This is a genomic window from Nitrospirota bacterium, assembly GCA_016194305.1.
Classification (GTDB): Bacteria; Nitrospirota; Nitrospiria; order JACQBW01; family JACQBW01; genus JACQBW01.
The window spans coordinates 1-57,671 of sequence record JACQBW010000001.1; the positions used below are offsets into that span (position 1 = coordinate 1).

Below are 57,671 nucleotides of genomic sequence, written 5' to 3' on the forward strand. Positions count from 1 at the left end.
CTTCACTTGTTTCAATTGAAGATTTTCTAAAAATAGACCTGAGAGCAGGAAAAATTATATCGGCGGAAAGAGTCCCAAAATCAGACAAACTATTAAAACTTCAAATCGATTTGGGCAGCGAAATCCGTCAGGTTGTTGCAGGCATCGGCAAACGGTATTCCCCGGAAGAATTAATCGGACTGACCATCATCGTTGTGGCCAATCTGAATCCGGCAAAACTGATGGGAGTAGAATCAAACGGCATGATACTGGCTGCGGGAGGTAAAGAAGTCAGTTCCCTCGCTTCTTTTTTGTCGGAAGTCGACCCGGGAGCAAAGATAAAATAGGCAGGCTTCCCGTATTTCAGAACGAGATTAATGCGTTTCTTCGAGCTTGATCCCTTTGACGATTTCTCCCTTTTTGCCAAAGGGACCCAGAGCTTTTCCATTGAGAGTAAGTTGCACCCCTCCGGCATTCCCGATATTCAGAAGAAATCTCTTGTCGGCCTCAAGCGTAATTTTGTCTTCGGGATGCAGTGAAAACTCCTTCGTGATCCCATCGTCCACCACCACACTGATCCAGGATCGCTCTGTGGCCTGAACCGTGAGCCGGAGGACCGGTCCTTTTGGAACAGGTTTGTCTGTTTTCTCAACAAACGATCCTCCGAAAGAAGACGAGGTGGCTGTCGCCGGGGCGACCGCCTCGGGAACGGCCGGGCTTGTTATTTTTGAAGAAAGGGCTTCTTCCTCTTTCAATTGAGTTTCCACATTATTTCGCTTGGCAAACAGAATAACCCCGCCGAGAACAATCACGGTACCGATGAGAAGATTAAAGAGAAAGCTCCGGCGGAATCCTCTTCTGGTTTCGTACAATGACTTGATTTTATCGAGCTGAATATTCGGCCAGCTATGCGGCGGTTCTTCTCTCCCTGTCACCTGATTTTCGGCCATTGCCGGATTCATGGTCTCATGGCTAAATTTCCATTGTTGAAACCTTTCAAGCATTTCCATCTCGCTCAAACCCAGTACTTTGGCGTAAGACCGGAGAAATCCCTTTATAAATACTTCGTTGGGTAACAATGAAAATTCTTCATTTTCCAGATACTCCAAATAGGCCAAACTTATCTTTGTTTTGGATGAAATATCTTGAAGGGTAAATCCAAGCTGTTCCCTGATTTTTTTCAGGTAATTTCCAATGCTCTCTCTCTTATCGTCGTCTTTCAAGGTATTTTTTTGCCTCCTTTGCCAATTCGCTTTCTGGAACGAGAGAAACTACTTTCTTAAATTCGTCTTCTGCTTTTGGATAGACCTTCTCCTTCCAGAAGAGTTCTCCTATCTTGAAGTGGGTCAGAGGATCTTCAGGAAACAGTTTGGAAGACTCTTCAAACGAACGCAAAGCCGATTTTTCATCGCCATTCTTCAGATAGACTTCTCCAAGAGAACGGTGCGCCAATGCATATCCGGGTTCAATGTTAATCGCTTCCTGAAATTCATTGATGGCTTCCTGAAATTTCTTCTGCTTCATATAAATTCCGCCGATATTAAAATGTACATACTGGGGAGTCTGATAAAGCTTGTTTCTTAATGCTTTTTGATAATACTTGAGCGCGGAATCCAGATCTCCTTTTGCCTCGTAGACCGTTCCCGCGTAATTATAGGCCTCGGAATAGCCGGGATCAATTTTAACAACCCGCTCAAACTCGGCTAGAGCTTCCGTGTTCTTCTTTTGAATATAATAGATATGTCCCAGTGCGTAATGGGCCAGCTTATCGCCAGGATTCAGCTCAATGGCTTTTTGAAATTCAAGAAAGGCGCCTTGAATCGCGTTATCATTTAAATAGGAAATCCCGAGTTTATAATGCGCGGACCCCTCTTTTTCCTTGCTGACCGTCGGACCGGAAGTTGCGCATCCCAGGAAGAACAGAAGCAATATGCCTGCACCCATACCAGTTTTTTTCATTAATTCAGCCTCAGGGTATCTCAAAATGGGTTAGTTCCTTAAATGCCGATGACCGGGCCGCTATTTCATCCTGTGTCAAGTCTCGAATGCGATCGAGACTGAAAGCTTCCACATTAAAAGAAGCCATTACGGAGCCGTATATGATCGCTCTTCGAAGATGGCGGTCATCAAATACACGTGATTTGGACAAATACCCCATCACACCTCCCGCAAACGTATCTCCCGCACCGGTCGGATCAAATATTTTCTCAAGGGGAAAAGCCGGAACTGCAAAAATGGTTTTCCCGTTAAACATGAGTGCTCCGTATTCACCTCTCTTAATGATGAGTGTTTTTGGTCCCATGGCGAGAATCATCCTCGCCGCATTGACGAGATTTGCTTCACCGGCCAGTTGTCTTGCCTCTCCATCGTTAATGAGAAGAAGATCGACTTTCTTAAGGATTCTAAGGAGGGCGCTTTTCTTCCCTTCGATCCAGTAATTCATGGTATCGCAGGCGACCCATTTCGGTTTACGGACCTGTTCCAAAACATCGTACTGGAGTTCAGGGTCGATATTGGCCAAAAATACGATTTCGGCATCTCGATAGCCCGGTGGCAGGTCCGGTTTAAACGACTGAAATACATTGAGGTGCGTTTCAAGTGTTTTGGCCTCATTGAGGGCATAGCCATATTCTCCCTTCCATCGAAATGTCTTCCCTTCCACTTTCTGAAGGCCATCCAGGTTGACCCCTCTTTTTCTGAGAAAAGCGAGGTGTTCTTCTGGAAAATCGTTGCCGACGACGGCTACCAGATTCACGGGAGTAAAGTAGCTGGCTGAAGTGGCAAAAAACGTCGCAGAACCTCCCAAAGCATTTTCAACCGAACCAAAGGGCGTTTTGACGGTATCGAAAGCTACGGAACCAATTACGAGTAGACTCATCCAGGTGTTTTCCTTTTTATAAATATTTCTGAATCAGAGGATTCAGCTTCTTTTTAAGGTGAACCGTTATCTTCTTTTTCGAAGTAATGATGGCGTTCTTTAAAGCGGTGACACAGGTACATTTTCGCTCCCTGTCCAGCCCGGGAATCGCTTTTCTAATCAGGTTTTTGGATAACACGACATTTTGATTCAGAATCTTGATGACGCTCTCCACATTGACATGAGCCTCTTCTTCATGCCAACAATCGTAGTCGGTGGCCAGTGCGATCGTCGAGTAACAAATTTCGGCCTCCCTGGAGAGCTTCGCTTCCGTCACATTCGTCATTCCGATAATATCGACTCCCCATTTTCGGTAAATCAGTGATTCTGCTTTACTGGAAAATTGAGGGCCTTCCATGCACAGATAGGTTCCTCCCCAATGTATCTGGGCACCGATCTGCTGTCCCGCATGAAAAAGCGACTTCGAAAGTTCCGGGCAGATGGGATGGGCGAACGAGACATGCGCCACAACGCCTTCTCCAAAAAAAGTGCTTCTTCGCTGTTTCGTATGATCAAAAAACTGATCGGGAATAACAAGATGGCCCGGCTCAATCACTTCCTTCATGCTTCCCACCGCGCTGACCGAAATGATTCTTTCCACTCCAAGCATTTTCATGCCAAAGATATTTGCCCGATAATTGATCTCTGAAGGAAGCCACTTATGTCCCTCTCCATGTCGGGCCAGAAATGCGACGCGTTGACCCTCCAGATTTCCGGTAACATAGGGACCTGAAGGAGATCCAAACGGCGTTTTAAGCGTGATTTTTTTTATCCCGGTCATCCCCTCCATGTCATAAAGACCGCTGCCGCCAATCACGCCTAATTTAACGTTCGATTTTCCAATAGCCAAAGCTTTGCCCTTTTTCCTTTCCATCCCGTTCACCCGCTCCTTCAATTTCAGGATTGTAAAACACTCTTAATTTCTGAAATAGACGATTTTTCGTCCTGCTCTTTCAGAGCCTGAACCTCTTTTTGCGGTACAATCGAAACGATCGCATGTTTGTAAATCAGTTCCTGATGATCGTTCTTCAAAAATATCGAAAAACTGTCGAACCCCTTTATGGTTCCCTGAATGACGACCCCATTAATCAAATGAACGGTAACAATAATTTTTTCTTTTCGAATCTGGTTAAGAAACATATCTTGTAAATTCATACGTGCTTTATTCCTTCCTGAAATGATTGATTGCCTGCTTCAACGACTCTGACAGTTTTGTGTGAAGAACAATTCCTGACGAAACTGTCTGACCCATTCGCCTGTTTGATCCTGATCTAACCATTGAATATTCCGATCCTTATTAAACCAAGTCATCTGTCGTTTGGCATAATTCCTGGTCTCTTGTTTGATCAGCTGAATCGCCTGTGGCCGCGAATATGACCCTTTGAGAAATGCACTGAGGGTATCATAACCGAGGCTGCGCATTGCAGGAAGCTTTTCATGATATCCGTTTTTTATTAAACTTTCCACTTCTTCAATCCACCCATCTCGAATCATCTGATCCACTCTGGCCTCAATACGTCGATAAAGTGCGTTTCGCTCAATTCTTAAACCAATAATCCGAAAAGGGCGAGTTCCCACACGAAACCGGTGTTCGGAGTGAAAGGAGGAAAGGGGCCTTCCCGTCAAATAATAGACTTCGATTGCCCGAATGATTTTAGATAAATCATTCGGATGAATTCTTGATGATGAAAGAGCATCTGCTTCGCAAAGTTCCCGATACAAGACTCCCTTCGATTCCTCCTCCCGAAGGAGAAGGGTTTCCCTCAATTTCCGGTCGGCCGGAGGACCATCCCATAGTCCGTACAGGACGGCTTTCACGTACAATCCCGTTCCCCCCGTGAGAATAAAAGGAGGAGAGCTAGCTCTATCTGTTTCTCTCCCCAGAATTTCCTCTACATTTTTTCTGTATTCTCCAACGCTGTAGGACCGATCAGGATCGATCAGATCAATCATATGATGTTTAACGCGATTCATTTCCTGAATGGAAGGTTTGGCCGTGCCTATTGTCATTCCCCTGTAAATCAATCTCGAATCGGCGCTGATTATTTCAGACCCTGACTCATCGGCCAGTTCCATTGCCAAACGGCTCTTACCCGAGGCAGTAGGACCGACAATGACCAAGAGAGGAGAATTCATATTCTGCAAAACATTTTCTCCAGTTCAGTTAATCCTAAATGACGGGTAATCGGCCTTCCATGTGGACAGGTTGACGGATTTTCCAGTCGGGAGATTCCGGTAAAAAGAGCGGCGATTTCAGCATTTTCAAGCGATTGTCCCGCTTTAATCGCCGCATGACAAGCAATCGTCGCAAGGATGCTGTCACGCTTCGCTTTATCAGAAGAAAATCCCTGGAACAGGACGATCTCTTCAGTCAATTGCGTCAACAGGGATCTCATATCTGCTTTCAGGAGAAATTGGGGAAGAGACCGGACTACCACGGTATTTTCTCCATAGAAATCAAGCTCAATCCCTGTCTCCGTAAAAAGAGGTTGGTATTCTTTAAGGACCAGAAGATCCTTCAGGGTCATTTCGAAAGTGAGGGGGATCAAGAGGGATTCGGTCTGCTTGTCGTCGTTTTCGGATAGAGATCGATACTTCTCAAATAATATCCGCTCATGGGCCGCATGTTGATCAATAATAAGAAGCTCGTCTCCGGACTGGATCAGGAGAAACATCGAGCGGAATTGTCCTAAAACTTTGAAACAAGGCTCATGAATCAAATCTTTGTTTCTAAACAAATCAGGATCTGTTTCGGATTCAGGTAAGGGCTTGATACCGGAACGGATAATATATTCATTCTTCCCCTCCTTGATTTCAAAGGCCGTCATGCGATCCGGCGATATCATGCCTGCTATTTCCTTGTAAACAGGCTCATTCGATTGAGAGGAGAAAGCCCCTTGAACCAATGACCTCTTAACTCTCTTGTAAACCGATTGGTGAATAAGAGAAGAATCCGGAAATCTCACCTCCTTTTTGGAGGGATGAACATTGACATCCACCCGGGAAGGATCCATTTCAAGTAACAGAAAAAAGGCGGGATGTTGACCCTTCATCAGATGGGAGGAAAAAGCTTCATAGACGGCGTGGTGAATGACCTGATTTCGGATCGGTCGATGATTGATAAATAACTCCTGCATAGACCGATTCGGATAGGTGTGAGGCGGAAGCGTGACGTATCCTTCCATGCCAAACTCTGAATGATCCCCGTCCTGTATGGAAACCAGTTTCTCCAGTATTTCGCCGCCATAGATTTGATAAATGCGATCCTTAAAACTTTCAACGCCGGGAAGCCGAAACAATCTTTTATCGTGATGAATCAGTTCAAAACAGATTCTAAAGTGAGCCAACGCCAGCTGATTCACAACAGAAACAATCTGCGCCAACTCCGTTGAAGCGGAACGGAGAAACTTCTTTCTTGCCGGATAGTTTTCAAAAAGCTCCGATACCGAAATCTCGGTACCCGGAGCTCGTCCCATTTCTCTCTTAAACGTCATTTTTCCGGAAACCAGCTCCAGCTCTATTCCCCTGCTTTCTCTCGATTGTGTTGAAAGGTGAATACGGGATACCGCGGCGATACTGGGCAGGGCTTCACCTCTGAACCCAAGTGATCGAATCGAATCCAGATCTTCTTCGGACGAAAGCTTGCTGGTGGCATGCCTCTCAAACGCCAGGTTGGCATCCTCGGGAGTCATGCCGTCTCCGTTATCCGAAACAGAAATGAATCCCTTGCCGCCCTCCCTCACGCGGATGACGATTTCGGCGCTATTTGCGTCAATGGCATTATCCACCAGTTCCTTGACAATAGAAGCGGGACGCTCCACGACTTCGCCGGCCGCGATTCGATTGATAAGGGAAGTAGAAAGAATTTTAATCCTGGAAGACATGGGTATCGCTGGTTTCCCGTTCGATTATTTGATGGTTGTCAGTTTTTCCTTGGCCAGATTTGCCTCGTTGGACCTGGGATATTGTTCAATGACCTTTTTCAGGTAGGCTTTTCCTCTTGGTTTTTCTCCCATTTCGATATAGGCATAACCCTCTTTCAAAATGGAACTGGCCACTTTATCATGCTTTGGAAATTCCCTGGCCACCTTATCAAAATTTTCAATCGCCTTTGGATATTCTTTCTTGCTGAAGAAACTCTCACCCAGCCAGTAGTATGCATTAGGCGCCAGAAGAGATGCCGGAAACTGTTGTGTAAAATTCTGGAATCCCAGCAGGGCAAGATCATAATTTCCTTTAACATAATCGTTGTAGGCCAGATTATATGCCTCCTGGGGCGTAATCGTGACATTGGAAGGGATCGTGTTTTCCTGACTCTTACCGGGAAGAATCAGTTTACCCTGATCATCGGGCAGAGTATCTGCGGGAGCTGTTTTAGCGGTCTGAACTGATTTTTCCAAAATACCCAATCGACTTTCGAAATTTCCCATCCTGGAGTTCAGATCCGTCAAACGAAGCGACTGTTCCTCGGCCTTTTGGGAAAGATCGGATAAAGAATGGTTGTTCTCTTCAATCCTTCCCTGGACAGTCTGAATATCGACACCGATCTGATCCAGCTTCAAAAAAGCATCTCCCTGTTCCTTGGTGGTGGTCTGAGATTTGTCTTTTAATACCCTGTCATTGGCATCGAGTTTTAAATTGATCTGGGCCATTTTATCTTTCATCTGATCCAACTCCAGATGGAGATCGGTCAAATCGGATTGAAATGCACAACCCGCGCTGATCATTGCGATGCTGACCATAGCCATCGATTTTGAAATGATTTGAATTTTCCTTCTCATGGTACTCCCCTGAATATGAATAAAAGACCCTGCTTCAATGCCTGACCGGCGACCAGGCGGGATTTATAAAATTTCCGCTGCTTTGTGTAATCTTTTCGATTTCTGTTCCTTCCGAGGTCATCATATATAGACTCTGTCTCCCGTCTCGATTCGAACTGAAAGTCAGATGTCTTCCGTCCGGCGACCAGACAGGACATTCGTCATCCACATTGAGAATCGAAGAAAGATTCATTTTCCTCTGGCCATCCGCTGAAATCAGACAAACATGAAGTTTTCCATCCGCCCTGCACGTGTAGGCTATCCAGTCCCCTTTGGGAGACCAGGACGGTGTCGTGTTGTAATCTCCTTCAAAAGTGAGCCGTCTCACATTACTCCCATCCTGGTTCATAATATAAATCTGGGGCGATCCGCCCCGGTCGGAATTAAACACGATTTCTGCTCCCGTTGGAGAAAAGGATGGAGAAAGGTCATTGCCCTGGCTAAAAGTGAGCCTCTGCACATTCTTGCCCTCTTCCGTAGAGGTGAAAAGCTGAGTCTGGCCGTCAAGGCTTCTCGCAAAGACGATCCGTTTACCGTCAGGAAACCAGACTGCCGACAAATTCAACCCTCCGGAAGTGACTTTCCATCTTTTCGAGGTCGTGACATCCATAATCCAAATGTCCGGATTGCGGTCAATATACGAGGTATAAGATATTTTTTTTCCGTCCGGACTCCAGCGCGGAAAAAGATTGATCGTGTGATTCAAAGTCATGAGCCGGGCATTAAAACCATCGTAATCCATCCGGTAAATTTCTTTTGATCCTTTTGAATCCGAGACAAATGCGATTTCGGATTCTGCGATGCCGGGTTCCCCGGTCAATTGGAGGACAATCTTGTCCGACGCCCGGTGAGAAATCGGACGCAAATCTTTTATGGATCCGGCAAAGACCGTTTCCCAGATCCATTTTCCGGTTTTACCGTTAAAAAGGGAAAGGTCCATTTTAATTCTCTCCCCCTCTTTCTTCACTTTCCCGCTCAAAATAATTTCCTGACGCTCCCCCGCAATTTTTTTTACTTCGTCGGGATTGAGAGCCAACGGCAGGGGCATATGGGAGAGATCAGTCAATTGAAATGCAAGTGACCGTTTCAAATCTGCGATCAGGACTTCTCTTAAAGTCTGAAGCTCCTGTTCGAGGCTTGACTCTGCCTGAAATCCGAGAACACCCAATGGCGTTCTCGGAGATTCCATTCTTTCAATTTCGATGTGGACTTCACTTGCCAGAACAGGAATTTTCACAAAAAAAATAAAAAATGAAAACCACAAAAAAAATCGAACGATCATATTAAAATCTCAGTCATTTATGATCCTTTATTTTGTGAAAAAGTACAAGTAATTTCAACGGATAGAGATGGATAGTCCGCAGGGAGCTGGCCGAATCTGCGAGATTCAAATATCGCCCTCAGCGCAGCCATATCGAAGTAGGAATCTTTGGAACTTTTTACAATTTTAGGATTTTTGATGATACCGTTTTTAAGGACTTCAAACGAGACCGTCACTTCTTTCGGAGTTCCGTTGAAAACAGGAGGATTGAAGTTCAGGTCGACTGTTCTCTTCATTCGTTCAACATAGGTCGGATCGATTTCAGACAGAGGCGCGATGTCAACTTTTTGAGGTTCGATCAACGGCTCCGGACTTCCTTTTTTTTCCTCGATCCGGGGAGGCTCCGGAGGTTCAATTTTCTTTTGAACCGGTTGTTCCATATCCGGGATATTTTTCGCCTTGGAAGGTATTCTCTTCGGCGGCGGGAGAACTGATTTGAATGCAGGCTTGTTACGTAACGGGGGCAGCGAAGCCACTTTCTTGGGCGGTAGGGGTATTTGAACCGGTTCTATCTTCTTTTTCGATTCGGGTTGATACCTGGAAAGATTCACCCACTGCACCGAGAGCGGCTTCGGCCTGGCAATAGGATGTTGCCATTTGAGAGTTTGAAAGAGATAAAGACTTGTCATAAGCAGGAAATGGAACACAATTGAAATGTAGACCATCTGCTTCATGTGAAGTGACGTGAAAGTCATCACGGTTTAGGAATCATATTTTCTGATTCTGTCACCATTCCGAGTCGTTCAATACCTGCCTTCTTGATGATATCCATGACCTGTACCACAATGCCATAGGGGACATCCCGATCCGCCCTGAGGAACAGGTTCACATCGGGATTCTTGTCTTTAAGAGAAGTAAGCGACCTTTCCAGTTCGCGCAGCGAAACGATTCTGGAATCCAGGTAAATTTGTCGATCTTTTAATACAGATACCGTCTTTCCTTCCTCAGATTTGATCGAGTTGACTTCGGATTTGGGCAATTTCAGTGCAATGCCACGGTACAAAAGAGGAGCCGTGACCATAAATATAATCAAAAGGACCAGAACAACGTCGACCAGGGGAACGACGTTGATTTCCGCCATATATTTTTTAGGTTCATTGAAATTCATTTCGAGGCGGCATGAGATTGCGTTGAAGTCTTGGAATGTTCTTCAAAGAAAAGGATCAGCTCTTCAGAAAACCCTTCCATCTGAGAATCCATGATTCGCAGGGAATTCAAGAAATAGTTATAGGCGATCACAGCGGGAATCGCGGTCAGCAAGCCAGCCGCAGTCGCGACAAGGGCCTCGGCGACGCCGGGTGCGACGGCGGCTATGTTAGCCGAGCCGATCTGACTGATGTTCTGAAATGCATCGATAATTCCCAGTACAGTTCCGAACAGACCGATAAACGGAGAAATATTTCCGATAATGGCGAAATAGGAAAGATAGCTTTCAAGAGAAACCAGCTCCTCGTTCCTGATTGTTTTAAGGACCCGGCCGAGGTTCCTGAAGACGGGTTCCGGCGTTGTCTCATGCCGGATATCTATTTCAAGCTGATCAGAAAGAATCCCTTTTCGCTGAAGTCTTTTGAGAGAACCCAGGTATAACATCGCAAGAGGGGATTCCTTGTGTCGGAGTGCCCCCTTTTTCAATGCAACAGGGTCTTCGCCTTTTTTAAAATCATGAAGAAATAATCTTGTGGCCTTTTTGACTCGCGAAAATACACGAAATTTATAGAAAATTCCGGCCCATGAAAAGATCGAAAAGAAAAGAAGTATAATAAGGACGGTAAGGGTGATGTAAGAGGCAGTGAGGATTAAATCAACCAATATCTTCTCTGTCGGTAAACCTTATTCTCTAAACGGCTTCATTCATATGGCGGGGCCGACGAGGATCGAACTCGCGACCTCCGCCGTGACAGGGCGGCGCTCTAACCAGCTGAGCTACGGCCCCGAAATTCCATGATAAACAAGCGTCTAAAAACAGCAGTTAAACTGATAGGCGGAACAGGGATTGAACCTGTGACCTTCGGCTTGTAAGGCCGACGCTCTGCCAACTGAGCTATCCGCCCGACAAGCCCCTTAAAGGGATTCAGGAGTTCAGAGTTTTCAAAACCTTTTGCATCTCGAATTTAAATTCGATAGAATACTAACAATTTTATTTTTCAATGTCAATCTTAATCAAATTTTTCAAGGTATTTACTCCCATTTTGAGACCTCTCGCAATCGCTTTTATCTTTATATTTCATTTGTTTTTTACCCTGCCGGTACAGAGTCAGGAGGAACCCCGGCTTTCACCGGTTCCCCTCTTCACCAATTTTGACACCGGAGCAAATGTCCGGGCCCTTGCGATGGATGGCGAAACCCTCTGGATCGGGCTGTCAAACGGAATCATCAAATACGATACGGGTGCCAAAGGGGACAAAGACGCCTACGAAATCTATACAGTCCGATCGACAAACCATGCATTTTTGAGTAATGGAATATTCAAAATCAAAATTGATGACAAAAATAATAAATGGTTCGCGACTTACGGAGGGGGACTGGTTGAGTTCAACGGCACCCTTTGGAGAGTCTTTACTCCTTATGGCATGGGTTCCACAGATTATGGAAAGGGCTGGACTCAGTTTAAAGAGGGCCATGGATTGGGAGATCTTTGGGCTTACGACATCCATTTTTCTAAAGATAAAATGTGGGTCGCCACCTGGAAAGGGGCTTCGGTTTTTAACGGCAGTTCATTTCAAACTTTTTCGACACAGGAAGGCCTCCCTGACAAATGGATCTATGCCATTGGAGAGGAAAAGGATGGCTCACTCTGGTTCGGCACGGAAGGAGGCGTTTCTCACTACAAGGGCTCCCGCTGGATCAACTATAACCACCTCGATGGACTAGGCAGCGAGATCAAGGATCCTGTCCTCTCTTCTCACGATGAAGGGAGCTCCTATCACCATTCCACATCGGGTAAATTGATCATGACTTCCAATCCCAACTACGTCCTGACACTGGTCATTGACTCCGAAAATAATAAATGGTTTGGGACCTGGGGCGGCGGGATCAGTAAATTTGACGGGAAAAGCTGGAAAAACTACACGCAATCGGACGGTTTGGGAGGAAATTTCATCAATGCTCTGGCATTTGACTCAGGAGGAAGACTCTGGGCAGGTACCAACGGGGGCGCAAGCTACTTTGATGGGAAAATATGGAAAACCATCAATGAAAAGGATGGTCTTCTCAACAACAATGTATTCGCCATCGCGTTCGATCCTGCCGGAAATAAATATTTCGGAACGTGGAAGGGACTTTCCAAAATGGAACACTTTCCGTAACGAAGAAGATGCCGCTCAGGTATAAAGGGACTTCCCCCCATCCACGGTAAAAATCTGCCCGGTAATATATTCCCCTTTTGTCGCCAGATAAACGACCAGATCGGATACCTCTTCGGGTCTCCCATATCGTCTGAGGGGAATTTTAGTCAGCGGTGGGGGCGGAAATACTTTTTCAAGAATCGGATCAGGGATTTCAATATAACCTGGAGCAACGGCATTCACCCGGACATGGGGAGCCAATCCCTTGGCAAGGCATTTTGTCAACATAATCACCCCCGCCTTCGACACGCTGTAAGGCGTTTCATTGACCCAGGGCTGGACTCCTCCCAGCGAGGCGATGTTGATGATGATTCCTGAACGTCGATTCATCATATGCGCGCCGACTTCACGGGAACAAAGAAAGGTTCCTTTCAGATTGGTATCGATGGTCTTGTCCCAAATCGATTCCGTCAGTTTTTCAAAAGGTATTTGAGAGAAGATTGCGGCATTGTTGACGAGGAGATCGATGGATCCGAAATGATCCAGCGTTTTCTTAACCAGGCCATGAACCTGATCAGAGTTGGATACATCCGCTCCATAGGTCATCACCCGTCTTCCCATCTCCCTGATTTCGGATGCGGTCTTTTGTGCGGAGCCTTCGGATTGGAAATAATTGACCATGACGTCAAAACCCTCTTTGGCAAGAGCCAAACTGATATTGCGTCCCAGTCTTCTGCCGCCTCCCGTGACTAAAGCTGTTTTTCTCGCTCCTGACATGATTTTACTCACTTTTCGCTAGCTAATAATTTAATAAAATTTGCTCCGGTTTCAATCCCACCCGGATTAATTCCTCCCTGCTTTGATCGATCATCTCTTTCATTCCGACAAGAAGGGCGACGCACTTTTCAGGATCAGGAATGGCATCGGAAAAATGGGACTGAACAAAACCCGTTCTCCCCGCCCACTCTGAATCGGGGGTTGTGACGGTCAGGAAGACCTGAATATCTTTCTTACGCAGGTCCCGAATTTCGTCCCGGTAGCAGAGATGGGCAGGTGTCAGCGCACCATAGTAAAGGTGAACATACCGGAAGTCAGATCTTCGCCTGACAATGGAACGAAAAACCGAACGGAGCGGCGCAATGCCGGTTCCGACCCCGATCAAAAGAAGATGCTTCCCTTTGTATTGATCGATTGGAAAACCCTTTCCCTGGGGTCCCTCAACCCAAAGACTCTCTCCCGGCTTCATACCAACCAGCTTCTCCCCGATTCCTGCTGATTTCTTAATCAGGAATTCCAGGCTTCCTTCGTCTTCAGGCGCCGATGAAATGGCGAAATAGGCACCCTTGTCGACTCCGGTCAGGAAAAGCGTCACAAATTGCCCGGTCATAAACTTAAACGAATCAGATGGATTTTTCCATTCCAGTTTAAGATGACAGATCGTCCCGTCGTAGTACGGATGAATCTCCCTGACGCTCATCTCAATCTTTGCCATAACCGGCTTTCTCGAAGCGTTAATATTTGACGGATAAATTGCCGTTTGAATATAACATGAATAAAAGCAATTTTTCTACCCCTTGACTTTGGGAAATTCGGGATTACTGATAAGTACAAGGTGGAAACATTTCAAATTTAATATGGAGGAATCAAAATGACACTTATAAAATGGTCCCCTTTCAGAGAGTTGACCGCTCTTCAGGGGAGAATGAATAAATTTATGGAAGATCCTTTTCTCAGCCTGCCCATTGCCTTTGAGAAGGGTGAAGGAGTCGACTGGGTACCCTCGGTCGATATTTTTGAAAAAGAGAACGCCCTTGTCTTAAGGGCCGAACTTCCAGATATGGAAATGTCGGATATCGACATTAGCGTCGATGCCAATACGCTCCAGATTAAGGGAAACAGGAAACTGGCGCATGAGGATAAGAAAGAGAATTATCACCGTATTGAACGCGTCTATGGCGCATTTAGCCGTACTTTTACGATTCCGGATTTTGTTTCTCTGGATAAAATCGAAGCAACTTATGATAAGGGTGTCCTAACGATAACCTTGCCTAAGAAAGAGGAAGTTAAACCGAAAAAAATCAAGATCGATATAAAATAAGAACAGTCTATCGAGTTTAAATCCTGACCGATGACAAGGGGTGAATTGCCCCCGACGGACGCCTCCTTTTTTGAGCTCTTCAGAAGCGGATCGCCAGGCTGGTGTCGGACGCGGTCATGAACCCCTTATCGGCGGCTCAGGTTATTCAGAAATCAGCTTAAAGTCTTTGATCTCCTTTGCCATATAGCGCTTCATATTCTTCAGGATCTTTTCCTCAAGCTGGCGCGCCCTTTCTTTGGAAATATGGTTCTTTTTGGCAATTTCAAGGAGTGTTAACGGCTCTTCCGACAGAATCCGGGACTGAAGAATTTCCTGATCTCTTGCATTGAGCGTCTCCTGAAAGGAAAGGAGTTTTTCATGAAAGAGACTTTTTAATTCTTCGCCGGCAATCTGGTCATCCAGCATCTCCTCTCCTGAAGGAAGATTGGCTCCAACCGCTTCTTCGCTCTCGTCATGTGCGGGCGCATCAAGGGAAACCTCCCAACTCCCCATTCTCTGATCCATCTCGACGACCTCTTTCTCTTTTACTTGAAGCGTCTCCGCTAGAAGTTTGACGTCGGGATCGTAACCCAGGGCACGAAGCTTTTGTTTTTCCTTCTGGAGATTGTAGAAAAGTTTTCTTTGCGCCTGGGTCGTTCCCACCTTCACCAGGCGAAAGTTATTAATGATATGCCGAAGGATAAATGCCCTGATCCACCAGGCAGCATAAGTTCCGACCCGGATCCCCTTGTAGGGATCAAATTTCTTGATGGCCACCATCAAGCCAATATTGCCTTCCTGAATCAGATCCATGACGGGAAAAGAACCCTGCCGGTATTCCATGGCAATAAAATAAACCATTCTTAAATGTGAAAGGATCAATTTTGATATGGCATCCGTATCGCCCTGCTCTCGATAGCGTCGCGCCAGATCGACCTCTTCCTCGCGGGATAAAAAGGGATATTTCCGGATTTCAGACAGGTATTTTTTGAGCGGGTCAAAGGGAACAACACCACGATCCTCTTCCGCAACGGGATCTAAAATCGGTAGCCCGCTCATTTCATGTCCTTCAAGATCATCCATAATATGCACATTTTACCATATCCAAATGGTACGAATCGAAGCAAAAATGGGGACAATTTGTCTTCCCTCTCCTCCTGGGCTATAATAGGGCCATGAATTTAAAACAAGAGATCATTGATTTACTGGAATTGATCGGCACTTATCTGGAATTGAAGGGAGAAAACCCGTTTAAGGTCAGGGCCTTTCAAAATGCTGCGCGAACGATCTCGCTTCTTTCGGGAGATCTCAGAGAAATGATTCTAGCCGGAACATTGAAAGAAGAAAAGGGAATCGGAGCGGCTCTCTTTGAGACCATTCATGAATTCGTGACGACAGGGAGTTCATCGGTGCTCCAGTCGCTTGAAGTTTCAATTCCTTCAGGACTGCTTGAAATGAAAAAGATCGAAGGGCTCGGTCCAAAAAAAATCAAAGCGATCCATGAGAAACTTGGGATCACCACGATCGGAGAACTGGAATATGCCTGTCAGGAGAATCGCCTGTTGACGCTTGAAGGTTTTGGCCGCAAGAGCCAGGACAATATTCTGAAAGGAATTGAAAATCTTAAAAAAGGAAAAGAGTTTTTTCATTTTGATCAAGCGTGGACGGAGGCAGAAGCGGTTCGTAAACAACTTCACGCGACTCAACTCTTTGATGCGATTGAAATTGGCGGAAGTCTCCGAAGGCGAAGAGAGGTGATCAGAAATATCAATCTGGTTTCATCATCCCGCCAGCTGGAAAGAGCTCTGGTAGCGTTTTCTCAACTGTCCCAGGTCGAATCGATACGTTCTCACGAAGCAACACGGGTTTCGGCCGTCCTGAAATCCGGACTGGGCGTTGAGCTCGATGTCGTCTCTCCTGAAAATTATCCGTTCGCACTTCAATATCTAACCGGAAGCAAAGAACATAATATCCGATTGCAGGAAATTGCCAGAAAAAAAGGTTTCCTGCTCAGCCCAAATGGCCTATTTAAGGAAAACTTGCCGGTTTCCTGCCAATCTGAAAAGGAGATTTACTCGAATTTGGGACTCGACCCTATTCCGCCGGAATTACGCGAAGATCGCGGAGAATTTGAAGCCGCAGGTAAAAGGTGTCTTCCCCGCCTGGTCGAATCGGATGAGATAAGAGGAATATTTCACCTTCATACCACCCGCAGCGACGGAAGAAATACCTTGGAGGAAATGGTCAACGAGGCGGCCAGGGCGGGGTATCAATATGTGGGTATTTCTGATCATAGCCAGTCCGCGTTTTATGCCCATGGACTGAAAGAAGAAGATATCCGGCAACAACATGCCGACATCGACCGGCTTCAGAAAACCTTTCCCAAAATCCGGATTTTTAAAGGGATCGAATCGGATATCCTCGAAGAAGGTGATCTGGACTACCCTGAAGAACTACTCGCCTCGTTTGACTTCATTATTGGATCCATTCATAGCCGGTTTAAAATGACCGAAACAGAAATGACAAAACGGTTATTACGGGCGATGGATAATCCCTATTTGACGATTCTAGGGCATATGACCGGACGACTCCTCCTTTCACGCGAGGCCTATTCCTTCGACCTTGACGCCGTATTTCAAAAGGCGAAAGAGAAGAACGTCATTATTGAACTGAATGCCAATCCCCATCGATTGGATATCGACTGGAAAGACTGCAAAAAATTGAAGGAATATGGACTCCAGGTCAGCATTAATCCCGACGCACATGCGATCGAACATATTTATTTTACCGGGTATGGCGTAGGAATAGCCCGAAAGGGATGGTTGACTTCCAGAGAGGTATTTAATACTCTCCCTCTCGGAGAAATGGAAAAAATGCTCGCGTCACGGCGTCCGGTTCACGGTTGAACCACCTTTTTTGAATCGTTACGGGGCCAAATCGCGCTTTGCTTAATTTCAGTTAAGCTCTGACATAAGCATCTTGATAAGAGGGCTGGTAGCCGGAGGAAATGTAAATTCATCCATCCGGGATTTTTCTATCCAGAGATATTCGTCACACTCCAGCGCCTGACAGGTTCCGCTCTTCCATTCGCAGAAATAAAAATGAAGCTCTACCGTCCGATCAGGATACCGGTACGTGACCGCGATGGCCTCCTCCCCCACTTTGATCCCGATACCCAGTTCCTCACGGACCTCCCGGATGAGCGTATCGGTTAGCTCTTCCTTTTCATTCTTCTTCCCACCGGGAAATTCCCAGTATCGACCCAGATGGACATTCTTCTTCCTCCGCGAAATGAGAATTTTCCCTTCCTGGATAATGATGGCCGCCGCGACAACCTGAGTACTCATTTATCCCTTGATCTTTCGAGCCCCCAAAACATCCATTTGGGTAATGGTAATAACACAATCCAGACCCTTCTTCTGAAATTCTGTTTTCATCGCTTGACCAATGTCTTCACCCAAAGTACTCCGGTCCGTCACTGCAAAAAGAGTGGACCCTGCACCGCTGATCGAACAGCCTAAAGCACCTTTGGCGAGGGCCGCTTTTTTTACCTCATAAAAACCCGGAATGAGCTTTGCCCGAAACGGTTCAACGACCACATCAGAAATGGACCTTCCAAAAAGCGCCGGATCTTTGTTACAGATTCCGAGCACCATTGCACAACTGTTTGACATATTCTGAACCCACCTGCGCATCTCAATTTTCTTTGGAAGGATTTTCCTCGCCTTTCTTGTCAACAAAGGAAAATCGGGTGTCGCCAGAACAACGGTCAGTTCCTTTAAAACTCCAATTTTAATCACTTTTTGCTCTTCGGGACGTGCCAGAACAACCCCTCCATAAAGAGAAGCACCAATATTGTCCATAAAGGTTCCTCCGGAAACATACGTTTCGGCTTCCAATGAAAGGTGAAGAAGCTCTTCTTTGCTTAATCTGTCTCCAAAAAGAGCGTTCGCCGCAACGGCACCTGCAACAGCACTGGCGGCACTGCTCCCTAATCCATTTCCCGGTATATTCTTATGTATTCGCAGATCGATTGATTTGGCAATCCCGAGTCTTTCCAGCACTTTCCTGGCCGCGATACCGGCTGTGTTTTTATCTGCATCGTAGGGCAGTTTGCCGGAATCACCGCTGATCTCCAGAATCCGGATCCTCTTCTCTCTATTCTTGCCGGCCCAAACGGTGTCCCCTATCTTTTTGACCGCCATCCCCAGCGTATCAAAACCGGGACCGATATTCCCCACTGACGCCGGCGCAAAGACCCTGATTTCTTTCATCTTTACCTGTCACTTCAAGTTTGTCCAATAACGTCCGATCGTCCGCCTCAAATTTCCGGAACGATCAATTCTGTCGCGCCGATTATATCATAAGTTTGCAAAAAGAGCCGATTTTGAATATAATTAATGGAACCGGGAGATTTGAAAATGGAAACAGTCATTGAAACAGAAATGGTGGAAAAGGCGCTCGATACCATACGTCCCGCGCTGGCTCGAGACGGAGGAAACATTTTATTGGTCGGTATTGAAGGGGCCACCATTAAAGTCAAACTTGTGGGCGCCTGCCATGGATGCCCCAGTTCCGGTTACACCTTGAGACTCGGGGTTGAGAAAAGATTGAAGGAAATTATCCCGGCCATCCAGGAAATCGTCCATATCTAGTACTAATCTGCCAATCAAAAAGCAAGGTCTGTATTCTGCCTGTCACTCCCCGGACGCTTCTCCGTCCCGGCAATGTTTGTATTCGGCCATCCTTAACAGCAAGGCAAAGATTTCTCGGACGGATTCATTTCTTTTAAATAATTTTTGACTTCCATTTCGCGTCGTTCCTCATTCCACTCCAGTTTTTTTCCCATGATTTCGGAAAGTTCCCTCAGGACTCTCGGATCGGTCAACCCTCCCAGGGCAAGCAATGTGCGTCTTCGCAAGAAATCGGAGAGCGTCAATGCCATTTCACAATCCATGGCATAGTGAATTTCGGCAAAAATATTGGCGTATTCAGGACTGATTTTCTCTCCCAGCATCCGGTCCTTTTCGGCCCGATCAAGAATCTCCGGAGCCCGATTCCCGTATTGGCTTATCAAATGGATGACAATCGGATGTGCAAGTTGAAAACGGTCTGACCATCGCTGGGCATTTTTTCTGCGGTAATCCGGGAACGAGGTTCTGAATCTTCCACCATAAAGCGGTTCGGTCGCCGTTGAACATCCTCCCAAATCGGTTCGCGCCAGGCGTTTTCCGACAAGATCAACCACTTTTTCAGCGGTGCTGCGATACGTTGTCATTTTTCCTCCCGCGATGGAAATCATTCCGGAAGGACTTTCAACGATTTTGACCCTGCGTGTCACACCGGAGGGACGGGAGCCTGATATATTAAGGAGCGGCCTGACACCCGAAAAAATGGAAACGATATCCTCTTTTTTTATTAAGAGTCCGGGGAAAACTTTCCGTGTTTCTCCCAATAAATAGTTAACCTCTTCCGGAAGGGGATGAACGTCCGAAGGGTCTCCGGAAAAGTCCAGGTCGGTGGTTCCAATTAAAGTATTTCCGTGCCACGGGATGACGAAAAATATGCGGTCCTCTTCCTCAGGTGAAACAACCACTGCATAATCCTTCGATATTTCCGGAACAATGAGATGCGTTCCCTGCGTCATTCTAATCCGAACGGGCCGTTTATCCCCTCCCTTTTCAGCAATTTCCGTCACCCAGGGTCCCCCGGCGTTTACGAAAACGCCTCCATAAACTTCTGCGCTTCCCCCATACAGCTGGTCAGTCAGGACAACTGAAACAAGTCGTCTCCCATTCGATCGGAACTGGTCGGCCTGGACATAGTTTAAGACTGTCGCACCGTGAGATTTGGCGTCAAGGATATTTTCAAGAACCACTCTGGCATCGTTCATCTGGGAATCGTAATAAATCCCCCCCCCTTTCAATCCTTCGGACTTTAGACCCGGAATGCAGCGTAACATTTCTTCTTTCAGGATGACACGGAATCTCTTTTTATTTCTGAAAAGAGAAAGCAGGTCATAAAGCCATAACCCGGCCCGGATTTTCCAAAGAGGCCTCGGACCACGGTCGTAGACCGGAAACAGAAAAGGGAGAGGATGGACCAGATGCGGCGCAATCTTTTCAAGAATAAAGCGCTCCCGGAGCGATTCGAAAACCAGGCCGAACTCCCCCTGCTCGAGATACCTTATTCCACCGTGGGCAATTTTCGACGTCCTGCTAGACGTTCCGCTTCCGAAATCTCCTTTATCGACAAGCAGGGATTTCAACCCTCTCAGCGCGCCGTCTCGGACAATCCCCGCGCCCACGGCCCCTCCGCCAATCACAATGAGATCGAACTGCGTCTTGTTCAAATGGCTGATTCTGTTCATCGTTCGCAAGATATGATACGATTCCAAAAAGCTGACATGAGAAAATCACTCCTAAAAATAGAGATGGCCCGGCGGATGAATCAATGGTACCGTGAATTCAATTTTCGCTCACCTTTGCTCAGTGATCCCATCCAGATCGTTCATCGGTATCAGAAACCCGAAGAGATCGAACTGGCCGGATTTATCAGCAGCACGCTCGCATTTGGGAAAATCGATCTGTTTAGAGTCATCATTCAGAAAATACTGGATATGGGGAAGGGGAATCTTAAACAATTTATCCTGGATTTCAATCCTTCTAAAGATCAAAAACTGTTTAAGAATCTTTATTATCGCGTCTGGAAAGAGAAGGACCTTGTTTGTTTGATCTATGCCCTGCAAGTTCTTCTCATCCGATATGCTTCTCTTGAAAATCTTTTTCTTGAACTAACGAATCCGGTAGACGATCATTTTGAGTCCGCCATGAACGCCTTTTCGCGTGAATTTATTCGATTCGATCCGTCACCGGTGTATGGAATCAATCATTTTCCGAAAAGTTTCAAACTTTTTGTCCCTTCACCACGGAACGGAAGCGCATGCAAACGCTTCTGCCTTTTCCTTCGGTGGATGATCAGGAAAGATGACATTGACCGCGGAATATGGCAGCGCCTTTCACCGTCGAAACTCATTATCCCCCTCGATACCCACATCTTTAAGATGGCCTGTTTTCTTAAATTAACCCGGCTTAACACGCCAGGCTGGAAAATGGCCAGAGAGATCACCGCATCGCTTAAGGAAATCGATCCGGAGGATCCGCTGAAATTTGATTTTCCTCTCTGTCATTTCAGTATTCAAAACCAGTGCCCGTCGGGCGAAGACCCCAAACAGTGCGACCTCTGCTCGTCGAGAAAAAAATGCTATTTTGAACCGAAAATTCGCCGGGTTCGTAAAACAAGGAACTGATCGATTCAGCCGCTCTGGAGCTGCTTTAATTTCTCGTACAGTTCCTTTTCCTTTTCGGTTATTTTTTCCGGGAGCATTATCTGCAAAGCAACGTACAAATCGCCCCTTTCTCCCTTTTTCCTGATGAGGCCCTTTTCTTTCAATCTTAACTTTTGTCCGCCCTGGCTCCCCGGAGGAATCCTCAATTTAACCGGTTCGTCCAATGTGGCAACTTGAATATGGGTCCCCAAGACCGCATCCCAGGGGAAAATCGGTTGAATGACAGTCACATCATCCCCTTCAACCACGAAAGCGGGATGGGGTTTTATTTTAATGTTCAAATAAAGATCTCCGGGACGATCACCATCAGGAAAACCCTGTCCGGTCAGGCGGATTTTAGATCCTTCGCGGACCCCGGGCGGTACTTTGACCTCCAGATTCTTCCGGTTGTGCCCGATTTCGACAAATATTTTTTTCAAGCCTCCTCGATGGGCCTCCTCAAGAGAAAGGGTCATCTCCGCCTGAATATCCTCTCCTTTCCGGGGCCGGGTCTGGCTGGATGCACTTCGATGGCCTCCCGTTCTTCCTCCCTGTCCCCCAAAAATGGCTTCAAAGAAATCGCTGAATCCTCCCATCCCTCCAAAATCTGTCCCAAAATCAGCCCCGCGGAACGGACCTTGTCCGTCGTGGCCTGGAGGAGGCGTGAAATCCATTCCCTCGCGGTAATTCGCACCCAGGAGATCATATTTTTTTCGTTTTTCAGGATCGCTCAGAACTTCGTTCGCTTCATTCAGTTCTTTAAATTTTTCTTCGGACGATTTCTTTTGCGCAGGCGAAACAAGATCCGGGTGATACTTCCGCGCAAGTTTTCGAAAAGCCGATTTAATATCCTGCGGAGTGGCCGTTTTGGGAACGCCGAGTACTTCGTAATAGTCTCTAAATTTCAATGTCATGCGCCTTCCTTATTTTGCTACGTGAAATTCTATCATAGTTGTGCAAGGGATTTCTCTCTTTCCAGATAGTCCATTTCAGTCAAAACGGGAACACCCAGCTTTCGGGCCTTAATGAGCTTGGACCCCGGATCTTCCCCTGCTACCAGAAAATGTGTCCTGGAACTGACCGCTGTGGTGACCGATCCTCCTTCTCGTTCAATTCGTTGAATCAGCTCCTCCCGGGAAAAGGTTTTAAAAGAACCTGTAATCACAAATTTTATCCCCTCCCAGGCCAGCTTTGATTTGATTCTTGAAAATTCAATTTGAACACCGGATTCAAGAATCGCCCTCATAACATTCTGATTTCTCTTTTCTGAAAAGAAATGGATCACGCTCGTTCCCAATTCAGGTCCGATTCCATGAATCGAAGTCAGTCTCTCCAATGAGCTCTGTTCAAGCTCTTCGATCGATCCGAAATTTTGTCCGATGATCTTTGCGACCGTCGAACCGACACCGATCATGCTTAACGAATAAAGAAATCTCGGGAAAGTCACCCTCTTTGCCCTTTCGATTTCTTCAATCAGGTTCTGAGCTGATTTCACTTCCCATCCCGGCAGTTGAACCAGATTGTCTTTTCTCAAATAGAAGACATCGGACACCTGCTTCAGCAATCCTGCTTCAAAGAGCTGATCGACTTTTTTGATCCCTAACCCCGCAATATCAAACCCTTTCTTGGAGCAGAGATGAACGATCTTCCCCTTAATCTGTGCCGGACACGAAAGACTGATACAGTAGAGATAAGCGCCTTCCCTCTTAGTCTCTGATCCGCAAACCGGACAGCGTTCAGGCATATGAAAGCGGATTTCCTTCCCGCTTCTCATTTCAATAACGGGTTTAATCACTTCAGGAATGACATCACCGGCGCGTTCCACAAAAACGGTATCACCGATCAAAATATTCTTTTCCGCCAGTTCACCTTCGTTGTGAAGCGTCGCGCGGGAAACCGTGACGCCGCCAAGTTCCACCGGATCCAGAATTGCGACCGGCGTCAGGATCCCCGTCCTGCCCACCTGGACTTCAATCTGTGCAACACGGGTTGTCTTTTGCATCGGTCTGAACTTGTACGCCAATCCCCATCTCGGATGACGCGAGGTCTCCCCTAATTCACGGTGATAGGCAAGCTGGTTCACTTTAATCACGACCCCGTCCAATTCAAATTCCAGTTCGGATCGTTTCTTTTCCATCTGATGATGTCTTTCGATCGTTTCCGTGATCGAATGACAGAGCATCAGATCAGAAGATACTTTAAAACCCCATTCCTGGAGTTGCTCCAGGATTTCAAGCTGAGTGTCAAAATTGAATCCCTCAACTTTTCCTGCCCCCCAGGCATAAAAATGGAGCTTTCTTTTTGCGGTCATTGAGGGGTCAAGCTGTCTGAGAGCGCCCGACGCGGCATTTCGCGGGTTTGCAAAAAGTGGCAGCGCATTTTCTGCCTGAAGACGGTTGATCGTTCTGAAACTTTCCTTCGTGATGAGCACCTCGCCCCGGATCTCGATTTTAGAAGGAACGGATCGACCGCGATTCTTGTCAGGTTGAAGCATTCTTAAACGAAGCGGAATCGTATGAATCGTTCGCAGATTGGAGGTCACATCTTCCCCAATGGTTCCGTCTCCCCGGGTCGATCCCTGAACAAACAGACCGTCTTCATAGATTAAAGAAGATGAAATTCCGTCATATTTCGGCTCAACCAGATATTCGATAACCTCTTCCTTGACGAATTTTCGCACGCGGGTATCGAAATCCATGGCTTCTTCTTCGGAGAAAGCATTGTCAAGGCTCAACATGGGAACTTCATGACGGACATTTTTACCAAGACTTTCAAGGGGAGCCCCGACACGCTGAGTCGGCGAATCGGCCGCTAGAAAATGCGGATTTTCCTTTTCAAGCTGAACCAATCTCTTAAAGAGCTTGTCGAATTCTGAATCGGAAACGGAAGGCTGATTCAAAATATAATATCGATAATTGTGCCGATTGATTTCTTCACGAAGCGAAAGAATTTCTTTTTTGAGTGCATCGCTCATTTCCCAGAGGATCCTCGCCAAAATATTAAATTCTATTTTAACTCTTTTTTCCCGGAATTGAAATTCCAAATCTGTTGTTCTGTTTCGAAGAATTGTGCTAACCTTTTAACGAGGAGCCCTTTATGAAAAACTGGATTAAAGTCGGCTATGTTCAAACGCATCCGAAGTTTGGCGAAAAAAAGGCCAACGTAGATCAGGCGCTCGAAATGCTCTCTACCGAATCTGCAGACCTGATGGTTCTACCGGAGCTTTTTAATTCGGGTTACCAGTTCACTTCCAAATCCGAGGCGGCGGGCCTGGCGGAAGAAATCCCTTCGGGATATACCACCCGGAGGCTCATTAAGCTGGCCCGTGAGAAGAGAATGTATCTCGTCGCAGGAATTGCTGAAAAGAAAGGAAGACACCTTTACAATTCCGCGATCCTCGTCGGTCCCGCGGGTTTTATCGATGTTTACCGTAAAATCCACCTCTTTTACGAAGAAAAACTCTGGTTTACGGCAGGGAACAAGCAGATCAAGGCGTATGATATCGGCAAAGCCCGAATCGGAATTATGATCTGCTTCGACTGGTTTTTTCCGGAGATATCCAGAATTCTTGCGCTGCTCGGCGCCGAAATTATCTGCCATCCTTCCAATCTGGTTTTGCCCCATTGTCCCCAGGCAATGATTACCCGAAGTCTTGAAAACAGGGTCTATTCTGTCACGGCTAACCGGGTCGGGTTCGAGGAAAGGGACGAAAAGGAACGGCTCTCTTTTATCGGATTCAGCCAGATCGTCTCACCCAAAGGGGAGGTCCTTCATCGGGCCTCCGGGGAAAAGCTGGCGCTTCAGGTTCTCGAGATTAACCCGCTTGAGGCTAGGAAAAAATCAATTAATCGATATAATCATCTTTTTGAAGACCGGCGCCCGGATTTCTACCAAACGCTTCTTAAACCCGTTGAAGAGTAACCTCACGTCATTACCTTCCCTGACAGGCCCCATTGGATAATGCCGGAATCAATCAAGTTGTATCGATTCTGAAGAAGGAGATCAGAAAATGGAAGGTTCCGATTGTCGGAGTGATCGCAAACGAATCCCGTGACCCTTATCTCATTCTGATCTCCACAGTACTGAGTTTAAGAACAAAAGACAAAACCACTCATGAGGCTTCCAGGAGACTCTTTGCTCTCGCCACAACCCCCCGGGAAATGGTCAAACTCACTGAAAAACAGATTGAAACGGCTATTTACCCCGTCGGATTTTACAAGACCAAAGCAAGATCCATTCTTCATCTTTCCCATGATTTGATCCAGAGATTTCATTCAAGAGTTCCCGACCGGATGGAATCGCTGCTCACGTTAAAAGGGGTCGGCCGAAAAACGGCCAATCTGGTGCTCACATTGGGATATGATCAATTTGGAATCTGTGTCGATATCCACGTTCACCGCATTTCAAACAGACTAGGCTACATCAAGACAAAAAGTCCGGATGAAAGCGAGTTCGCGCTTCGGCAATGCCTCCCCAGGCGGCACTGGAAAATCTACAATGATCTTCTGGTTACTTTTGGACAAAATCTTTGCAAACCCGTTTCCCCTTACTGCTCTCTCTGTAAACTTTCCTCACTTTGTGAACGCCACGGAGTTCTCTCCTCGAGATAAAGAATAACCTCATTTTCACGGGTTTACGAATAGACAAACTCTGGTAAAATTAAAAGTATGAGTCAGGTCATAGGACTATCCCGGGAAACGGTCACAATTTCAATTATGGGCAAGAGTTATCAGGTTGCTAAAGACAAACTTCTGTATGTCTTCCAGGACCTCGATCTTCTCCGGGCCCGAAACAAATTCTGCTGGAACGGCGAGTGTAAGAACTGCACCATCTCCTTTTCCACTTCTTCAGACCCGGCCGTCATCATCACGGAAAGAGCCTGCCAAACAACCGCATCAGAAGGACTTCGCGTCGTTGAGATGCCAGAGGCATTCTATCTTGCAAAATAATCCTGAACCTTGCCTCAGGGATTAACCGATTTTCCTGTTTTTGAAAAAGAGAATGCTTAAGGGAGGGAGAGAAACGGAAATTGAATTGTTCCTCCCATGGAAAGGAAGCGGTTCGGAGTCGACACCGCCGAGATTGCCCAGATTGCTTCCGCCATAAGAAGCAGCGTCACTATTTAAAACTTCAATCCAGAATCCTTCTCTCGGGACCCCGACCCGATAGTGAAAGCGCGGGACCGGTGTGAAATTACAAATAATCAGCGAAACCGTCTCCTGGCTCGGACCCAACCGCGCAAAACAGATCACGCTCTCTTCCCAATCGAGGAAATCGATCCATTCGAAACCGCTCGATTGGTGATCCCACTCAAAAAGCGACGGTTCGTTCCGGTAATGGTGATTTAAATCTTTTACCCAGCGCTGGACGCCCTGATGGGGACTGAATTCGAGAAGATTCCAGTCGAGACTCTCGTCATGGTTCCATTCTTTCCATTGACCCCATTCGCTTCCCATAAACAGCGTCTTCTTCCCGGGATGGGCGAAAAGGTAACCCAGCAAAAGTCTCAAGTTGGAAAATTTTTCCACATCCGTTCCCGGCATTTGATCCAGGAGCGAGCGTTTTCCATGAACCACCTCGTCGTGCGACAAGGGAAGGACAAAGTTCTCCGAAAACGCATACAGGATACTGAATGTCAGCTGGTTTTGATGATGTTTCCGGTAGAGAGGGTCCCTGGAAAAATAGCTTAAGGTATCATTCATCCACCCCATATTCCATTTCATTCCGAAGCCGAGTCCTCCTAAATAGGTTGGCTTTGAGACCATCGGCCATGCTGTAGATTCCTCCGCAATGGTCTGGACATCCGGAAATCTCCGATAGACCTCTTCATTGAGGCGCTTCATGAGAGAAATCGCCTCCAGATTTTCATTTCCGCCGAACAAATTGGGAATCCACTCTCCCTCGCTCCTTCCATAATCAAGATAGAGCATTGAGGCGACCCCGTCTATTCTCAGTCCGTCAACATGGTACTTCTCCAGCCAAAAGAGCGCGCTGCTTACCAGGAACGACCGGACTTCATTTCTCCCGTAATTAAAAATGGCACTTTTCCAATGAGGGTGAAACCCCTTTCTGGGATCCGCATGTTCATAAAGGTGGGTTCCGTCAAAATAGGCGAGACCATGGAGGTCAGCGGGGAAATGAGCGGGAACCCAGTCGAAGATCACTCCTATCCCCGCTTGATGGAGCGTATTCACAAGGTACATCAAATCGTCCGGATTCCCGTACCGGGAGGTCGGCGCGAAATATCCCGTCGTTTGATAACCCCATGAACCGTAAAAAGGATGTTCCGTCAAAGGAAGAAATTCGACATGTGTAAACCCCATTTCCTTGACGTAGCGGGTCAGATCATCGGCCAATTCGCGATAAGTTAAAAAACGATTTCCCTCGCCGGGAACACGCTTCCACGATCCGGCATGAACTTCATAAATCGACAGCGGGGCGTGATGCGAATTCGCCGATTTCCGGTTTGTCATCCAATCCTGATCACTCCATTGAAATGTGCTGTCCCAAAATACGGAAGCGGTTTTGGGTGGAGGCTCGGAATAAAACGCAAACGGATCTCCTTTATCCGATTCATAGAAAAGATGTGATTTCGATACAATATGATATTTATAGAGAGCCCCTCTCTGAATGCCCGGGTAGAAACCCTCCCAGATTCCGGACGAATCCCATCGAACCCTGAGCGGATGCGAAATAGGATTCCATCCGTTAAAATCTCCCACGACTGAAACCTCGCTTGCGTTAGGAGCCCATACCGCAAAATAGACCCCTTCGAGGTCATCAATCGTCATGGGATGACTGCCTAATTTATCGAAGAGACTGAAATGGTGTCCTTCTTTAAAGAGATGGATATCGAAATCCGTAAAGAGGCTGACCTGTTTCATTCCGGGTGGCGTCTGAATCAATTTTTCCATTCGACTCTCTCTTCCAGGTTTCTCTCGCATCGACTCCCGATAGGGACAACGACGACTCCGTTTTCCGAGACGGCATAGTTCTTTTTGTCTTTTTCGAGATCCCACCCTATTTTCTCGTTCGACGGAATAACGACTCCCTTTTCAATGATACAACGTTTCAGCTGCGCTCCGGCCTTGACTCGGACACCTGAAAATAGAATCGAATCTTCAATGACCGCTCCGTCTTCGACCCAGACATCAGGACCCAGAATGGAATGGGAAATCCTCGCCCCGACAATCAGATCTCCTCCTGAAAGCAGCGTGTTGGTTCCCGAAACAGGTTCCCCGGTGGGAGAAGCCACGTTTCTGGCCGGAGGATATTGGCCATGATAGGTACGGATGGGCCAATCCTTCTGGTAGAGATTTAAGGGGGGCATTGGCTTGAGCAGATCCATGTTTGCTTCATAGTAAGCATCGAGGGAACCGACATCCCTCCAATAACCGTCCTGAATAATCCGATCCGCCATTCCACCAAATCGATAAGCGCCAACGGAATTCGTGGCAACGATACTGGGAAGAATATCTTTGCCAAAATCGTTCCAGGGAGGAGAGACTTTGGAAGATTTGTCCAGAATGCTGAGGAGAAATTTTCGGTTAAAAATATAAATTCCCATCGAGGCCAGTGCCTGGGTCGGATCGCCGCGCATCGGATGGAGTTCCCCTGATTTTTCGTAAAATCGCCGAATCCGATTTTGATCATCTGTCTCCAGGACTCCAAAAGATCTTCCTTCAGAGACGGGAACGGGAACCGTTCCCACAGTGACATCCAAATTGCGGCGAACATGCTCCTCCAGCATTCTCGCATAATCCATTCGGTAAATATGATCCCCTGCCAAAATCAGAACAAAATCAGCGTCGCTCCGTTCTAAAAGAAACCGGTTTTGATTGATCGCATCCGCCGTCCCGGCATACCAACCCTCTCCAATCCGCATCTGGGCCGGAACCGTTGTTATAAATTCATTGATTTCAGGATTAAAGATAGCCCACCCGTCTCTCACATGTTTCTGCAATGAGTGGGATTTATACTGAGTGAGAATCAAGATTCTGCGAAGGCCTGAATGAAGACAGTTTGAAAGAGTAAAATCGATGATTCGATAAATACCGCCAAACGGAACCGCCGGCTTTGCCCGGTCAGAAGTCAAAGGAAAGAGTCGGGAACCGGTTCCTCCAGCTAAAATAAAGGTGAGTGTCTTTTCTACGATTTCCACGACGCCCCTTTTGCAGGACAACGAAAATGTTTCTTATACCCTTAATTTACAGAAAAAATGCGATAAATTCAACACTTTGTCTATCGACCTCTTTCCTACCGGACAAGAACTGTGTTAAAATGTCCTGAGATAACATTCGGTCATCCCTAAACAATTTAAAGAATAGATTTCCAGAGCAAGCGATTTGACCCCAGAATCAGAAAATCTTCATTCCCTGTCTCCGAAAATCGGAGATGATCCGGCTTCCGTAAAACGATCCCTGGGCAAGCATATCGTCCTATCCATGGGCAAAGATCCCGTATCGGCGACCGAACATGACTGGTATACCAGCACCGTTTATATGTTGCGGGACCGGCTGATTCAGCGCTGGATCGAAACCATTCCCCAGTACCAGAAGAGCGACGCTAAAATCGTCTATTATCTTTCACTTGAATTCCTGGTCGGGAGATCTTTGACAAATGGTCTTCTGAATATGGGTCTTCATGAAGTCACGCGCAAGGTGTTAAATGAAATGGGTAACCAGCTCGAACATCTTTGCGAGGTTGAAGTGGAGGCGGCACTGGGAAACGGTGGTCTGGGCAGGCTTGCAGCCTGTATGCTTGATTCCATGATTACGCTTCGGCTTCCCAGTTATGGCTATGGCATACGATATGAATATGGCATGTTCAAACAGAAGATTGAACAGGGATGTCAGGTGGAACATCCGGAGAACTGGCTTAGAATCGGGAATCCCTGGGAATTTCAGCATTCTGAAGTACTCTATTCGGTTAAATTCTTTGGCCGTGTTCAAAAATCAACGGACGCGGCAGGCCAGATCCGGCATCATTGGGTTGATGCGGACGAAGTCATGGCAATGGCTTACGACATCCCGATTCCGGGATATGGACCCCATTCCAATGTGAGTGTGTTGAGACTCTGGTCCGCAAAATCCTCACGCGACTTTGACCTGAAATACTTCAACGAAGGGAACTACATAAAAGCGGTTGAAGACAAGGTTGAAACCGAAAACATCTCAAAGGTCCTATATCCAAGTGATTCCACGCATGTGGGACGCGAACTCCGGTTTAAACAGCAATACTTTTTCGTCAGCGCGGCCCTTCAGGATATCCTTCACCGTTTTATGCAAAACCACACCTCGCTGGAACAGTTTCCGGAAAAAGTGGCGATTCAGCTGAATGACACCCACCCTTCAATCGGAATTCCCGAACTCATGCGAATATTGATCGATGACCACCAGCTTGAATGGGAAAATGCGTGGTCAATTACTTCCAGGACTTTCGCATACACCAATCACACTTTACTCCCCGAGGCGCTGGAAACCTGGCCCGTCCACCTGTTTGAATCACTCCTTCCGAGACACCTTCAAATCATTTACGATATCAACGACCGCTTCCTGAAGGAAGTTTCGCTTCAATACCCGGGGAATAAAGAACTCATCAAACGGATTTCCATCATCCAGGAAGAGGGAGAACGACGGGTCCGGATGGCCCATCTCGCAGTCGTGGGGAGCCACAAAGTAAACGGCGTTTCAAAACTTCACACCCGCCTGATGAAAGAGACGATCTTTGCCGATTTCTACCGGTTTTATCCTGATCGATTTCTCAGTATTACCAACGGGATCACGCCGCGGCGCTGGCTCAATCAATCCAATCCCCGTTTGTCACAGCTCATTTCCTCCCGAATCGGAGAGAGGTGGAAAACTCATCTCGAAGAATTGAAACAACTCATTCCTCTTGCAGATGATCCGGAATTTTCCCAGGCGTTTTGGGAAGTAAAAATGTCAAATAAAACGAAGCTGGCCGGATTGATTAAAAAGAATCTGGGTATAGAGGTCAATGTCGATTCGCTGTTTGATATTCAAGTGAAAAGGCTTCACGAATATAAACGGCAATTGCTGAATATTCTCCATCTGATTACTCTTTATAACCGGATTCGGTCCAATCCCTTGATATCCAGGCTTCCCCGAACCGTGATTTTTGGCGGAAAAGCCGCTCCTGATTACACCTATGCCAAACTCATTATCAATCTTATCCATAATGTGGCAGATATTATCAATCATGATCCTCTGATCCAGGACCGGCTCAAGGTGGTGTTTATTCCTAACTATGACGTTTCGACCGCTGAAGATATCATTCCGGCCTGCGAACTTTCCGAACAGATTTCCACAGCCGGAACCGAAGCTTCGGGTACGGGAAATATGAAAATGGCACTCAATGGCGCTTTAATCATTGGAACTCTGGATGGGGCAAATATTGAAATACTTGAAGAAGTCGGAGAGGAAAATATCTTTATATTTGGATTGACGGCCGACCGGATTGGCAAACTTCGTAAGGAAGGTTACGACCCCAATGTGTATTACAATGCCAATCCTGAACTGAAGCAGGTGTTGGACATGATCGGCTCCGGTTTCTTTTCTCCCGGGTCGTCGGATCGTTTTCGGCCCATTGTCGACTCCTTGTTGCGGGGAGGCGACCGCTATTTTCTCCTGGCTGACTTTGAATCGTATGTGGCCTGTCAGGAGCGTGTCGAAACAGTTTATCAGAACCGGCGCGAATGGATACGTCGGTCCATTCTGAATACGGCAAACATGGGAAAATTTTCGAGTGATCGTGTCGTGCAGGAGTATGCCGAAAAAATCTGGAACGTTCGTCCCTATTCAGCTCCCCCTTCTTGACGCAGGTGACCGCCCGGAGGTCCAGGTCATTGCGGCCAAATCTTTGAATGCCAGGGAGTCCAGCTGTTCCGGAAGAAGCCGCCATTCCCAGTTTCCATCGAGACTCCCGGGTAAATTCATTCTCGCCCCTTCACCCAGTCCCAGAATATCCTGCATCGGAATAATAACGGCATCGGCAACCGACATCATCGCCAGGCGAATCATTTCCAGATGAACCGTTTCCTCCGTAGGCGTCCTTCCGAGATAGGCGGAGAGCCTCGTCCGGTCCGCGATACCAGCCTCTTTTTTGAACCATTCCCGGACCGTACTGGTATCATGGGTTCCAGTGTACACCACCGCATTTCTGCTGTAATTGTGCGGCAAAAAAGGATGGCTCGGAAGATTTTCTCCAAAGGCAAACAGAAGGACTTTCATTCCGGGAATTTTAAAACGCTCCATCACCTCGGTCACATCTGGCGTGATGACGCCCAGGTCTTCAGCGATAATACAAGGATTCGAAAAGTGGCTTAAAAGGATTCGAAAAAATTCATCCGAGGGAGCAGGCACCCATTCGCCCCGTTCCGCCGTCGTTTGACCGGCGAGGACGCTCCAATAGGCGACATACCCCCTGAAATGATCAAGCCGGACCATATCAAAAAGACTCAAATTATGCGCCAATCTTTGAATCCACCAGGAATAGTGGGTCGCTTTAATCGCCTCCCACTCATAGACGGGATTGCCCCAAAGTTGACCGGTCTTGGAAAAGTAATCGGGTGGAACGCCGGCTACCCGTAAGGGGCGCCTGTTTGCGTCGAGCTGAAAAATTCCCGAATGGGTCCAGACGTCCGCGCTGTCATACTGCACATAAATTGGAACGTCGCCGAAAATCCGGATCTCCTTCTGATTACAATATTGCTTTAAGGCGTACCATTGTTTGAAAAAGAGGAACTGGACCATTTTTTCAAAGACGATTTGATCCTCGAATTTCTCGCGGTATCGCTCCAGTTCCCTGGGATCCCTGTTGACGAGCTCTTCTGTAAAATGATTCCATGGCTTTCCCTGGAAATGCGCTTTTAAAACTTTAAAGAGTGCGTAATTTTCCAGCCACTCCGCTTGCTGATCACAAAAGGCGTTAAAATCCTTTCCTTTTTCAAATGAAGCGCGGTTTTTCTGATAGACAAGGTCAAGCATCTTCCGTTTCAGGCCAGTCGCCGTTTTAAAGTCCACTTTCTGAACCGAAGTGCTCGAAAAGGAAAGGAGGTCGGATCTGGAAAGAAATCCCTCGTTCTCGAGCAGTTCAGGACTGATCAGAAGCGCGTTTCCTGCAAAAGCGGATTCACTGCTGTAGGGCGAGTTGCAGTTCGAAATCGATGTTGGATTAACGGGAAGGACTTGCCAGATACACTGCTTCGACTCAGCGAGAAGATCTGCGAACTGATAGGCAGAAGGTCCCAGATCTCCGATACCATAAAGAGAGGGAAGGGAAGTGATATGGAGAAGAATTCCGCTTTTTCGACTGTTCATCCGGCTCTTTTCGTATAAGGGACAGCGTTTCCACTTCGCACGATTAGAAACTTTTTACCCGGAGACTTCGACCCAATTGCTTAAATGATTTGATCCAGCGTTTCGCCAGGATTTCGCCATCCCGGACCCGCTTTTCCATCTTGGGCATCATTTTTTTCCCAATCGAAAAATAGAGGTTTTGCGATTTCCATAAATTCAGGTTCAAATGAAGAGAGGTCAGGATTTTAAGCAATTTATCCGTGGAATCGAGTAGCTGGACCCCGTCCGGATGGACGGACAGTTTTTTTAAGTCTCCCTCGATCCGCTCCGTGACCATCATTTCAATTTCAGGTTTGTCCAATTCTCCCGGCCACTGCTTCATTTCCTGAATCAGGCTTTCCAAATGTACAAAATCCGTTTCACGGGGCTGAAGGGCTTTCCGCAAGGCCACGTTTATTAAATACTCTTGTGCGGCCAGGAAGGGTCTGGGAAGAGATATCTGGAGATTCTTTAGAAGAGAGACCATTGGAATGGTCTCTTTATGAATTTGTCCGTAAAGAGATGCGAATCCTTCATAAGACCTTTTCAAAATTGAATTCAATATTTTTTTCTGATCATCTTTGAACAGGTTGAAAATAGAATAATTATTTTTGCCAAAAAAATCATAGAGAAGGCGAGATGCTTCCGAAAGGTCTCCTTTCGCAAAGGAGGCCTCCATTTCGATACAAACGTCTGAAAAATGACCCTCCTCTACTGACGAAGTGACGCCGCAGATCAAATGATGGCCCCCCAGATCCAGAATCGAATATCCTATATTTTCCTCTTCCCATGTCAATTCGGAGGAGACGCGGCACATTCCGGTGACCCACCTCAATCTGCCCAGTGCAGAGCGCCTTATTTCATGATTGTGCAGAGAGTAAAAGTAGAATTTTGAATGTTCCTGGTGGGGATCAAAAAGCGACAGAAGGGCATGATGGGCGCCGGCCTTCTTCAAATCGATCCGGGAGGGCTTTACGAATTTCTCATAGATGATCGCGCCATCCCCTTCCAGGAGGCTCGGTGCATTCCTCAGATATTCGACAAATTTCGGTTCCAGGGCCACGGATTTGATCTCTTCGGCAAGCTGAATGGCTCTGCACGCGTACTGCATGATCTGTACCGACTCAATTCCGGAGATATCATCGAAAAACCATCCACAGCTCGTGTACATCAGCATGGCATATCTTTGCATTTCGAGGAGCCGGAGTGTCCGGGACATTTCAGCTTCGTCGAGCATCCTGACTTGATGCCTTCTCAGGAACCGCTCACTTTCGACCCGCGATCGATGGGCGATCACTTCAATATACTCATCTCGCGCTTCCCAGGGATTCCGGAGCATGTCCGACGCCCCTTCTTCATAGATAGCCGCGGCTTGATCCCGGAGCCAGTCCATCCCTTCCCGGAGGGGAGCTCTCCATGGCTGTTTGCCTCCGGGGAATTTCCCGATATTGCAGCCGCAATTACTCCGCCATCTTTCTACCCCATGTGAACAGCTCCATGAACTTTTTTCGATAATTTCAATCATCTGAGACGGAGGATTCTTGGCGAGATATTCGCCATAATTGGTTAATTTCGCGATGTTCTTCGACTCAATTGTAAAAAGAGTATAGGCAAGGGCCATATCGGCGTGGGGCTGATGGTGTCCGAAAGTTTCTCCATCCGTCGCTATGTGAACAATCTGAGGACGATTCCTTTCTTCGCGAAAAGCGCCTGAGAGCTTGGAAGCAAATAAATCCCCGCTGCTCAGGAGATTCCCAAACGCGACTTCCCGGGAAATCGGTCCGTCGTAGAAAAATATGTTGATTGATTTTCCGGACGGCAGTTTACAAAGGTAGGGCATCGAAGGATCAATTTCTCCCTCCTTGACCTCTTTCCATTCTCCCTCCGATATGGGCTTGACCTTGCCGGCCTGATGAGGGGATAGAATCGTAAAAAGAATTCCGAATTCGGCAAGAACTTCCAGCGTCTCCAGATCGACTGCCGTTTCAGGAAGCCACATTCCTTCAGGATAACGCTCGAACCTCCTGACAAAATCCTTGATTCCCCAGCGGGTCTGAGTCAATTTATCGCGTCTGTTCGCAAGTGGCATAATCATATGATTATAAATCTGGGCCATGGCTGAACCATGACCCGAGAATCTTTTCGCGCTGATCCGGTCGGCTTCCAGAATCGCCTGGTACACCTCCGGCTGGCGGCGCTCTATCCAGGACAGGAGGGTCGGACCAAAATTAAAATTAATCTTCGCGTAATTATTGACAATGTCGATGATAGACCCATCTGTTCCCAGGATGCGGGAAGCAGAGTTCGGAGCATAACATTCTGCCGTAATCCTTTCGTTCCAGTCATGGTAAGGATGCGCAGATTCCTGGAGCTCAATCTCCTCAAACCAGGGATTTTCCCGGGGAGGCTGGTAGAAATGTCCATGTATGCAGATATATTTGTCCATATTAATTCGCTGTTTCGACTTTTAAGCGGTCCGTCCCTTCGACTGAAATTAAAACTTTCCTCTTAAAATAATAACATATCTCCAGATTTACGGTCGTATTTTATGATGAAGCTCACATGAACCATCAGGTCAGAGAAGAGGGCTTGAGGCAGGCAGGCGCTATACCGATCTTCTGAAGTGTTTCCAAAACCCTCATTCCGCTGCCCCAGTCGTTCCAGAGAACGCCCCTGACATGAATCACAAGAAGACGGGAAGGAAATTTTTCCAGGACCTGTTGCGAAATCGTAGCCTGTTCCATCTCCTGATACTCCTGCAGAATGACTTCGCTCTCCTCGGGTTTACCGATCGCCTGAATGATTTTCCCGAAGCGGCGATGGAGGTCCGGCAATGCATCCTTCACCAGTTTCAAGAGTGTCGAACATCGGGTAATCAAGACCAGCGTATTCCAGAGATAGCCCTGACTTAAAAAAGTCTCTGCAGATTTTCGGTCGGGCTTCTCATGAAATTTTTCCACTCTGTTAATTTCAAATCCTTTGATACTTGAAACCCTTTCACCCGTCTGGATCCATCCATATTCCGTCTCCGGCGCGTCCGGCTGTACACCCAAAAGGAGCACTTTGTCCGGAAAACTCTGAATCGCCCTGCTGGCATATTCAATATGTTCCATAAAGTGATCTTCCTCCAGAATAAAATGATCGGATGGGAAGACGGCCACAGTGCATTCGGGATTTTTCTTATAAATATAGGAAAGCGGAAGCAGAATTCCAGGAGCGGTTTCACGATTAATTGGTTGAAAAATGAGTGTTCCGGACGGTCGATCCTTCAATTGTTCCTGAAATGCCGGTTGGTGTTTTGGGTCAACAACCACCAGCAATTTGTCTCGAGCGATCAGCCTCTCCACTCTATCAAGAGTATGTTGAATCATGGTGCGTTTCCCGGTAAATGCGACGAATTGTTTAGGATGACTTGTCCCGTATTGATTCTTAATATATTCGACCATACGGGTTCCATGACCAGCGGCCAACACAATACCATGTAAGTCGACTTCAAAATGTGGGAGTAAAATATTGACGGACAGGTCAGATTTCAGGTGATACGGAGTCGGCATGTCTCCCTTCCCGATGAATAAGACCAAATAAGTATAAAAATATAGGTTATATAAAGCAAATATTTAATAACTTTTAAAAATCAGCATCGCGATATTCAAGAAACTTAACGCTTAACTTGAAATTGCGTTCAATCACCTATTCGACTATACTCCCTCTGAAAAGAGGCACGAACCCGGAACAAAAGATCACCATGATATTAGCTGGAGATATCGGAGGCACAAAAGTGGACCTCGCTTTCTTTCAGTCCGACGGGAAGAAATTGACGGAGGTACGGCAAGAAACTTTTCGAAGCAGGGAATTCGGCTCTCTGGACGAGGTCATTCAGAAGTTTTGTCTGAATGAACTGCCCCGAATTCAAAAGGCCTGTTTTGGCGTGGCAGGTCCCGTAGTGGACGGGCGCTGCGAGACGACGAATCTTCCCTGGGTTGTTGACGCCGAAGAAATGAAACATCGGTTTTCAATTCAATCTCTGTTTTTGTTGAACGATCTGGAAGCAATGGCCTACGGGACTGGCATTCTGGCTGAACATGAAACCGTCATTCTCAACCCGGGAATTCCCCGTAGTACGGGAAACCGCTGCGTCATTGCAGCCGGTACCGGACTAGGTGAAGCGATCCTTTTCTGGGACGGGACCCGATTCCAGCCTTCGGCCACAGAAGGGGGACACTCAGATTTTGCACCTCGAAATGAAATCGAATGGGAACTACTGAAATTTCTGATGGATCAATATCCCAGAGTCAGTTTTGAAAGAGTGCTTTCAGGACCTGGAATTTTAAACATTTACCGTTTTTTAACACTGCGTCGCGAAGGTGAAGAGCCTTCCTGGCTGAAGGAATCGCTTGAAAAAGAGGATCCTGCCAGCGTCATTTCAAAAGCAGCACTTGAATTGAAATCTGAGCTTTGCATCAAAACGATCGATTTGTTTGTTTCAATTTATGGGGCGGAAGCGGGAAATCTCGCATTAAAGACGATGGCAACGGGGGGTGTCTTTATAGGCGGGGGAATCGGAACAAAAATTTTGAAAAAACTGAGGGAAGGAGAGTTCGTCCGATCCTTTGTCAACAAAGGCCGGATGTCCTCTTTAATAAAGCGCATGCCTCTCAAAGTGATTATCAATGAAAAAACCGCTCTTCTGGGAGCGGCTCATTATGCTGACGACTTCAATTTAGCCAGGGCAATTTGATAAAGCTTTTCATACTCTTTTGCGGAACGATCCCATGAAAAATCCGCCGACATCGCGGTTTGAACCAGATTATTCCAGTTTGGCCTGTCTTGATAATAAGATAAAGCAAGACGGAGTGCCGTCAGGAGAGAATGCGAAGAGGCGGTTTCAAACTGGAAACCATTGGCGGCGTGTCTCATAAGATTTTTCGGTGTGGCATCCATAATGGTATCGGCAAGACCGCCTGTTTTTCTCACTAAAGGAATTGCTCCATAGCGAAGGGCATAGATTTGACTCAATCCGCAGGGCTCGAAAATGGAGGGCATCAGGAAGAGATCTGAACCCGCCATAACACGGTGGGAAAATTTATCATCGAAGGTAAGATGGACAGAAAGTTTATCTCGACATTTCTCGCTCGCTTTCTTGAATTGAGCTTCCAGTTCCGGTTCACCGACTCCCAAAACGACCATTTGAAGGTTAAGCGAGGTCAGTTCCTCGATCACTTCAAGTACCAGAGCCATTCCTTTTTGATGGGTAAGTCTTGAAACAATTCCGATCAAGAGAACATCCTTTTCCGGAAATTTGCATTTTCGTTGAAGGGAATTTTTACAAACCCTCTTCCCTTCCATCGATTTGGGGCTATAGCCACGGCTGAGCGATCGATCATTCGCCGGGTTCCATTTCTGATAATCCGCCCCGTTCAAGATCCCGTACAAATCGTCCTGGCGCTGGCGGATGAGGCCCTCCAGGCCGCATCCGAATTCGGGTTCCAGTATTTCCTTGCTATAAGTCGGACTGACGGTATTCAATAGATCCGCAAAAACAATCCCGGACTTGAGAAAATTAATCTTCCCGTAAAATTCCAATGTGTCGGAAGTAAAGTACGATTCCGGAAGTCCCAGAATGGGGAATACAGATTTTTGAAAAACACCCTGGAAAGCAAGGTTATGGATGGTAAAAAGCGTGCCCGTCATAAGATAAAAGGGATCCCTGGCAAGGTCCGCCTTCCGGTACGCCAGTGCAAGCGCCGTCTGCCAATCGTTGAAATGAAGGATGTCGGGATGCCAGTTTTGAAGTTTGGGAACTTCCAGAAGGGCCTTGCAGAATAGCGCAAAAGCCTCCGGATTGTCGGGATAGTCTTTTCCATTTTCCTGGTATGGCGCATCACGCCGTGAAAAAAAGGGCGTTGAGAGAAAGTAGACTTCAAGGGAACTGTTCGGCAGCATTCCGTTCCAGAGCGTTATCCGATGATTTTTTTCTCCCATCGGTACGGTAAACTCTTTTAATCTTTTGAGCCCCCATTCAACCTCTGAAATCATGCCATATTTCGGCATGATGATTTTCACATCGTGTCCCAGACGTTCGAGAGCAGGCGGAAGGGAACCTGCCACATCAGCCAGTCCGCCCGTCTTGGCAAATGGCTCCACTTCCGAAGCCGCAAATAAAACTCTCATCTTTTTTTTGACCCCTCGCGCGACAAGATCATTATTTTTGCCTTTCCCTTCTGTCACAAAAAGGGGGATGATCCGCAGAGTCATTGCGGACCTATCCCCCTACCGACACCCTCTCCCATTTCGGATTAAGGCGTTATGCTTTCACCTTTCGTCGCGGTCCTGTCAGGAAAAAGGTCCATACCACAAAACCCACTCATAGCATATTCCCTTTTCCCACGCAAAGGATATCATGAACCCCTTCTTTCAATATAGAGCTTTATTTTCTTTACGCAAAAATATCCCGGAACAAATATCATTGCGGCAAACAATAGACCGTAGAAAGGGGCGAGAGGATCATTTTTTCCAAAAAAATAGACATAACTGTCAATCACAATTGTGTAAAAAAGCAATATCTTGATCTTTAGCCACATGGTTAAGCCTCAAACTATCCCCGGTACCGGGAGAGAACCGGTCGAATCTCAATCCGGCCTCAAACAAGATTCGTTTACCCGGTCACGATTATTCCGCCTTTCTGTAGACACGATCATGCTCTCGTACCATATCCCTTACCTTGACACCGACAGTCTGACCTGTTTCGGCGGTTTCAATATTTTGATGTTCAATTTCAATGGACTCTACCACCTGTTCAAAGTCCGTCGTGTGTCCTTTGATATGAATTGTATCCCCCACACGGAGATAACCGGTATCCAGCTCAATGATGGCGACATTGGAATGATTATAATAGTGAACCACTTTTCCAATTAAGACTCCCGTTGACGCGGGTATTGGAAATCCGTTGCCCGGTAAAGCCGTGGTCACGGTCACGATCGTTTCTTCAATGATGGCCACCGGTCGCGCGGCAGAAACAGGCTTGTTTTTGGTCGCGGATGGCTTGACTGGCTTCACGATCGTTTTTTTCTTTTGGGTCGTTGGTGCGGTCTTTTTCCGGGTCGCAGGTTTTTTCGCCTTTTGCTTTGGAGCAGCCTTTCGCGCCTTTTTCGCCGTGGTCACCTTTTTTGCCGCCTTCCCGACCGCTTTCTTTTTTCGGGCAGTCGTTGTCACCTTTTTCCTGGCGGCCGGCTTTTTCTTGACCTTCTTTGCAGATTTTGATTTAGCTTTCATGACAACCCCTCCTTTATGATTGATATTGTAATGCCCGCTCGATTCGATGTTGATCGAACCACCAGGCCCATACGGGAAATAACCAGGTCATTAAAGTGCCCATTGCAATCGCGGTTGTGCTGGGCGGCGGGGGAGCAAAGAGACTTCCCGCATAGCCAAAAATGAGAAAAAGGGCGAAACTCCAGAACCCGTATTTTCCGATCCTGTCTTGAGGTGCAGTCACACGAAGATAAATCATCATGCCGGTTAGAAAAAGAAAGTTTTCGAGGAGAAAAGTAAGGGTCACATGATTCCAGAGTCCACCTCCGACTAAAATCGCGCTTCCCGGGTAGAGCGGGAGGTCAGGTCGATGCACGATGGCATCCAGCAGCCAGTGGCTGACGACTCCGATCCAGATCCAGAGCGTTCCGGAAATGTAACGGGTGACACTGAAATAAAATCCCGCAAAAAGTGAGGCCCAGACGAGGGTGGCGAGAAGGCTGTGAGAATAGGGATAGTCGAAAAAATCCAGCGGAGTCACAGCCGTGTTTCCTGGATCAATCCTGACATGTTCCCAGCCGAACAAGAGAAATATCGGCCAAATCAGATCCAAAAAAATGGGTGCCGCGATCAGAAGTCCCAGAGAGGTTTTCGGTGCAAACTTTTTGGCAGCCAAACCCACGGCATAATGACCTATAAACATGATAGGCACGCTCCTCTCCGATCCGCTTTTGTCCAAAACGAATTATAATCAAAATGACTTTATAGAGCAATATCAGGCAAATCAAGTCTATTCTCATGGACCGTTGTCAAGAGGTTTTTAATCCAGTTGAATCCTGGGAGTTTCCAAACCGAGAATGGGACATTCTCCACGACCGAAAGGAAGAAGATATACGGTCATTTCCTTCAAGAATCGATTCACTTCGATGCCCATCCATTTCTTTCCATGAAACGGTTTAAGCTGAACCGACGCCGCCTTCCAGAGTTTTTCTGCTGAATTTCTTTCTCGAATGTGGAGTTTTAAAAGCATCGCCGTAATCTGAATGAGTCCTTGAATGAATTGGGCCGGTTCTGCTTCGGGGGCATGCCTGATCCAGAGACCTTCCCACGATTCATGGGCTTCCCAAAAATAAAATCGGTTAAAAAGATCTACCCCTTGAAGGTAGATTTCCAGCGTCTCCCATTGTTCCGGGGACCAATTGAGCGGGCTTGATAATCGGCCCGTATTGTAGCTGTGACCTTTTGGATCACGTGTGGGGTGGGGATATAGCCCGGGGACAAATCGGTACGCCGGAAGAGAGCGATTCGATGCATACCAGGGAAGATGCGTCTGATCAGGAGGCTCAGGAATAGGAAAAACAGATCCCATAAACAGATTTTGGCTTTCGATATAAAACTCTATTTGGCGGTATAACCTCCATCGATCACCAGTTCACTCCCCGTGACGAACTTGGCCTCTTCGGACGCGAGATAGAGTATCCCGTAAGCGATATCATCCGCTTCACCGATATGACCAAGCGGATGCAGGTCATCGGCAAATTTCCGGGTTTCTTCCACATTGCCCTTGGACTTGAAGAAATTCTCCACCATGGGAGTCCAAATGAATCCGGGATGAACAGAGTTGACACGAATTTTATTCTTGGCGTAAAGCAGAGCATCCGTTTTTGACATCAGCCTGACAGCCCCTTTCGAGGCATGGTAAGGTGGAACGTCTGCCCCCCCGACAAGCCCGTAAATGGAGGAGAGATTGACGATACTCCCCCCTCCTTTTTTCATAAAGGGAATTGCATGTTTGGTACAAAAGAAAACGCCTTTCACATTGACGGCCATTACCCTGTCCCATTCTTCCGAGGTCACTTCGTGGGTGGGTTTATCTGTTCCTGAAATACCGGCATTATTGACCAGAATATCGATTTTTCCAAAGGCTTTTTGAATTTCCGAGAAAGTTTTCTTGACCTCATTTTCATTCGAAACGTCTAATAACCAGAACTTCGCAACGCCTTTGGCTCGATCAATTTCTTCGACAACCTTTAAACCCTCTTTTTCCAGAACGTCTGTTACTGCAACTTTGGCCCCTTCTTTTGCAAGAAGCAGAGCCGTGGCACGCCCTATGCCCAGCGACCCTCCTGTCACAATCGCCGTCTTCCCTTCCACTCGTTTCATTTCAGCACCTTTCCAAATTTCTCAAAAATGGTTTGAATCCAGGATTTCTTAATTGCCTGCCTCTATCTCTTAAAATGAGCAATATCGGTACCAATTGAAATCGTTCCAGCATGGGAATCTGCTGAAGGTCATTTATACACATAAAAACAATGAGTTTAAGGCCTGGATTCCAATTGCAGCACTCAATGGATTTCTTTTTACTTTAAAGTGTTCTCTGAAAATGTCCTGTTCATTTGACAGAAAAACAGGAACGGGTGTCGTTTCAATTGAAATGTTTGAAATTATCAGCTCCTCCACTCTGTCTAAGTATTTAGCCAGGGTAAGGGCTTGGCTGTACAGGTCATCATCGAAGCACCCGCCTCAAAACCTTTCAACGGGCCAGAATTTGAGCCCATTTCATCCACCGTAAATCCAGTGGTTTTGGCACCGAGGACATTTTCAAAAGAGGCGTTGAAACAATCTCCCCATTGACCAGGCCAATCAGGTTTCCCCGCTTTCCCTCCATCAAAGATTCTACCGCAGCCACCCCCATGCGGGTTGCCAGGAGCCGGTCGAATGCGCTCGGCGAACCGCCCCTCTGGACATGACCCAGCGTGGTGACTCGGAGTTCAAATCCGATGCGCTGATGATGTTCCTTGAAATAGGCCGCAATTTCGGCCGCTTTGAAGCGTACTCCTTCCGCAACGACCGCAATCGCATGGGCTTTTCCCCGATCGTAAGCCGCACGAAGTTCGGATGCAATCACTTCCGGTTCGAACGGAACTTCCGGAATGGCGACCACTTCGGCGCCTCCCGCAATGCCGATCATCAGGGCCAGATATCCACAGTTCCTTCCCATCACTTCCACGAGAAAGGCCCTATTGTGAGATGACGCCGTGGTTTTAATTCGATCGACCGCCTCCAACGCGGTATTGATCGCCGTATCGACGCCAATAGAGATGTCGCACCCCGGCAGATCATTATCAATGGTTGACGCTACGCCAACCACAGGAAACCCCTCGCGCGAAAGCGCCAGGGCGCCCTGCTGCGATCCGTTTCCTCCAATGACGACCAGCGCTTCCACTTCATTCTTTTCGAGAACGTTCAGCGCTTTTCGCCGGCCCGAATCCGTTTCAAATTCCGGACAACGGGCACTTCCCAGAATGGTCCCGCCCCTTTCGATAATTCCACCCACGTCCCGGTCCCCGAGGTGTCTTAACTCCCCCTTGATCAAACCCGAAAATCCATGGCAAAATCCGACAACTTCTATCCCCTCAGCCGCTGAAATTCGGGTCACCGCACGGATCGCGGCATTCATTCCCGGAGAATCCCCACCGCTTGTCAGAATGCCAATTTTTTTCATCGTCGAATTATTCCCTGTGATATGTCGGCAATAGAGGCATCATGATTTAAATCCTATGGATTCTTCAAAAGAAAGAAGCGACTGGTTTCGACGCAGAAACAACCGGTCAAGGAGAATCTTGTCCACAAACCATCTTTTTGACATCAAGTATCTGGAAGTGATAGCGGTGATCCACCCAGGGAACTGTTCTGTCGCCTGACCTCGTTCTCCGAACCGATGCAGAATTTTTGAATCATAAGATGCCAGCGATGCCTGATTGTAGTCTCCATTGGATTCAATAATCGTTTCCGCCGCAAAAAGCGCGGACTCAATGGCCGGCCGGATTCCCTCCCCGCTCTCCGCATAAGCCAGTCCGGCGGAATCGCCAATGAGCAATACGCCGTCTCCGGAAAGGTCACGATGCGAATGGGAATTCAGAATATAGGAATGTCCCTTGAAGACATATTCCTTGTCCTGCGGAATCTTCTTGGTTTGCTTCAACTGAAGAAGAAAATTTTCCATATGACGAGAAAAGTTCGACCGGTCTTCCCTTCCCAGCCCGACATTTAAATAAGCTCCCTTCTTAAAACACCATCCGTAACCCTTTAAATCATCTGAAAAATAGAGCTCGGGACTCTCGGAATGAATGGCGTAATCCCCGTCTTTTTCCGGATCAATGAAGAATTCAGCCTCCTGGGCAATGACGACCTCTTTGTGATCGTCCCGCTCTTTCCCAAGGTATCGTGCGACGGGACAGTGATGTCCTCCCGCTCCGATCAGGAGCGGAGTCTTGATTCGGCCATTGATGATCCAGTCGGATCCTTCCCGACGAATATCATGAACCGACTCACCCAGGCAAAGCTCTGCGTTGGACCGATGCAATAAATATTCGTCAAATTCATATCGGCGAATGCCGTAACTGACTGCATAAGGATACTGAATTTCAACCGGAGAACCACTCATCGACGAAACCTGAAAACCGGTAATCGCCTGAAACACTCTCTGTTGACGATACGCTTCCCGATCCAGTGCCAGGAGTTCCACGACAGCGGGTGTAATCCACCCCGCGCAAACTTTATCGCGCGGAAAAACAGCCCGATCCATCAGAACGACCTGAAAGCCTGCCTTTTTCAGGCGCCACGCGGCGGTGGACCCGGCAGGTCCACCGCCAACAATTACAGCATCTCGCGCATCCATGAATGTTCCCGTTCTCCGGCATTCAACCGGTAGAGGTGTTCTCTGGACCAGGGAATTTCGTTGTAACGTCCGCGAGTAAAAAGGATCTGGAACAATTGAAGGGTTCCAGTTCGGAAGGAGACGAGTGAGCCGGCAAGATAGAACCGCCAGGCTCTCATGAAAGTCTCATCAAACAGGTTGGAAACTTCTTTCGACGCGCCTTCATAACGAGCGAGCCAATGTTCCAGAGTTTTGGCATAATGAAGGCGGAGATTTTCGATATCCAAAACAGAAAAATCCTGCGGTTCAAATATATCCATCATTTCTCTCAGCGTCGGGGGGTATCCTCCTGGAAATATCCTCCGCTCAATCCAGCCCCCAATCGGACCCGCAACATTACGACCTATTGAATGAATCAAGCCCCGACCGGTGGAAAGAAGTACTTTGTCGATGATCGTTCCCAATTGACGGTAATTTTCTCTGCCGACATGCTCCAGCATCCCGATGGAAACGAAGGCATCGCATTGTCCCTTGATATTTCGATAGTCGTCCTCGATAAACTCGACCTGGTGGCTCATCCTCTCATTTTCGGCACGTTGACGTGCGTAAGTGATCTGTTCATGAGAAATATTGTATGCTTGGACTTTCACACCGTAATGGCGGGCCATATGCAATGCCAGCCCACCCCAGCCGCATCCGGCTTCGATGACGGTATCACCCGGCTTGAGCAGAAGTTTACGGCAGACATGATCCATTTTAGCCACCTGGGCATCCTCAAGTGTCATTTCCGGATCCGGGAAGTAGCCCGAGGTATAGTTCATATTCTTGTCCAGCCAAAGACGGTAAAAGGAATTTCCAATATCATAATGGTGATGAATATTCTCCCGGGATTTTTCCAGACTATTCGAGATCCGATACAGGCTCCGCGGGAGAAATCCCTCTGCTTTGTAACTGGAAAGGGCACGATAAATAATTTCCAGGAACGAAACAAGATCGCCCTCTACTTCCAGTCTTCGGGTACTATAAGCATCCCCGAAATAGAGCTCGGGATCCGCAAATACCCGGAATGCCATCGCTGGATCATGGAAGGTCACGGTACCAAGAGGGTAACATCCTTTGGGAACAATTGAACTTCCGTCCCAAAAGAGAACACGGATAGGAGGGTTATTGATTCGGTTCAAAAGTTTTTGAACAAGCCATTTCGCAAGCGAAAGAGAGAGTCGACCGGCGCGATTCTTCCCTTTTAATAAAGCCGGCATGGGTTTATCGGGGTTGTTCCCGGAGTGACCCCTTATCCACCGACCAGAAACTCCGTTCATTTTCCATTCTCCAAAAATAAGTCGGGTTGTGGAAATGCCTATAAGTTAATTATCTAATATCTCTTCAAATAAAAACAATGAATTTCCCGTACGCCGATTCAATCCCGGAGTGCGAGTCTAGTATTCCTGCGGTCCTCTCACCGGACACCGTTTCAATGAATGCAACAATAAGCGATCATGGCCGGTGCAGAATCTCCACCAATCGGGTCATGACCACTACCGCATCCGGTTGATGTTGCTGAGAATATACGGATATTAAATTTCGAAGCATTCTTTCCAAAATCGCTCTGTTTCCAGTAACTTGCAAATAGTTTTCCCGGTATCCGTATCCGGAATTTGTCAGAAAAACAATGCATTCTTCTTTTGTAACGAGCTTTCCTCCATTAAAGGGATCGATGAAAAGAGATTCCCCTTCACCGGTATATGTCACGATAAAATGGCCCGGCATGCCAACCGGGTAAAAGGGTAAATTCAATCGCCTGGCAATCAATACGAGCAACAATGAAAGTGTGATCGGTAAACCTGTCTTTCTGTCCATGACTGCAGGAAGATAGCTGTTATCGGGGTCATGGTAATTTTCACGATTTCCGGTAAACCCCAGTTTTTGGAAAAAGGTGTTGAGTACGATCTGATATTTCTTTTTTCCTGAACGATCTCTTTTTAATGCCTGTGAAATGTCGTCTGCCCATTGATTCAAGATGAGTCGATAGCTCTCGCTGTTCAAATGGGGGAAAGCGTATGTGGAAATGAGAAAAGCGCCTTCCTCCAAATTGACCTCGTTAGGTTCGGAACAAAACACGATCCACTTTCTGTTCAGTACATCGATTCGGATGTTTTCCAAAAGAGAAGCGGCTTCCTTCTGAATCTTAAGATCGGCGTGGGACAAAGCCTCTATCAAGAACGGCAACATGTCTGAGTGTAACTCGATTAATCGTCTTTTGATCAAACTCAGATTCCGGTCGTCGGTTTCTGAAAGGAGGGAAATGAGCGCTTTGATTTCGGTTTCAATCGGATTCATTTTGATTTCATGTTGGCCCGAAGACGGGTCACAATGGATCGAAATTTTATTTCATGCTGGTCCTGAAGTGCGGAGGCACGCGCCCGGAGTTCAGCTCTTTTCGGTAACTTGTCCTGTTTCAAGGCAAAGCTGATAAAGTTATCGTCGTTTTCAGTTTTGACTGTGAAAACCTTATTGGCGAACACTTTGGAAAGCCGGCCCAGGTAAGTCTGCATTTGGGACTCGCTTTTTAAAAGGTTTACGACAAGGACTCCCTTATCTCGCAATGACTGAAAGCAATGCGTATAGAATCGCTTGCTGCTCAAGTTTCGAGGCAGACCGTAGGCATCATAGCCGTCAACCATAATCACATCGGCGCTCTCCTGACACCTTTCCATGTACTCCGCTCCGTCTGCATGAACAACATCGAAGCGGTCGTCGTCCGAAGGAATTTCAAAATCGTCTCGAAGTGCGATGACTTCTTTCTCTATTTCGACTGTTGTGATCCTGCAATCTGGAAAATATCGAAAACAGTACTTGGATAACGACCCGCCGCCAAGTCCAACAATGAGGATACGGCGTGGAATGGGGAACAACAGGAGGAATCCCATCATCGTTTGAGTGTAACCCAATTCCAGCTCGAACGGGGCATTTTTGCGCATGGTGCTCTGCAGCGTCGAGGCAGTGAACTGAATCGATTTTACTTCATCATCTTCGTAAATGAGTGGCCTGGACGTCATGCTCTCTCTCCGCACTCTTTCAACTGGAACAACCCCTGAAATACCGTCCGTACCTGGTGAATATCTTCATTTCCGGATTAACGATTCCTCTTTTCTCGTTCCTGATGATGAAAATGCCTTCGAACCTTCGCGGCAATTTGACGGTGGGTCATTTTGTCAATGGTTTCCAATGCGACAATCCGGCTTTCCATCTTCTCTTTTACGAGGAGTTTTTTCAGCGCAGTCTTGGCCTCTCCCGGACCAAAAATGAAAATGGACTCCGCGTCACCGATCGAGGCAGCAACCGCACCATAGTATATATTAAGATGCCCGGTATATTTTCTCTGGCGCCGATTGTCTGCGGGTACCTGCTGTGATTCAAAAGGCATGACGGCACGTACACCTCCGGAGCGGCCCGGTTGTTTCTCAACATGGGATATCACCAGCCCCATCTCCTCTCCTTTATCCGAAATCGTAACGACAATCGCTTTTCTCTGGTCGATCCATAATCCCACCTTTGTTCGCATTCAATTCTCCCTGGTTTCCCGAAATCGTGGTTTAAATTAGAGACTCTTTTGGAATTTGCAGTTAGAGTATAGAAATGATATCGATCCCTTTTCAAGGAAATTCATAGTCCAAAATTAGAAGATGATCTCTTCAAATAATACGGCTATAATTTCAATTTTATTGTCCGACCCTTTTTCCCGGTTTAAGGCGATTCGAATGAAAGCTATGGTAATCCAAAATCGGTCTCCAATCGAAAACAGACCCCTTCAGCTCGTCGAATTACCGAACCCCGTGCCGGGAGCAGGCGAAGTCCTGGTCCGGGTTGAGGTGTGTGGCATTTGTCGAACGGACCTCCATGTGATCGAAGGGGAACTGCCTGCCTGCTCTTCAACTCTCGTCCCAGGTCATCAGATTGTCGGTCATATTGCCGGACTGGGCCCCGATGCGACTCGATTCAGACAGGAAGACCGGGTGGGTATCGCCTGGCTGAACCGATCTTGCGGCATCTGTCCCTATTGCAGAAAAAAACAGGAAAATCTTTGCGATAATCCCCGTTTCACTGGATACCATGTCAATGGCGGTTATGCAGAATACGTCGTGGCTCCGGAAGCGTTTATTTATCCCCTGCCTCCTGCGCTCTCTTCGACGGAATGTGCTCCCCTCCTCTGTGCGGGCATCATCGGATATCGTGCTTATACCCGATCTGAAATCAAAAGAGGGGAACGATTAGGTCTATACGGGTTTGGTGCTTCGGCCCACGTGGTAATACAGATAGCCCAATATTATGGATGCGAAGTCTACGTTTCAACGCGTGGTGAAAAACATCGCGAATTGGCCTCTCGACTCGGGGCGACCTGGGTCGGAGACGCACAAGAAACCCCGCCTCAAAAATTGAATGGCGCCATAGTCTTTGCTCCGGCGGGCGAGCTCGTTCCCTTTGCACTCAGTTCATTGGACAAGGGAGGGACCTTGGCGCTCGCAGGCATTTATATGAGCCAGATCCCGCCTTTGGACTATGAAAGACACCTCTTTCTTGAAAAAAAACTCTGCAGTGTGACTGCCAATACGAGGGAAGACGGAGAGGCTCTTTTTCAACTTGCCAAAGAAGTGCCGATTAAAGTTCATACGGAACTTTTTCCGCTGGAACAAGCAAATGAGGCGCTATATCAGCTCAAGTGCGATGGCATTCAGGGCGCCGGAGTTCTCAGAGTTCGGTAAAGCCAGATCTCCGAGTGACCGAATTGAGCTGTTTTCAATATGCGGCATAGCTTTGGTCAACTCCAAGCGGCGGCTCGCGACCTCCGATAGAAGAACCTCTTGACCCCTTCGACTGCAAATAGATAAAGAAATACCATTCCCCCAAGAATTCCAAAAAATGAAATGGACAGTGGCTGAAATCCAAGATATCCAGCGACGGGAAGATACGGCAGGGCGACAGCAAGCGCAACCACCGACAGGGAGGTGGTTGTAAGCAGCAGGCTCGGGTGACTTGAGAACATATTCCGCCGGGTACGAATTACAAAGATCACCAACACCTGGGTAGCAAGCGATTCAACAAACCAGCCGGTATGAAAAAGTGCCTCATTCGCATGAAAAATTGTGAGCATGACATAAAATGTCATAAAATCGAATATTGAGCTTACTGGCCCGACCCACATCATGAAGTTTCGGATAAAACCCATGTCCCACTCCCTGGGGAGTGCCAGGTCCTCATCATCTACGTTGTCCATGGGAATGGGAAATTCAGAGATGTCGTAGAGCATATTGTTCAGGAGGATCTGAGTCGGCAGCATGGGAAGAAAGGGCAAAAACAATGTGGCCGAAGCCATGCTAAACATGTTTCCGAAGTTGGAACTTGTCCCCATCATAATGTACTTAAGAACATTTTGGAAAGTACGTCGTCCTTCGCGAATCCCTTTAAACAGCACACCCAAATCTTGTTCGAGCATCACCATGTCGGCCGCCTGTTTTGCAACATCTACCGCGGTATCCACCGATATACCCACATCTGCAGACTGCAGGGAAGGGGCATCGTTGATGCCATCTCCCAGGAAACCCACCACATGTCCTCGCCTCTTCAAGGCGAGAATAATGCGATTTTTCTGAGCCGGATTGACCCTGCAAAACAGCCTTACACTCTCGACTCGCGCGAGCAAGGCATCATCGTTCAAATTTTGAATTTCGGTTCCGGTAAGGACACCTGTAACCGGAATGCCGATCTCCTTGCAAACATGGCGCGTCACCAGTTCGTTGTCGCCGGTGAGAATCTTGATATTGACTTTTGATTTCTCCAGATCGGCAACGGCTTGTATCGCACTGGTCTTGGGGGGATCAAGAAAAGCCGCAAACCCTGCGAAGACAAGCTCGGTTTCGTCACTGACAATGGCATGGGGATGGTCAAGCGGTACCGGGCGCCAGGCTATGCCCAGTACCCGATACCCTTCCTTGCTCAATTCTTCAAAAAGATTTCCGATCTTCTTTCGGGCTCCGGCTTCCAGTTCAATCAGGAACCCCTGTTTGTCTTCGTATGTGACACAGAGGCGGAGAATATCCTCGGGAGCGCCTTTTACTGTCAGCATGCGCACGCCGTTGCCCTGAACCAAGACCGAGATCCGGCGTCGTTCAAAATCAAAAGGAACCTCATCGATTTTCTCCCACTGGCTTACACTAACTTCCTGATGCATCAGGATGGCCTCATCGAGCGGGTTTTTGAGGCCGGTTTCGAAATAACTATTAAGATAAGCCAGCTCAAGAACGCGATGACTATTTTGTCCGGAATGATCAACGTGCCGTTCGAGCCGAATGCGCGCCTCCGTAAGTGTGCCGGTTTTGTCCGTGCACAACACATCCATTGCTCCCAGGTCCTGGATCGCTGCCAGTCGTTTGACAATGACCTGTATAGAGGCCATTCGCAAAGCACCTCGGGCCAAAGTAACGGACACAATCATCGGAAGCAGTTCCGGAGTAAGGCCTACGGCAAGAGCCACGGCAAACAGGAAGGTTTCCAGAAGAGGCCGGTGAAATAGGGCAGTAACAAGCAGAACGAAAAGGACCAATAATAAAGTCAGACGTAGAATCAGGACGCCGAACTCTCTCGTTCCACGGTCGAAAGCGGTCGGCGGTGGTTTGGTCAGCAAGGACTCGGCAATTTGGCCTAAAGTTGTAGCGGTCCCGGTGCGACATACGATTACTCTGGCAACGCCACTGATTACGGACGTCCCCATCAACACGGTATTCGAGGAAGCATCAACGACAGCTTCAACGGACGGCAAATCGCCGCATTGCTTTTCCACGGGAAACGGTTCCCCGGTGAGCAAAGCCTGATTGACGAACAGGTCCTTGGCTTCAATAATTCGGCCATCGGCAGGCACAAGATCACCTGCGGAGAGAACCAACACATCGCCTTCCACCAATTCCGTGATCGGAATTTTTTTTTGGATGCCTTGTCGTGTGACTGTAGCACGCACCGTAACCTGTTCCATCAGGCGTTCAGCCGCTCGGCCAGCCCGGTGCTCCTGCACAAAATCAAAGGTCACGCTCATGAGGATGATCCCGGAAATGATCAGGAAACTGGCTGTATCGCCAGTCAACGCGGAAACACCACTTGCCAAAAACAGCAAGATTACCAATGGATTCCGGAAGCGAGAAAGAAACTCGACGACAAGCGCACGACGCCGTTTAGGGCGCAACCGATTTGGCCCGTTAGTTCGCAGACGAAATGCGGCCTGCGCATCACTGAGTCCATTCAAGTCGGTGTCGAGCGCTTCGATCAATTGGGAAAGAGGCTGCCCCATATCCGATGCTATCTTCATTAGCTCGATCTTGGGAAATAAGGGGAAACGGGTGCAAGAGATTTGGATTTATAGAAACGTAACTTTACCGATCAATACCGATCGAAAGACAATTTGTTCATTCAAGAGGATCCATCCTTCATTGCGACTGTTTTTCTGAAACTTCGACGAAACTGGCCTGAGGACCCTTTTCACCTGATTCTTCCACAAATTGCACTTCCTCCCCTATTTTTAAGCGGTCAAACTCGGCATTTAGAAGACTATTTCGATGGAAATAAAAGGTTCGCCCGTCTTCCGAATCCAAAAAACCGTATCCCTTCAAAGAAAATAATTGGGTGATCCGCCCAGGCAAAGTGAGGTTCTCATGGGTTTTCACAATACCGCGCTGACGCCGGGCAAATTGCTCTAAATTGCGCCGGGCGGCGTCAAATGCATCTCGAATGGCCACATAGACATCTTCGTTGGCCTTTTGCGTGATGACTAATTCCTTACCAGGTACCGTGATATCAATTCTTACTTCGTACAAAATCCCCTTATGATGATGCCGGTGGGGCGCTTCCACTACCACCCGGCAGCCGGTAATCTTATCGTAAAGAGAATCAAGCCCGGCAGCCTTTTCCCGTATATCCATCTCCGCCGCTTCCGAAAGTGACATGTTTCGAACTGTAAGCTGTAATGGCATATTCATGCGAAAGCCTCCTCATTTTTGTTCAATCAATATGTCCCGGTTATGAACGATGCGCCTGAGAAAAACCACATGTTGCCTTTGATTTACATCGTGGGAACTTGATTCCTTCCTTTCTCTGCTTCTTCAAATTTCTCCATCTTTTCTAAACACGGAACACAGTAACGAACTACCGGGTCGACCGTGAGGCGTTTTGACGGAATTTTGGTTCCACAGCTTTCACAGAGGCCATATTTCCCTTCTTCGAGCCGGCGAAATGCGTCCGAAATGTTCTTATAATTCAGGTACCGCCTCTCCAGAATTTTTCGATCAAATCCTTCGCTCATCTCTTGCGACGCCAAATCTCCGAAATCCATTGGACGATCTAATTTATTGATCAGAGAAGGATCCATTTCTCTCCCCAGCTCCTTTTCAATTTCGATCATCTCCTTTTCCCGTAACCCATGGAGCCTTTTGTGCAATGTTTGTTGACGCTTTGAGGTCATCGTGTTTTTCATTTCTCCTCCCAATAAGTAATCTGCTAATACATTCCACCCATTTCTCCCCCCATCCCCGGTGACAGCATTGCCCCTGTTTTTTCTTCAGGCACTTCAACAATCAGAACTTCAGTCGTTAACATGAGGCTGGAAACGGAAGCGGCGTTTTGCAATGCGCTCCGGGTCACTTTGGACGGGTCGATAATACCCGATGCCACCATGTCAACATATTGTCCTGTTGCAGCATTAAATCCATAGTTTCCTTTTCCGTTCTTGACATGATCCACCACCGTCGAGCTTTCATATCCCGCATTGAGAATAATCTGCCGTATCGGCTCTTCCAGAGCTCTTCTCACAATGCTGACACCCCACTGTTGGTCTCCCTCAAGTTTGAGTTTTTCCAAAGCTGAAATACACCGGACAAGCGCCACACCCCCTCCCGGAACGATTCCTTCCTCAACTGCGGCTTTGGTTGCGTGAAGGGCGTCTTCCACCCGGGCTTTCTTTTCCTTCATTTCCGTCTCAGTAGTCGCCCCGACTTTAATTACGGCGATCCCACCTATTATTTTGGCAAGACGCTCCTGAAGCTTTTCACGGTCATAATCCGAAACAGTCTCCTCAATCTGGGCTTTAATCTGTTTAACCCTGGCTTCAATCTGCGCAGGATTGCCCGCGCCTTCTACGAGTGTCGTACTCTCTTTGGTCACGGTAATTCTTTTTGCCTTTCCAAGGTCCGTCAATTTTACATTTTCCAGTTTCAATCCAAGATCTTCAGAAATGACCTTGCCTCCTGTCAGCACGGCAATGTCTTCCAGAGTTTCCTTTCTCCGGTCTCCAAAACCTGGCGATTTGACCGCCGCGCATTTGAGGCTCCCTCTTAATTTATTGACCACAAGTGTTGCCAGAGCTTCTCCCTCGACTTCTTCAGCAATGATCAGGAAAGGTCTGCCCATTTGGGAAATTTGTTCTAAAATAGGAACCAGGTCACTCATCGAACTGATCTTTTTCTCACTATTCAGGACAAAAGCGTCTTCTAGAACAGTCTCCATTCTTTCCGCATCGGTAAGAAAATAGGACGAAATATACCCCCGGTCAAATTGCATTCCTTCAACCACATCAAGGGAGGTGGTCATACTCTTGGCCTCTTCAACTGTAATGACACCATCTTTTCCAACTTTCTCCATGGCATCAGAAATTAAATCTCCAATGGTTTTGTCATTATTGGCGGAGATGGACCCGATCTGGGCGATCTCTTTCTTGGTCTTGCACGGTTTGCTGATTTTCTTAAGCTCTTCCACAATGAGTTCAACCGCATGATTAATTCCCCGTTTGATCTCCATGCTATTGGCTCCGGATGCGGTATGTTTCAGCCCTTCTCTGAAAATAGCCTGCGCCAGGACAGTAGCGGTTGTGGTCCCGTCACCGGCCACGTCGCTGGTTTTGCTGGCCACCTCTCTGACCAGTTGAGCACCCATGTTTTCATAGGGGTCTTTAAGCTCTATTTCTTTGGCCACAGTGACCCCGTCGTTACAGATTAAAGGGGCGCCAAATTTCTTTTCAATCATGACGGTTCTCCCTCCAGGGCCCAGGGTGGCTTTGACCGCGTTTGACAATTGGTTTACCCCTCTCAAGACTGAAGCCCTGGCTACTTCACCAAAGAGAATCTGTTTTGGCATGGTTTAACCTCCCATGATACGTCCTGATAAAATTCCGTAGACTCAGAAACTTCGCCACAAATTAAACAACGCCATTCCGGGAAACTGAATTTACCAGTGCCATCTCTTAAATCAAGGAACTCTTCTAAAATCATCTGGCCTTCGCATCTTACACCTTTCTGTCTATCCTAACCATGATGTACTGCAATACCGATGCCTTTGAAGAAAGGCACCTGTATTCAACCAGGCTTAAAATGCCATTACTCTAAAAAAACAATGTGTTGGCTGTGATAGCGACCAGAAAAAATGTGTCGGGCCTATGAATATTCGTCCTGGCAGCCGGAATTAAACTGTCTAATCAATTTGACAGCAAAACCGGATTCAAAATTATTTTTATTGATATGCCTGAGTATACGTGCTTCTTTAGATTATCCAGTTTTCTAGACACCTCATGGTGTATTGTTTCACTGTCAGGTTGGAATATATTGATATGAAAAAGATAACCAGTCAAAAACACTGCGGTTCCGAAATAACGTTAGAATCCAAGTTAGAATTTCTAAAGCACCCGGAAAACTATCCAGACGACCCGGGCAAAATAGAAATTGTGGAGACACATATGTCGTGGGTGTTCCTGACGAAAGGTCATGCCTACAAGTTAAAAAAACCGGTTAGATATGAGTTTCTTGACTTCAGCACCGTCGACGCACGGCATCACAATTGCGAGGAAGAATTAAGGTTGAATCGTCGTTTGGCGCGCGACGTTTACATCGGGGTATTGGCGCTTACCGCCGATGCAGCGGGCAAATTACACTTCGGCGGGGAATCAACACCCATTGACTGGCTGGTCAAAATGCGTCGCCTTCCTGCGGAAAAAATGCTCGACTATGTTATAAAAACTCGAACCGTCCGCAATAGAGATGTTGCCCGGACAATCTTGATCCTATCTCATTTCTATAAGGGATCTTCTCCCGTCGAGATGAGCCGGTCCGAATACAGACAGAACTTCGAATCAAATATACAGGCAAGTTATCAGGAAATCACATCACCTGCCTATGGGATGCCCGGCGAATTGGCATCAGGCGTCTGCGCGGCACAAATGAAATTTCTGAGGCGAGAAATCGAAATGTTCGACAGGCGCGTTCAAGAAGGAAGAATTGTCGAGGGGCATGGCGATTTGAGACCAGAACACATTTGCCTTGAAACCGAACCCGTCATTATCGATTCCCTGGAGTTTAATCGGGAGTTCAGAATTCTCGATCCGGCGGATGAACTCTCTTTTCTGGCACTGGAATGCGAGGTGCTCGGTGCCCTGCCGCCTTTAATAAACCTTATTTTTAAAACCTATGCCCGGATCACGGGTGACATTCCACCTGAAAAATTAGTCCAATTCTATATGAGTCATCGGGCCAGTCTGAGGGCCAAACTGGCCATATGGCACCTCCGGGAACCTAAAATACAGAATATTTCGAAATGGCTCTCCCAGACACGGAAATATCTCGATCTGGCCGCTGAGCATATTGGAAAAGCGAA

The 57,671-nt window shown here is 47.2% G+C and carries 54 protein-coding genes and 2 tRNA genes (1 of these 56 running past the window's edge); 13 read left to right on the forward strand and 43 right to left on the reverse strand.

Annotated features, from left to right (window positions below; translation table 11 throughout):
- Nucleotides 1–326, forward strand: a 326-nt coding sequence (gene metG / locus HY200_00005) for a methionine--tRNA ligase subunit beta (protein ID MBI3593321.1), incomplete at its 5' end; no start/stop codon positions are given.
- 27 nt (nt 327–353) lie between these two features.
- Here metG and HY200_00010 read toward each other — a convergent pair.
- The 14 genes from HY200_00010 to HY200_00075 form a co-directional block, all read right to left on the reverse strand.
- Nucleotides 354–1,202, reverse strand: a complete 849-nt coding sequence (locus HY200_00010) for a helix-turn-helix domain-containing protein (GenBank protein ID MBI3593322.1) — start codon at nt 1,200–1,202, stop codon at nt 354–356.
- Nucleotides 1,186–1,938: a tetratricopeptide repeat protein gene (locus HY200_00015; protein ID MBI3593323.1), complete on the reverse strand. Its 753-nt coding sequence runs from the start codon at nt 1,936–1,938 to the stop codon at nt 1,186–1,188. The genes HY200_00010 and HY200_00015 overlap by 17 nt, the downstream gene beginning before the upstream one ends.
- Nucleotides 1,939–1,948: 10 nt before the next feature.
- Nucleotides 1,949–2,857, reverse strand: coding sequence for a sugar kinase (locus HY200_00020; GenBank protein MBI3593324.1), 909 nt, complete (start codon nt 2,855–2,857; stop codon nt 1,949–1,951).
- 16 nt (nt 2,858–2,873) lie between these two features.
- The gene (gene mtnP, locus HY200_00025) at nt 2,874–3,770 is read right to left on the reverse strand and encodes an S-methyl-5'-thioadenosine phosphorylase (GenBank protein MBI3593325.1); all 897 of its coding nucleotides are present in this window, start codon (nt 3,768–3,770) and stop codon (nt 2,874–2,876) included.
- A gap of 23 nt (nt 3,771–3,793) precedes the next feature.
- Nucleotides 3,794–4,051: an RNA chaperone Hfq gene (gene hfq, locus HY200_00030; protein MBI3593326.1), complete on the reverse strand. Its 258-nt coding sequence runs from the start codon at nt 4,049–4,051 to the stop codon at nt 3,794–3,796.
- 39 nt (nt 4,052–4,090) lie between these two features.
- On the reverse strand, nt 4,091–5,041 hold the full coding sequence (gene miaA, locus HY200_00035; protein MBI3593327.1) for a tRNA (adenosine(37)-N6)-dimethylallyltransferase MiaA: 951 nt from the start codon (nt 5,039–5,041) through the stop codon (nt 4,091–4,093).
- Nucleotides 5,029–6,780 carry a DNA mismatch repair endonuclease MutL gene (mutL, locus tag HY200_00040; GenBank protein MBI3593328.1) on the reverse strand — a complete coding sequence of 584 codons (1,752 nt, stop codon included), beginning with the start codon at nt 6,778–6,780 and terminating at the stop codon, nt 5,029–5,031. Before mutL ends, miaA begins: the two co-directional genes overlap by 13 nt.
- Before the next feature lie 24 nt (nt 6,781–6,804).
- Nucleotides 6,805–7,677 carry a tol-pal system protein YbgF gene (ybgF, locus tag HY200_00045; GenBank protein MBI3593329.1) on the reverse strand — a complete coding sequence of 291 codons (873 nt, stop codon included), beginning with the start codon at nt 7,675–7,677 and terminating at the stop codon, nt 6,805–6,807.
- A 34-nt stretch (nt 7,678–7,711) separates the two neighbouring features.
- Entirely contained in the window at nt 7,712–8,905 is a 1,194-nt protein-coding gene (gene tolB, locus HY200_00050) for a Tol-Pal system beta propeller repeat protein TolB (protein MBI3593330.1), read from the reverse strand.
- 110 nt (nt 8,906–9,015) lie between these two features.
- The gene (locus HY200_00055) at nt 9,016–9,732 is read right to left on the reverse strand and encodes a TonB family protein (protein MBI3593331.1); all 717 of its coding nucleotides are present in this window, start codon (nt 9,730–9,732) and stop codon (nt 9,016–9,018) included.
- Nucleotides 9,732–10,145, reverse strand: coding sequence for a biopolymer transporter ExbD (locus HY200_00060; GenBank protein ID MBI3593332.1), 414 nt, complete (start codon nt 10,143–10,145; stop codon nt 9,732–9,734). The genes HY200_00055 and HY200_00060 overlap by 1 nt, the downstream gene beginning before the upstream one ends.
- Complete coding sequence (locus HY200_00065; protein ID MBI3593333.1) at nt 10,142–10,846, reverse strand: MotA/TolQ/ExbB proton channel family protein; 705 nt, start codon at nt 10,844–10,846, stop codon at nt 10,142–10,144. Before HY200_00065 ends, HY200_00060 begins: the two co-directional genes overlap by 4 nt.
- A gap of 47 nt (nt 10,847–10,893) precedes the next feature.
- Nucleotides 10,894–10,970: transfer RNA gene (locus tag HY200_00070), tRNA-Asp, on the reverse strand.
- A 45-nt stretch (nt 10,971–11,015) separates the two neighbouring features.
- Nucleotides 11,016–11,088, reverse strand: a tRNA-Val gene (locus HY200_00075).
- Nucleotides 11,089–11,226: 138 nt separating this feature from the next.
- On the opposite strand from HY200_00075, the gene HY200_00080 reads away from it, so the two are divergent.
- The gene (locus HY200_00080; protein ID MBI3593334.1) at nt 11,227–12,342 is read left to right on the forward strand and encodes a hypothetical protein; all 1,116 of its coding nucleotides are present in this window, start codon (nt 11,227–11,229) and stop codon (nt 12,340–12,342) included.
- Nucleotides 12,343–12,357: 15 nt separating this feature from the next.
- On the opposite strand, the gene HY200_00085 is transcribed toward HY200_00080, so the two are convergent.
- Together HY200_00085 and HY200_00090 are read right to left on the reverse strand one after the other, a co-directional pair.
- Nucleotides 12,358–13,098: a 3-oxoacyl-ACP reductase FabG gene (locus tag HY200_00085; protein ID MBI3593335.1), complete on the reverse strand. Its 741-nt coding sequence runs from the start codon at nt 13,096–13,098 to the stop codon at nt 12,358–12,360.
- A gap of 22 nt (nt 13,099–13,120) precedes the next feature.
- The gene (locus tag HY200_00090) at nt 13,121–13,813 is read right to left on the reverse strand and encodes a hypothetical protein (GenBank protein MBI3593336.1); all 693 of its coding nucleotides are present in this window, start codon (nt 13,811–13,813) and stop codon (nt 13,121–13,123) included.
- A gap of 156 nt (nt 13,814–13,969) precedes the next feature.
- Between HY200_00090 and HY200_00095 the strand changes: the two genes are divergently transcribed.
- Nucleotides 13,970–14,419, forward strand: coding sequence for an Hsp20/alpha crystallin family protein (locus HY200_00095; protein MBI3593337.1), 450 nt, complete (start codon nt 13,970–13,972; stop codon nt 14,417–14,419).
- Nucleotides 14,420–14,560: 141 nt separating this feature from the next.
- Here the strand turns inward: HY200_00095 and HY200_00100 are convergent, their stop codons facing one another.
- Nucleotides 14,561–15,481: an RNA polymerase factor sigma-32 gene (locus tag HY200_00100; protein ID MBI3593338.1), complete on the reverse strand. Its 921-nt coding sequence runs from the start codon at nt 15,479–15,481 to the stop codon at nt 14,561–14,563.
- Nucleotides 15,482–15,573: 92 nt separating this feature from the next.
- On the opposite strand from HY200_00100, the gene polX reads away from it, so the two are divergent.
- Complete coding sequence (polX, locus tag HY200_00105) at nt 15,574–17,304, forward strand: DNA polymerase/3'-5' exonuclease PolX (protein MBI3593339.1); 1,731 nt, start codon at nt 15,574–15,576, stop codon at nt 17,302–17,304.
- Between the two features lie 48 nt (nt 17,305–17,352).
- On the opposite strand, the gene HY200_00110 is transcribed toward polX, so the two are convergent.
- Nucleotides 17,353–17,745 carry a (deoxy)nucleoside triphosphate pyrophosphohydrolase gene (locus HY200_00110; protein MBI3593340.1) on the reverse strand — a complete coding sequence of 131 codons (393 nt, stop codon included), beginning with the start codon at nt 17,743–17,745 and terminating at the stop codon, nt 17,353–17,355.
- On the reverse strand, nt 17,746–18,672 hold the full coding sequence (locus HY200_00115) for a homoserine kinase (protein MBI3593341.1): 927 nt from the start codon (nt 18,670–18,672) through the stop codon (nt 17,746–17,748).
- Between the two features lie 147 nt (nt 18,673–18,819).
- Between HY200_00115 and HY200_00120 the strand changes: the two genes are divergently transcribed.
- Complete coding sequence (locus HY200_00120; protein MBI3593342.1) at nt 18,820–19,053, forward strand: NifU family protein; 234 nt, start codon at nt 18,820–18,822, stop codon at nt 19,051–19,053.
- A gap of 92 nt (nt 19,054–19,145) precedes the next feature.
- Here HY200_00120 and HY200_00125 read toward each other — a convergent pair whose 3' ends face one another.
- Nucleotides 19,146–20,777, reverse strand: a complete 1,632-nt coding sequence (locus HY200_00125; GenBank protein MBI3593343.1) for a glycerol-3-phosphate dehydrogenase/oxidase — start codon at nt 20,775–20,777, stop codon at nt 19,146–19,148.
- A gap of 27 nt (nt 20,778–20,804) precedes the next feature.
- Between HY200_00125 and HY200_00130 the strand changes: the two genes are divergently transcribed.
- Entirely contained in the window at nt 20,805–21,707 is a 903-nt protein-coding gene (locus tag HY200_00130; protein ID MBI3593344.1) for a TIGR02757 family protein, read from the forward strand.
- Between the two features lie 5 nt (nt 21,708–21,712).
- Here HY200_00130 and HY200_00135 read toward each other — a convergent pair whose 3' ends face one another.
- On the reverse strand, nt 21,713–22,639 hold the full coding sequence (locus HY200_00135) for a DnaJ domain-containing protein (protein ID MBI3593345.1): 927 nt from the start codon (nt 22,637–22,639) through the stop codon (nt 21,713–21,715).
- Nucleotides 22,640–22,671: 32 nt separating this feature from the next.
- Nucleotides 22,672–24,699 carry an NAD-dependent DNA ligase LigA gene (gene ligA / locus HY200_00140; protein MBI3593346.1) on the reverse strand — a complete coding sequence of 676 codons (2,028 nt, stop codon included), beginning with the start codon at nt 24,697–24,699 and terminating at the stop codon, nt 22,672–22,674.
- A 134-nt stretch (nt 24,700–24,833) separates the two neighbouring features.
- On the opposite strand from ligA, the gene HY200_00145 reads away from it, so the two are divergent.
- Genes HY200_00145 through HY200_00155 form a run of 3 tightly spaced genes read left to right on the forward strand, consistent with a single transcriptional unit; the run spans nt 24,834 to nt 26,674 of the window.
- The gene (locus HY200_00145) at nt 24,834–25,646 is read left to right on the forward strand and encodes an acyltransferase (protein ID MBI3593347.1); all 813 of its coding nucleotides are present in this window, start codon (nt 24,834–24,836) and stop codon (nt 25,644–25,646) included.
- A 32-nt stretch (nt 25,647–25,678) separates the two neighbouring features.
- Complete coding sequence (locus tag HY200_00150) at nt 25,679–26,335, forward strand: endonuclease III (GenBank protein ID MBI3593348.1); 657 nt, start codon at nt 25,679–25,681, stop codon at nt 26,333–26,335.
- Between the two features lie 57 nt (nt 26,336–26,392).
- On the forward strand, nt 26,393–26,674 hold the full coding sequence (locus HY200_00155; GenBank protein MBI3593349.1) for a hypothetical protein: 282 nt from the start codon (nt 26,393–26,395) through the stop codon (nt 26,672–26,674).
- 21 nt (nt 26,675–26,695) lie between these two features.
- Here the strand turns inward: HY200_00155 and glgB are convergent, their stop codons facing one another.
- The gene (glgB, locus tag HY200_00160) at nt 26,696–28,639 is read right to left on the reverse strand and encodes a 1,4-alpha-glucan branching protein GlgB (protein ID MBI3593350.1); all 1,944 of its coding nucleotides are present in this window, start codon (nt 28,637–28,639) and stop codon (nt 26,696–26,698) included.
- Nucleotides 28,627–29,880 carry a glucose-1-phosphate adenylyltransferase gene (gene glgC, locus HY200_00165; GenBank protein ID MBI3593351.1) on the reverse strand — a complete coding sequence of 418 codons (1,254 nt, stop codon included), beginning with the start codon at nt 29,878–29,880 and terminating at the stop codon, nt 28,627–28,629. The genes glgB and glgC overlap by 13 nt, the downstream gene beginning before the upstream one ends.
- Nucleotides 29,881–30,169: 289 nt before the next feature.
- Here glgC and HY200_00170 point away from each other — a divergent pair, with 289 nt between their 5' ends.
- Nucleotides 30,170–32,560, forward strand: a complete 2,391-nt coding sequence (locus HY200_00170) for a glycogen/starch/alpha-glucan phosphorylase (protein ID MBI3593352.1) — start codon at nt 30,170–30,172, stop codon at nt 32,558–32,560.
- Here HY200_00170 and malQ read toward each other — a convergent pair.
- The 3 genes from malQ to HY200_00185 form a co-directional block, all read right to left on the reverse strand.
- The gene (gene malQ, locus HY200_00175) at nt 32,543–34,063 is read right to left on the reverse strand and encodes a 4-alpha-glucanotransferase (protein ID MBI3593353.1); all 1,521 of its coding nucleotides are present in this window, start codon (nt 34,061–34,063) and stop codon (nt 32,543–32,545) included. The two genes, HY200_00170 and malQ, sit on opposite strands and share 18 nt — an antisense overlap.
- Nucleotides 34,064–34,106: 43 nt before the next feature.
- Nucleotides 34,107–36,527 (reverse strand): DUF3536 domain-containing protein, encoded by a 2,421-nt coding sequence (locus tag HY200_00180; protein ID MBI3593354.1) that lies wholly within the window; start codon nt 36,525–36,527, stop codon nt 34,107–34,109.
- 124 nt (nt 36,528–36,651) lie between these two features.
- Nucleotides 36,652–37,635 carry an NTP transferase domain-containing protein gene (locus HY200_00185; GenBank protein MBI3593355.1) on the reverse strand — a complete coding sequence of 328 codons (984 nt, stop codon included), beginning with the start codon at nt 37,633–37,635 and terminating at the stop codon, nt 36,652–36,654.
- A 191-nt stretch (nt 37,636–37,826) separates the two neighbouring features.
- On the opposite strand from HY200_00185, the gene glk reads away from it, so the two are divergent.
- Entirely contained in the window at nt 37,827–38,819 is a 993-nt protein-coding gene (gene glk, locus HY200_00190; GenBank protein ID MBI3593356.1) for a glucokinase, read from the forward strand.
- On the opposite strand, the gene glgA is transcribed toward glk, so the two are convergent.
- The 12 genes from glgA to HY200_00250 all read right to left on the reverse strand — a co-directional run bounded on the left by glgA (nt 38,783) and on the right by HY200_00250 (nt 49,554).
- Nucleotides 38,783–40,336: a glycogen synthase GlgA gene (gene glgA, locus HY200_00195; GenBank protein MBI3593357.1), complete on the reverse strand. Its 1,554-nt coding sequence runs from the start codon at nt 40,334–40,336 to the stop codon at nt 38,783–38,785. The two genes, glk and glgA, sit on opposite strands and share 37 nt — an antisense overlap.
- A gap of 143 nt (nt 40,337–40,479) precedes the next feature.
- Complete coding sequence (locus tag HY200_00200; GenBank protein MBI3593358.1) at nt 40,480–40,662, reverse strand: hypothetical protein; 183 nt, start codon at nt 40,660–40,662, stop codon at nt 40,480–40,482.
- Nucleotides 40,663–40,750: 88 nt separating this feature from the next.
- Complete coding sequence (locus tag HY200_00205; GenBank protein MBI3593359.1) at nt 40,751–41,017, reverse strand: translation elongation factor-like protein; 267 nt, start codon at nt 41,015–41,017, stop codon at nt 40,751–40,753.
- 349 nt (nt 41,018–41,366) lie between these two features.
- Complete coding sequence (locus HY200_00210; protein MBI3593360.1) at nt 41,367–42,035, reverse strand: hypothetical protein; 669 nt, start codon at nt 42,033–42,035, stop codon at nt 41,367–41,369.
- A 117-nt stretch (nt 42,036–42,152) separates the two neighbouring features.
- Entirely contained in the window at nt 42,153–42,701 is a 549-nt protein-coding gene (locus tag HY200_00215) for a DUF309 domain-containing protein (protein MBI3593361.1), read from the reverse strand.
- A gap of 29 nt (nt 42,702–42,730) precedes the next feature.
- The gene (locus HY200_00220; GenBank protein ID MBI3593362.1) at nt 42,731–43,495 is read right to left on the reverse strand and encodes a glucose 1-dehydrogenase; all 765 of its coding nucleotides are present in this window, start codon (nt 43,493–43,495) and stop codon (nt 42,731–42,733) included.
- A gap of 370 nt (nt 43,496–43,865) precedes the next feature.
- Nucleotides 43,866–44,837 (reverse strand): 6-phosphofructokinase, encoded by a 972-nt coding sequence (gene pfkA, locus HY200_00225; protein ID MBI3593363.1) that lies wholly within the window; start codon nt 44,835–44,837, stop codon nt 43,866–43,868.
- Between the two features lie 39 nt (nt 44,838–44,876).
- Nucleotides 44,877–46,013, reverse strand: a complete 1,137-nt coding sequence (locus HY200_00230) for an NAD(P)/FAD-dependent oxidoreductase (protein ID MBI3593364.1) — start codon at nt 46,011–46,013, stop codon at nt 44,877–44,879.
- Nucleotides 45,992–47,251: a class I SAM-dependent methyltransferase gene (locus HY200_00235; protein MBI3593365.1), complete on the reverse strand. Its 1,260-nt coding sequence runs from the start codon at nt 47,249–47,251 to the stop codon at nt 45,992–45,994. The genes HY200_00230 and HY200_00235 overlap by 22 nt, the downstream gene beginning before the upstream one ends.
- A 235-nt stretch (nt 47,252–47,486) precedes the next feature.
- Complete coding sequence (locus HY200_00240) at nt 47,487–48,329, reverse strand: hypothetical protein (protein MBI3593366.1); 843 nt, start codon at nt 48,327–48,329, stop codon at nt 47,487–47,489.
- Nucleotides 48,326–49,048 (reverse strand): hypothetical protein, encoded by a 723-nt coding sequence (locus HY200_00245; GenBank protein ID MBI3593367.1) that lies wholly within the window; start codon nt 49,046–49,048, stop codon nt 48,326–48,328. The genes HY200_00240 and HY200_00245 overlap by 4 nt, the downstream gene beginning before the upstream one ends.
- Nucleotides 49,049–49,125: 77 nt before the next feature.
- Nucleotides 49,126–49,554 (reverse strand): hypothetical protein, encoded by a 429-nt coding sequence (locus tag HY200_00250; protein MBI3593368.1) that lies wholly within the window; start codon nt 49,552–49,554, stop codon nt 49,126–49,128.
- 196 nt (nt 49,555–49,750) lie between these two features.
- On the opposite strand from HY200_00250, the gene HY200_00255 reads away from it, so the two are divergent.
- Complete coding sequence (locus tag HY200_00255; protein MBI3593369.1) at nt 49,751–50,752, forward strand: zinc-dependent alcohol dehydrogenase family protein; 1,002 nt, start codon at nt 49,751–49,753, stop codon at nt 50,750–50,752.
- A 56-nt stretch (nt 50,753–50,808) separates the two neighbouring features.
- Here HY200_00255 and mgtA read toward each other — a convergent pair whose 3' ends face one another.
- From mgtA to groL, 4 genes are all read right to left on the reverse strand, one after another.
- Entirely contained in the window at nt 50,809–53,346 is a 2,538-nt protein-coding gene (mgtA, locus tag HY200_00260; GenBank protein MBI3593370.1) for a magnesium-translocating P-type ATPase, read from the reverse strand.
- Nucleotides 53,347–53,464: 118 nt separating this feature from the next.
- On the reverse strand, nt 53,465–54,013 hold the full coding sequence (locus HY200_00265; GenBank protein MBI3593371.1) for an HPF/RaiA family ribosome-associated protein: 549 nt from the start codon (nt 54,011–54,013) through the stop codon (nt 53,465–53,467).
- An 83-nt stretch (nt 54,014–54,096) separates the two neighbouring features.
- Entirely contained in the window at nt 54,097–54,507 is a 411-nt protein-coding gene (locus tag HY200_00270) for a TraR/DksA family transcriptional regulator (GenBank protein MBI3593372.1), read from the reverse strand.
- A gap of 23 nt (nt 54,508–54,530) precedes the next feature.
- On the reverse strand, nt 54,531–56,162 hold the full coding sequence (gene groL, locus HY200_00275; GenBank protein ID MBI3593373.1) for a chaperonin GroEL: 1,632 nt from the start codon (nt 56,160–56,162) through the stop codon (nt 54,531–54,533).
- Nucleotides 56,163–56,670: 508 nt separating this feature from the next.
- Between groL and HY200_00280 the strand changes: the two genes are divergently transcribed.
- A protein-coding gene (locus HY200_00280) for a hypothetical protein (GenBank protein MBI3593374.1) crosses the window boundary here: on the forward strand, nt 56,671–57,671 show its 5' portion. Its footprint extends 7 nt past the window's final position; only the first 1,001 of its 1,008 coding nucleotides appear in the window; it begins with the start codon at nt 56,671–56,673; the stop codon falls past the right edge of the window.

Bases quoted from the DNA above. Each gene is read 5' to 3' on its own strand.
- polX (MBI3593339.1), top strand. From the start codon at position 15,574: ATGAATTTAAAACAAGAGATCATTGATTTACTGGAATTGATCGGCACT.
- HY200_00130 (MBI3593344.1), top strand. From the start codon at position 20,805: ATGAGAAAATCACTCCTAAAAATAGAGATGGCCCGGCGGATGAATCAA.
- HY200_00170 (MBI3593352.1), top strand. From the start codon at position 30,170: ATGGGCAAAGATCCCGTATCGGCGACCGAACATGACTGGTATACCAGC.
- glgB (MBI3593350.1), bottom strand. From the start codon at position 28,639: ATGGAAAAATTGATTCAGACGCCACCCGGAATGAAACAGGTCAGCCTC.
- HY200_00110 (MBI3593340.1), bottom strand. From the start codon at position 17,745: ATGAGTACTCAGGTTGTCGCGGCGGCCATCATTATCCAGGAAGGGAAA.
- HY200_00245 (MBI3593367.1), bottom strand. From the start codon at position 49,048: ATGACGTCCAGGCCACTCATTTACGAAGATGATGAAGTAAAATCGATT.
- HY200_00155 (MBI3593349.1), top strand. From the start codon at position 26,393: ATGAGTCAGGTCATAGGACTATCCCGGGAAACGGTCACAATTTCAATT.
- glgA (MBI3593357.1), bottom strand. From the start codon at position 40,336: ATGACTCTGCGGATCATCCCCCTTTTTGTGACAGAAGGGAAAGGCAAA.
- hfq (MBI3593326.1), bottom strand. From the start codon at position 4,051: ATGAATTTACAAGATATGTTTCTTAACCAGATTCGAAAAGAAAAAATT.
- HY200_00235 (MBI3593365.1), bottom strand. From the start codon at position 47,251: ATGCCGGCTTTATTAAAAGGGAAGAATCGCGCCGGTCGACTCTCTCTT.
- ybgF (MBI3593329.1), bottom strand. From the start codon at position 7,677: ATGAGAAGGAAAATTCAAATCATTTCAAAATCGATGGCTATGGTCAGC.
- HY200_00215 (MBI3593361.1), bottom strand. From the start codon at position 42,701: ATGGGATCTGTTTTTCCTATTCCTGAGCCTCCTGATCAGACGCATCTT.
- HY200_00270 (MBI3593372.1), bottom strand. From the start codon at position 54,507: ATGAAAAACACGATGACCTCAAAGCGTCAACAAACATTGCACAAAAGG.
- HY200_00135 (MBI3593345.1), bottom strand. From the start codon at position 22,639: ATGACATTGAAATTTAGAGACTATTACGAAGTACTCGGCGTTCCCAAA.
- ligA (MBI3593346.1), bottom strand. From the start codon at position 24,699: ATGAGCGATGCACTCAAAAAAGAAATTCTTTCGCTTCGTGAAGAAATC.
- HY200_00020 (MBI3593324.1), bottom strand. From the start codon at position 2,857: ATGAGTCTACTCGTAATTGGTTCCGTAGCTTTCGATACCGTCAAAACG.
- mtnP (MBI3593325.1), bottom strand. From the start codon at position 3,770: ATGGAAAGGAAAAAGGGCAAAGCTTTGGCTATTGGAAAATCGAACGTT.
- HY200_00250 (MBI3593368.1), bottom strand. From the start codon at position 49,554: ATGCGAACAAAGGTGGGATTATGGATCGACCAGAGAAAAGCGATTGTC.
- HY200_00255 (MBI3593369.1), top strand. From the start codon at position 49,751: ATGAAAGCTATGGTAATCCAAAATCGGTCTCCAATCGAAAACAGACCC.
- HY200_00120 (MBI3593342.1), top strand. From the start codon at position 18,820: ATGGAAACAGTCATTGAAACAGAAATGGTGGAAAAGGCGCTCGATACC.
- HY200_00230 (MBI3593364.1), bottom strand. From the start codon at position 46,013: ATGGATGCGCGAGATGCTGTAATTGTTGGCGGTGGACCTGCCGGGTCC.
- HY200_00185 (MBI3593355.1), bottom strand. From the start codon at position 37,635: ATGCCGACTCCGTATCACCTGAAATCTGACCTGTCCGTCAATATTTTA.
- HY200_00115 (MBI3593341.1), bottom strand. From the start codon at position 18,672: ATGAAAGAAATCAGGGTCTTTGCGCCGGCGTCAGTGGGGAATATCGGT.
- pfkA (MBI3593363.1), bottom strand. From the start codon at position 44,837: ATGAAAAAAATTGGCATTCTGACAAGCGGTGGGGATTCTCCGGGAATG.
- HY200_00060 (MBI3593332.1), bottom strand. From the start codon at position 10,145: ATGAATTTCAATGAACCTAAAAAATATATGGCGGAAATCAACGTCGTT.
- HY200_00090 (MBI3593336.1), bottom strand. From the start codon at position 13,813: ATGGCAAAGATTGAGATGAGCGTCAGGGAGATTCATCCGTACTACGAC.
- mutL (MBI3593328.1), bottom strand. From the start codon at position 6,780: ATGTCTTCCAGGATTAAAATTCTTTCTACTTCCCTTATCAATCGAATC.
- HY200_00180 (MBI3593354.1), bottom strand. From the start codon at position 36,527: ATGGACAAATATATCTGCATACATGGACATTTCTACCAGCCTCCCCGG.
- groL (MBI3593373.1), bottom strand. From the start codon at position 56,162: ATGCCAAAACAGATTCTCTTTGGTGAAGTAGCCAGGGCTTCAGTCTTG.
- HY200_00265 (MBI3593371.1), bottom strand. From the start codon at position 54,013: ATGAATATGCCATTACAGCTTACAGTTCGAAACATGTCACTTTCGGAA.
- HY200_00055 (MBI3593331.1), bottom strand. From the start codon at position 9,732: ATGACTTTCACGTCACTTCACATGAAGCAGATGGTCTACATTTCAATT.
- HY200_00100 (MBI3593338.1), bottom strand. From the start codon at position 15,481: ATGGATGATCTTGAAGGACATGAAATGAGCGGGCTACCGATTTTAGAT.
- glk (MBI3593356.1), top strand. From the start codon at position 37,827: ATGATATTAGCTGGAGATATCGGAGGCACAAAAGTGGACCTCGCTTTC.
- HY200_00240 (MBI3593366.1), bottom strand. From the start codon at position 48,329: ATGAATCCGATTGAAACCGAAATCAAAGCGCTCATTTCCCTCCTTTCA.
- HY200_00200 (MBI3593358.1), bottom strand. From the start codon at position 40,662: ATGTGGCTAAAGATCAAGATATTGCTTTTTTACACAATTGTGATTGAC.
- HY200_00095 (MBI3593337.1), top strand. From the start codon at position 13,970: ATGACACTTATAAAATGGTCCCCTTTCAGAGAGTTGACCGCTCTTCAG.
- HY200_00015 (MBI3593323.1), bottom strand. From the start codon at position 1,938: ATGAAAAAAACTGGTATGGGTGCAGGCATATTGCTTCTGTTCTTCCTG.
- HY200_00210 (MBI3593360.1), bottom strand. From the start codon at position 42,035: ATGTTTATAGGTCATTATGCCGTGGGTTTGGCTGCCAAAAAGTTTGCA.
- HY200_00220 (MBI3593362.1), bottom strand. From the start codon at position 43,495: ATGAAACGAGTGGAAGGGAAGACGGCGATTGTGACAGGAGGGTCGCTG.
- malQ (MBI3593353.1), bottom strand. From the start codon at position 34,063: ATGAACAGTCGAAAAAGCGGAATTCTTCTCCATATCACTTCCCTTCCC.
- tolB (MBI3593330.1), bottom strand. From the start codon at position 8,905: ATGGAATCTCCGAGAACGCCATTGGGTGTTCTCGGATTTCAGGCAGAG.
- mgtA (MBI3593370.1), bottom strand. From the start codon at position 53,346: ATGAAGATAGCATCGGATATGGGGCAGCCTCTTTCCCAATTGATCGAA.
- HY200_00085 (MBI3593335.1), bottom strand. From the start codon at position 13,098: ATGTCAGGAGCGAGAAAAACAGCTTTAGTCACGGGAGGCGGCAGAAGA.